54 protein-coding genes (1 of these 54 running past the window's edge) are annotated in these 57,671 nt (G+C 28.8%); 9 read left to right on the top strand and 45 right to left on the bottom strand.

The genetic code is table 11. From position 1 onward, the window contains the following. The 7 genes from hisA to hisZ all read right to left on the bottom strand — a co-directional run. A protein-coding gene (gene hisA / locus T483_RS0125310) for a 1-(5-phosphoribosyl)-5-[(5-phosphoribosylamino)methylideneamino]imidazole-4-carboxamide isomerase (RefSeq protein WP_026889343.1) crosses the window boundary here: on the bottom strand, positions 1–264 show its beginning. It extends 459 nt beyond the left edge of the window; 264 of the gene's 723 nt are visible here — the first part of the coding sequence; the start codon lies at positions 262–264; the stop codon falls past the left edge of the window. Then, on the bottom strand, positions 261–881 hold the full coding sequence (gene hisH / locus T483_RS0125305; RefSeq protein ID WP_026889342.1) for an imidazole glycerol phosphate synthase subunit HisH: 621 nt from the start codon (positions 879–881) through the stop codon (positions 261–263). Before hisH ends, hisA begins: the two co-directional genes overlap by 4 nt. A 122-nt stretch (positions 882–1,003) precedes the next feature. Next, positions 1,004–1,591, bottom strand: coding sequence for an imidazoleglycerol-phosphate dehydratase HisB (gene hisB / locus T483_RS0125300; protein ID WP_026889341.1), 588 nt, complete (start codon positions 1,589–1,591; stop codon positions 1,004–1,006). 225 nt (positions 1,592–1,816) lie between these two features. Beyond that, on the bottom strand, positions 1,817–2,857 hold the full coding sequence (locus tag T483_RS0125295) for a pyridoxal phosphate-dependent aminotransferase (protein WP_026889340.1): 1,041 nt from the start codon (positions 2,855–2,857) through the stop codon (positions 1,817–1,819). Then, complete coding sequence (gene hisD, locus T483_RS0125290) at positions 2,844–4,142, bottom strand: histidinol dehydrogenase (RefSeq protein WP_026889339.1); 1,299 nt, start codon at positions 4,140–4,142, stop codon at positions 2,844–2,846. Before hisD ends, T483_RS0125295 begins: the two co-directional genes overlap by 14 nt. Positions 4,143–4,274: 132 nt before the next feature. Beyond that, the gene (gene hisG / locus T483_RS0125285; protein WP_026889338.1) at positions 4,275–4,904 is read right to left on the bottom strand and encodes an ATP phosphoribosyltransferase; all 630 of its coding nucleotides are present in this window, start codon (positions 4,902–4,904) and stop codon (positions 4,275–4,277) included. Between the two features lie 2 nt (positions 4,905–4,906). Next, positions 4,907–6,052 carry an ATP phosphoribosyltransferase regulatory subunit gene (hisZ, locus tag T483_RS0125280; protein WP_026889337.1) on the bottom strand — a complete coding sequence of 382 codons (1,146 nt, stop codon included), beginning with the start codon at positions 6,050–6,052 and terminating at the stop codon, positions 4,907–4,909. A 276-nt stretch (positions 6,053–6,328) separates the two neighbouring features. On the opposite strand from hisZ, the gene T483_RS0125275 reads away from it, so the two are divergent. Beyond that, positions 6,329–7,078, top strand: coding sequence for a YoaK family protein (locus T483_RS0125275; protein ID WP_026889336.1), 750 nt, complete (start codon positions 6,329–6,331; stop codon positions 7,076–7,078). A gap of 60 nt (positions 7,079–7,138) precedes the next feature. On the opposite strand, the gene thiI is transcribed toward T483_RS0125275, so the two are convergent. From thiI to T483_RS0125245, 6 genes are all read right to left on the bottom strand, one after another. Further along, a complete protein-coding gene (gene thiI, locus T483_RS0125270) occupies positions 7,139–8,296 on the bottom strand; it encodes a tRNA uracil 4-sulfurtransferase ThiI (RefSeq protein WP_026889335.1) in 1,158 nt (385 codons plus the stop codon). Next, a complete protein-coding gene (locus T483_RS0125265) occupies positions 8,296–9,444 on the bottom strand; it encodes a cysteine desulfurase family protein (RefSeq protein ID WP_026889334.1) in 1,149 nt (382 codons plus the stop codon). The genes thiI and T483_RS0125265 overlap by 1 nt, the downstream gene beginning before the upstream one ends. 362 nt (positions 9,445–9,806) lie before the next feature. Beyond that, positions 9,807–10,697, bottom strand: a complete 891-nt coding sequence (locus tag T483_RS0125260; RefSeq protein WP_278247490.1) for an NAD(P)-dependent oxidoreductase — start codon at positions 10,695–10,697, stop codon at positions 9,807–9,809. 52 nt (positions 10,698–10,749) lie between these two features. Beyond that, complete coding sequence (locus T483_RS0125255) at positions 10,750–11,574, bottom strand: RelA/SpoT domain-containing protein (RefSeq protein WP_026889332.1); 825 nt, start codon at positions 11,572–11,574, stop codon at positions 10,750–10,752. A 492-nt stretch (positions 11,575–12,066) separates the two neighbouring features. Then, positions 12,067–13,293 carry a dicarboxylate/amino acid:cation symporter gene (locus T483_RS0125250; RefSeq protein ID WP_026889331.1) on the bottom strand — a complete coding sequence of 409 codons (1,227 nt, stop codon included), beginning with the start codon at positions 13,291–13,293 and terminating at the stop codon, positions 12,067–12,069. Between the two features lie 46 nt (positions 13,294–13,339). Continuing rightward, positions 13,340–14,809 carry a UDP-N-acetylmuramoyl-L-alanyl-D-glutamate--2,6-diaminopimelate ligase gene (locus T483_RS0125245; protein WP_026889330.1) on the bottom strand — a complete coding sequence of 490 codons (1,470 nt, stop codon included), beginning with the start codon at positions 14,807–14,809 and terminating at the stop codon, positions 13,340–13,342. Positions 14,810–15,044: 235 nt separating this feature from the next. Between T483_RS0125245 and T483_RS0125240 the strand changes: the two genes are divergently transcribed. Next, on the top strand, positions 15,045–15,905 hold the full coding sequence (locus T483_RS0125240) for an AraC family transcriptional regulator (RefSeq protein ID WP_026889329.1): 861 nt from the start codon (positions 15,045–15,047) through the stop codon (positions 15,903–15,905). A gap of 72 nt (positions 15,906–15,977) precedes the next feature. On the opposite strand, the gene msrA is transcribed toward T483_RS0125240, so the two are convergent. From msrA to T483_RS0125195, 9 genes are all read right to left on the bottom strand, one after another. Further along, on the bottom strand, positions 15,978–16,451 hold the full coding sequence (gene msrA, locus T483_RS0125235) for a peptide-methionine (S)-S-oxide reductase MsrA (RefSeq protein WP_026889328.1): 474 nt from the start codon (positions 16,449–16,451) through the stop codon (positions 15,978–15,980). A 173-nt stretch (positions 16,452–16,624) separates the two neighbouring features. Then, positions 16,625–17,572 (bottom strand): alpha/beta hydrolase, encoded by a 948-nt coding sequence (locus T483_RS0125230; protein WP_026889327.1) that lies wholly within the window; start codon positions 17,570–17,572, stop codon positions 16,625–16,627. A gap of 243 nt (positions 17,573–17,815) precedes the next feature. Beyond that, on the bottom strand, positions 17,816–18,841 hold the full coding sequence (locus T483_RS0125225) for a hypothetical protein (protein WP_026889326.1): 1,026 nt from the start codon (positions 18,839–18,841) through the stop codon (positions 17,816–17,818). 433 nt (positions 18,842–19,274) lie between these two features. Continuing rightward, positions 19,275–20,522 carry an anti-sigma-I factor RsgI family protein gene (locus tag T483_RS0125220; protein ID WP_026889325.1) on the bottom strand — a complete coding sequence of 416 codons (1,248 nt, stop codon included), beginning with the start codon at positions 20,520–20,522 and terminating at the stop codon, positions 19,275–19,277. Position 20,523: 1 nt separating this feature from the next. After that, positions 20,524–21,078 (bottom strand): sigma-70 family RNA polymerase sigma factor, encoded by a 555-nt coding sequence (locus T483_RS0125215; protein ID WP_026889324.1) that lies wholly within the window; start codon positions 21,076–21,078, stop codon positions 20,524–20,526. A 109-nt stretch (positions 21,079–21,187) separates the two neighbouring features. Beyond that, entirely contained in the window at positions 21,188–21,436 is a 249-nt protein-coding gene (locus T483_RS0125210; protein WP_026889323.1) for a hypothetical protein, read from the bottom strand. 14 nt (positions 21,437–21,450) lie between these two features. Next, the gene (locus T483_RS0125205) at positions 21,451–22,530 is read right to left on the bottom strand and encodes an anti-sigma-I factor RsgI family protein (protein WP_026889322.1); all 1,080 of its coding nucleotides are present in this window, start codon (positions 22,528–22,530) and stop codon (positions 21,451–21,453) included. 216 nt (positions 22,531–22,746) lie between these two features. Continuing rightward, entirely contained in the window at positions 22,747–22,884 is a 138-nt protein-coding gene (locus T483_RS31810; RefSeq protein WP_196244924.1) for a hypothetical protein, read from the bottom strand. A 493-nt stretch (positions 22,885–23,377) separates the two neighbouring features. Next, positions 23,378–24,517 carry an acyltransferase gene (locus T483_RS0125195; protein ID WP_026889321.1) on the bottom strand — a complete coding sequence of 380 codons (1,140 nt, stop codon included), beginning with the start codon at positions 24,515–24,517 and terminating at the stop codon, positions 23,378–23,380. A 574-nt stretch (positions 24,518–25,091) separates the two neighbouring features. Here T483_RS0125195 and T483_RS0125190 point away from each other — a divergent pair. Next, positions 25,092–25,433 (top strand): hypothetical protein, encoded by a 342-nt coding sequence (locus T483_RS0125190; protein WP_026889320.1) that lies wholly within the window; start codon positions 25,092–25,094, stop codon positions 25,431–25,433. Between the two features lie 249 nt (positions 25,434–25,682). On the opposite strand, the gene T483_RS0125185 is transcribed toward T483_RS0125190, so the two are convergent. From T483_RS0125185 to T483_RS0125160, 6 genes are all read right to left on the bottom strand, one after another. Continuing rightward, entirely contained in the window at positions 25,683–26,348 is a 666-nt protein-coding gene (locus tag T483_RS0125185) for a hypothetical protein (protein ID WP_026889319.1), read from the bottom strand. Between the two features lie 442 nt (positions 26,349–26,790). Then, entirely contained in the window at positions 26,791–27,345 is a 555-nt protein-coding gene (locus tag T483_RS0125180; protein ID WP_026889318.1) for a hypothetical protein, read from the bottom strand. A 426-nt stretch (positions 27,346–27,771) separates the two neighbouring features. Then, positions 27,772–28,209, bottom strand: a complete 438-nt coding sequence (locus T483_RS0125175) for an ACT domain-containing protein (RefSeq protein ID WP_026889317.1) — start codon at positions 28,207–28,209, stop codon at positions 27,772–27,774. Further along, positions 28,209–29,105: a homoserine kinase gene (thrB, locus tag T483_RS0125170; protein WP_026889316.1), complete on the bottom strand. Its 897-nt coding sequence runs from the start codon at positions 29,103–29,105 to the stop codon at positions 28,209–28,211. The genes T483_RS0125175 and thrB overlap by 1 nt, the downstream gene beginning before the upstream one ends. Before the next feature lie 11 nt (positions 29,106–29,116). Next, on the bottom strand, positions 29,117–30,574 hold the full coding sequence (gene thrC, locus T483_RS0125165; RefSeq protein ID WP_026889315.1) for a threonine synthase: 1,458 nt from the start codon (positions 30,572–30,574) through the stop codon (positions 29,117–29,119). Positions 30,575–30,734: 160 nt separating this feature from the next. Beyond that, positions 30,735–31,673: a DUF6414 family protein gene (locus T483_RS0125160; RefSeq protein WP_026889314.1), complete on the bottom strand. Its 939-nt coding sequence runs from the start codon at positions 31,671–31,673 to the stop codon at positions 30,735–30,737. A gap of 373 nt (positions 31,674–32,046) precedes the next feature. Here T483_RS0125160 and T483_RS0125155 point away from each other — a divergent pair, with 373 nt between their 5' ends. Further along, a complete protein-coding gene (locus T483_RS0125155) occupies positions 32,047–33,021 on the top strand; it encodes an alpha/beta hydrolase (RefSeq protein WP_026889313.1) in 975 nt (324 codons plus the stop codon). A 279-nt stretch (positions 33,022–33,300) separates the two neighbouring features. On the opposite strand, the gene T483_RS0125150 is transcribed toward T483_RS0125155, so the two are convergent. From T483_RS0125150 to hemA, 8 genes are all read right to left on the bottom strand, one after another. Beyond that, positions 33,301–33,858 (bottom strand): DUF3867 domain-containing protein, encoded by a 558-nt coding sequence (locus tag T483_RS0125150; RefSeq protein ID WP_026889312.1) that lies wholly within the window; start codon positions 33,856–33,858, stop codon positions 33,301–33,303. An 83-nt stretch (positions 33,859–33,941) separates the two neighbouring features. Further along, on the bottom strand, positions 33,942–34,583 hold the full coding sequence (locus tag T483_RS0125145) for an epoxyqueuosine reductase QueH (RefSeq protein WP_026889311.1): 642 nt from the start codon (positions 34,581–34,583) through the stop codon (positions 33,942–33,944). A gap of 42 nt (positions 34,584–34,625) precedes the next feature. Next, entirely contained in the window at positions 34,626–35,921 is a 1,296-nt protein-coding gene (gene hemL, locus T483_RS0125140; RefSeq protein WP_026889310.1) for a glutamate-1-semialdehyde 2,1-aminomutase, read from the bottom strand. A gap of 246 nt (positions 35,922–36,167) precedes the next feature. Further along, positions 36,168–37,133, bottom strand: a complete 966-nt coding sequence (gene hemB, locus T483_RS0125135) for a porphobilinogen synthase (protein WP_026889309.1) — start codon at positions 37,131–37,133, stop codon at positions 36,168–36,170. 97 nt (positions 37,134–37,230) lie between these two features. After that, positions 37,231–38,694, bottom strand: coding sequence for a uroporphyrinogen-III C-methyltransferase (cobA, locus tag T483_RS0125130; RefSeq protein ID WP_026889308.1), 1,464 nt, complete (start codon positions 38,692–38,694; stop codon positions 37,231–37,233). Positions 38,695–38,706: 12 nt separating this feature from the next. Then, complete coding sequence (hemC, locus tag T483_RS0125125; RefSeq protein WP_026889307.1) at positions 38,707–39,582, bottom strand: hydroxymethylbilane synthase; 876 nt, start codon at positions 39,580–39,582, stop codon at positions 38,707–38,709. 43 nt (positions 39,583–39,625) lie between these two features. Beyond that, positions 39,626–40,306: an NAD(P)-dependent oxidoreductase gene (locus tag T483_RS0125120; protein WP_026889306.1), complete on the bottom strand. Its 681-nt coding sequence runs from the start codon at positions 40,304–40,306 to the stop codon at positions 39,626–39,628. Beyond that, a complete protein-coding gene (gene hemA / locus T483_RS0125115; protein WP_026889305.1) occupies positions 40,264–41,469 on the bottom strand; it encodes a glutamyl-tRNA reductase in 1,206 nt (401 codons plus the stop codon). Before hemA ends, T483_RS0125120 begins: the two co-directional genes overlap by 43 nt. A gap of 977 nt (positions 41,470–42,446) precedes the next feature. On the opposite strand from hemA, the gene T483_RS0125110 reads away from it, so the two are divergent. Both T483_RS0125110 and T483_RS0125105 read left to right on the top strand, forming a co-directional pair. Continuing rightward, entirely contained in the window at positions 42,447–43,088 is a 642-nt protein-coding gene (locus T483_RS0125110; protein ID WP_026889304.1) for an undecaprenyl diphosphate synthase family protein, read from the top strand. Positions 43,089–43,230: 142 nt separating this feature from the next. Continuing rightward, positions 43,231–43,497: a DUF1294 domain-containing protein gene (locus T483_RS0125105; RefSeq protein ID WP_026889303.1), complete on the top strand. Its 267-nt coding sequence runs from the start codon at positions 43,231–43,233 to the stop codon at positions 43,495–43,497. Positions 43,498–43,536: 39 nt separating this feature from the next. Here the strand turns inward: T483_RS0125105 and T483_RS0125100 are convergent, their stop codons facing one another. Continuing rightward, the gene (locus tag T483_RS0125100; protein WP_026889302.1) at positions 43,537–44,145 is read right to left on the bottom strand and encodes a DUF2238 domain-containing protein; all 609 of its coding nucleotides are present in this window, start codon (positions 44,143–44,145) and stop codon (positions 43,537–43,539) included. Positions 44,146–44,542: 397 nt separating this feature from the next. Continuing rightward, entirely contained in the window at positions 44,543–45,457 is a 915-nt protein-coding gene (gene metA / locus T483_RS0125095; protein ID WP_026889301.1) for a homoserine O-acetyltransferase MetA, read from the bottom strand. A 560-nt stretch (positions 45,458–46,017) separates the two neighbouring features. Between metA and T483_RS0125090 the strand changes: the two genes are divergently transcribed. Both T483_RS0125090 and ade read left to right on the top strand, forming a co-directional pair. Then, entirely contained in the window at positions 46,018–47,076 is a 1,059-nt protein-coding gene (locus T483_RS0125090) for a lactonase family protein (RefSeq protein WP_035790576.1), read from the top strand. 258 nt (positions 47,077–47,334) lie between these two features. Then, positions 47,335–49,104: an adenine deaminase gene (gene ade, locus T483_RS0125085; protein ID WP_026889299.1), complete on the top strand. Its 1,770-nt coding sequence runs from the start codon at positions 47,335–47,337 to the stop codon at positions 49,102–49,104. 48 nt (positions 49,105–49,152) lie between these two features. Here ade and T483_RS0125080 read toward each other — a convergent pair whose 3' ends face one another. Together T483_RS0125080 and yidA are read right to left on the bottom strand one after the other, a co-directional pair. Further along, positions 49,153–50,262: an HD-GYP domain-containing protein gene (locus T483_RS0125080; protein WP_026889298.1), complete on the bottom strand. Its 1,110-nt coding sequence runs from the start codon at positions 50,260–50,262 to the stop codon at positions 49,153–49,155. A 464-nt stretch (positions 50,263–50,726) separates the two neighbouring features. After that, entirely contained in the window at positions 50,727–51,530 is an 804-nt protein-coding gene (gene yidA / locus T483_RS0125075; RefSeq protein WP_026889297.1) for a sugar-phosphatase, read from the bottom strand. 466 nt (positions 51,531–51,996) lie between these two features. Here yidA and ytaF point away from each other — a divergent pair, with 466 nt between their 5' ends. Continuing rightward, positions 51,997–52,623, top strand: coding sequence for a sporulation membrane protein YtaF (gene ytaF, locus T483_RS0125070; protein ID WP_026889296.1), 627 nt, complete (start codon positions 51,997–51,999; stop codon positions 52,621–52,623). 195 nt (positions 52,624–52,818) lie between these two features. Here the strand turns inward: ytaF and T483_RS0125065 are convergent, their stop codons facing one another. From T483_RS0125065 to cobD, 5 genes are all read right to left on the bottom strand, one after another. Then, positions 52,819–53,334, bottom strand: a complete 516-nt coding sequence (locus tag T483_RS0125065; RefSeq protein WP_026889295.1) for a hypothetical protein — start codon at positions 53,332–53,334, stop codon at positions 52,819–52,821. Between the two features lie 16 nt (positions 53,335–53,350). After that, positions 53,351–54,850: a cobyric acid synthase gene (locus T483_RS0125060; RefSeq protein ID WP_026889294.1), complete on the bottom strand. Its 1,500-nt coding sequence runs from the start codon at positions 54,848–54,850 to the stop codon at positions 53,351–53,353. Between the two features lie 101 nt (positions 54,851–54,951). Further along, entirely contained in the window at positions 54,952–55,614 is a 663-nt protein-coding gene (locus T483_RS0125055) for a diphthine--ammonia ligase (RefSeq protein ID WP_026889293.1), read from the bottom strand. Positions 55,615–55,634: 20 nt separating this feature from the next. Next, positions 55,635–56,372, bottom strand: a complete 738-nt coding sequence (locus T483_RS0125050) for an immunoglobulin-like domain-containing protein (RefSeq protein ID WP_026889292.1) — start codon at positions 56,370–56,372, stop codon at positions 55,635–55,637. 76 nt (positions 56,373–56,448) lie between these two features. After that, positions 56,449–57,534 (bottom strand): threonine-phosphate decarboxylase CobD, encoded by a 1,086-nt coding sequence (gene cobD, locus T483_RS0125045; protein WP_026889291.1) that lies wholly within the window; start codon positions 57,532–57,534, stop codon positions 56,449–56,451. Positions 57,535–57,671 lie beyond the last annotated feature (137 nt).

The raw sequence follows: 57,671 nt of genomic DNA, 5'->3' as shown, positions 1-57,671 counted from the left end.
AGTTTCAAAAGATCTTATTCCTCCACCTAGTTCCACAGGAATATTAAGTTCTTTAGCAATTTTAATTACTAACTCATGATTTTGATTACTTCCACTTTTAGCCCCATCTAGATCTACTAAATGTATATATTCTGCTCCAATATCCTGAAAAGATTTTGCTGTTTCAAATACATCATCTGCAACAATTTCTTTTTTATTATAATCTCCCTGATACAATCTTACTGGCTTGCCATCAATTATATCAATTGCTGGTAAAATTATCATTTAATCAACTCCCCAAAATTTTTTAAAATGGCCAAACCTACAGATCCACTTTTTTCCGGATGAAATTGAGCTCCTATTACATTTTTACATCTAACTACACCTGGTATCTTATTTTCCCCATATTCACTATACGCTACCAAATCTTCATCATTATAGCCTTGAGCAAAATAAGAATGTACATAATAAACAAATTCGCCTTCATCTATATCGGTGAAGAGTTCATCTCTTCTATTAAATATTAAATTATTCCAACCAATGTGTGGAATCTTTATGTTATTAGCTTTATTATCTTTCATTTTAATAATATTGCCTTTCAGTAATCCAAGTCCTTTTCTTTCAATTCCTTCAAATCCATTTTCAAACAGTAATTGCATTCCAAGACAAATTCCAAGAAGCGGTTTACACTTTCTTACCTCTTCTATTATTATTTTGTCTAAAGATAATTTTTCAATAGTCTCCATAGCATCTGGAAATGCTCCAACACCTGGTAATATTAATGCATCAGCCTCTTTAATTTCATCTTTATTACACGAGACCTTATTCTCAATTCCAAGATAATCCAGGGCATTTTTAACACTTTTTAAATTTCCCATTCCATAATCTATTATAACTATCACTATATAGCCCCCCTTCTATAATAAATAAAAATTAAAATGAATAATAAATAATAAGTTAACATATCAATTTCTCAGATTTTATTAATAATTATTCATTATTCATTTTTCGTTTTTATAATTTTTTATAAACTTCCTTTAGTAGATGGTATGCCATTATCACTACTTATAGATACAGCTTCTTTAATCGCTCTTCCGAAAGCTTTAAATAAAGCTTCTATTTTATGGTGATCATTTTCACCATATAAAACTTTTAAGTGAAGCGTTAATCCAGCATTAAATGCAAAAGCCCTAAAAAATTCAACTACCATTTCAGTAGACATTTCTCCAACTTTTTCCCTCTTGAAATCGCAATCAAAAACCAAAAAAGGTCTATTGCTTACATCTAGTGATACTAAAGCTAGAGTCTCATCCATTGGTACATAAAAAGTTCCATATCTGTTTATGCCATACTTATCTCCTAGTGATTCTTTAAATGCTTCTCCTAGTGTTATTCCAACATCTTCTATTGTATGATGATCACATACATACGAATCACCTTTAGCAAATATATTCAAGTCAACCTTACTATTAAATGAAAATAAAGTTAACATGTGATCTAGAAATCCAATTCCTGTATTTATTTCACTATTCCCGTTTCCATCTAAATCAATTTCTACTCTAACACTAGTTTCCTTGGTTATTCTTTCTCTTTTTGAGCTTCTATTTGACATACTAATTCTCCTTAAAATCAATAATTTTGTTTTAAGTATAGTTTTCCAAAAGAATTCTATACATTGTAATATCTATATAAAACATAATCTCACTATAGTCAAGTTCAATTTAACACATATGAAAGAAAATAATATGCCAATGATATATTTTTTTATTGGACGAGTGAGCATCTTGTTAAATAAATCGGCATAATAGCTTATTACTTTTCTGAGTACGCTAAGTATTTATACATATACAAAAATCTTCTTTATTCCATCAACTACTTTCCTATTTTGCATAGGTGAGCCAACTGTAATCCTAAAGCTATCATCATTAAAATTTCTAATTATAATTCCAATGCTCTCAAGTCCCTTAATAAGAGCTTCCTTGTGAGGCGTGCGGCCAAAGATATAATTCCCCTTTGATGGGTAGAATTGTATCTTCATTGCAGCACTTTTTTCTACCTCTTTTAGATTTTCATATAATTCTTCCCTCTGTTTAACTATTTGTTTTGCATTTTTAACAACATTTTCTGGATATCTTAAAGCCATGGAAGCCAAATTTTGTGAAAAAGAACTTATTGTATATGGAATTTTATAATTTAATAATTCAGAAATATTATTCTCATGAGTTATTAAAAATCCTACTCTCAACGATGCAAGTCCCCAAGCCTTTGACAGGGTTCTTGTAACCACCAAATTTTTATATTTATTTATATACGGAATCATTGATTTCCCATAGAACTCATAATAAGCCTCATCTACAAGAACCATTGTATCTTTAAACGCTTCTAAAATTCTAACTATATCTTCTAACTCTATTCCAATTCCGGTAGGATTGTTTGGATTTGAAAAAATAATTAGATCTACAACTTCTTGTTTTGCTATATCTATAAATTCTTGAACATTAAAATTCATAGTTTTACCTATATCGTATTTCTTTAATTCTCCGCCAAATCTTGAAACAAAAAAATCATACATTATAAAATCAGGTCCCAGGGTTAACGCTTTCTTCCCATTCTTAATAGCCTTACTTACAACAAGTTCAATCATTTCGTCCGACCCATTTCCTACAATTATGTTTTTGCTCTCTACATTTACATAACTTGCATATAATTCTCTAATATTGGTCATCTCATTTGCAGGATATCTATGGAAAAGTACATTAGTTACGCAAGATTTCATTTTCATTAGTATCTTTGGGTCCATTTCTAGATAAATTTCATTACTATCTAGGTTGATTGTATACTCATCATACGAATTGATATACTCATTATAAGTTCCCATTCTCTAATCTCACTTTCACTGAATTAGCATGAGCTGTAAGTCCTTCCTTGCTTGCTAATGTTATGATTTTTTCTCCATTCTCCATAAGTGCTTCTTCTGAATAATAAATGAAAGAAGATTTTTTTATAAAACTATCAACTGATAACGGTGAAAAGAACCTTGCTGTACCACTTGTAGGTAATACATGATTTGTTCCTCCAAAATAGTCTCCTATAGGTTCCGGACAGTATCTTCCCAAAAATACAGACCCTGCATTTCTAACCACACCTAAATATTTCATTGGATCATCTACCATTAGTTCTAAATGCTCTGGTGCTATACAATTAGAAATATCAATACATTCTTCTATAGTTCTGCAAATTATTGTGCTTCCAAAATTTTTAAGGGAAGTTCTTATTATTTCTTCTCTTTCAAGAGTCTTGACTTGTCTTTCTAGCTCCATCTCAACTCTTCTGTGTAATTCTTTTGATGTTGTAATCAATATTGATGATGCTAATTTATCATGCTCTGCTTGTGACATTAAATCTGCAGCTATAAAACTCGGATTGGATTTTTCATCAGCAATCACTAGTATTTCACTAGGCCCCGCAATCATATCTATATCAACTTCTCCAAATACTAATTTCTTTGCAGTAGCAACAAATATATTTCCTGGTCCAACAATCTTATCAACCTTTTTAATACTTTCTGTTCCATAAGCCAAAGCCGCAACAGCTTGTGCCCCTCCAACTTTATATATTTTATTAATTCCTGCTATTCTTGCAGCCACTCCAATATATGGATTAATCCCTCCATTTTTATCTGGTGGAGTTACCATAACAATTTCATCTACTCCTGCTACTTTTGCAGGTATTACATTCATAAGCACTGATGATGGATAAGCAGCAGTTCCACCTGGAACATAAACTCCAACTCTTTCTAAAGGCAATACTCTCTGCCCTAGGTATACTCCTTTATCTTTTGTCATTAAAAATCCATTTGATTTTTGTTTTTCGTGATACTCTTTTATATTTGCTTTAGCTTCTTCTAATGCTTCAATAAACTCTTTCTCCACTTTATTAAAACATTCATCAATTTCAAGAGTTGATACTTCTAAAGTTTCAAGTTCAACCTTATCAAATGACTTTGTAAGTTCAAATAAAGCTTTATCCCCATCTTTTTTCACTCTTGATAGAATACTATTTACGCTTGAGATTATCTCTTGTTCCGTTTCTGTAACTCTACCTTTAAGTTCACTAATTAAGCTTTCTTTATTGCTCTCGGTAATCTCCATTAAATTTAACATATAATTAATAGCCCCCCTTTGACTTGATAAAAAAGTAATAACAACAAAAAATACTCTTTAAATTTTATTTATTATTTTTTACTAATTACTCAAGATATCATAATCAATTTTATCAACATCTCACGAATTTTGTCAATTATTAATCACTTTCTTAATCCTATCTATAAAATCCCATATTTCATTCTGCTTCATTTTAAAACTAGCTTTATTCACTATCAATCTAGCACTTATCTCACAAATCCTATCTATAACAACTAAACCATTTTCCTTTAAAGTTGTTCCTGTTTCCATGATATCCACAATTCCATCACATAGGCCTAATATTGGTGCAAGTTCTACTGATCCCTCTATTTTTATAACTTCTACATCCATTCCTTTCTTTTTAAAATAATCCTTTGCAACTTTTGGATATTTACTTCCTATTTTTATATGACCAACCTTTTTAAAAATATCATTTTCCGGTAATGATGCTACTATGAATCCACACTTCCCAAATCCTAAATCCAAAACTTCATAGCAATTATTATCACTTTCCAAAATGGTATCTTTTCCAACAACTCCAAGATCAGCTACCCCATGTTCAACGTAAGTTATTGAATCTGCTGCCTTTACCAAAAAATAATTTATATCCTGTGTTTTATCTTTAAAAACAAGTTTTCTACCTTTATTTTTTAATTCCGAAGGATCAAATTGGGCCTTATCCAAAATTTTTATAGTTTCTTCTTCTAATCTTCCCTTTGTTAATGCTATGCTTATGCTCATTTTTAATATTCCCCACCCTTAACTACTTTTATTTCTTTGATATCTTCATTTGGTAATAAGTCAACAATATACCCTTGATTTCTAAACTCTTCACTTTTTTTAATAGCTTCAATTCTATTATTTTTATTATAGTATATTTGGCATATAGTTTCCTTTTCACTCACAATTTTATTGAACTTTACAGTTGGAATTACAGCATCAATGTCTATGGAAAATCCTACTGCTGGAACATATTCTTTTGAAAGCTCAATTAAATTATCATATCGTCCACCTCTCAATAGTGTGTTGCCGACCCCTTCACCATAGCCTCTAAAAATAATTCCTGTGTAATAATTCAATCTAGGAACCATTCCTAAATCAAATGTCACATTTTTACCATATCCTAATAAATCTAATTCATAGTATAGTGCCTCCAAGTAATCGAGATTTTTTCTTATCTCTTCATTAAACGCTAATTTTTTAGCCTCTTCCAAAATCTTTTTATCCCCAAACATCCAAGGCAACTTATTAAAAAATGCCTTATACTCTTCCTTTATATCTAAATCAGCTAAATAATCCTCTAAACTTTTCATATTTTTATCTTCTATGAACTGTGCAATAGCCTCTTTATATTCCTGCTCTATTTCTAAATTTTTAAATGCCCCATTAAAAAAACCGATATTTCCTATTTCAAGCTTAAAATCATTTAATCCCAATTTCTTCAAAGCTTCTAATGCCAATACTAATATTTCTAAATCAGATTTTTCATCTTCAAGTCCTATAAATTCAACACCGCAATCTGTATATTCATTCCTCTTTCCCCCAAGACTTGCGTGAACTCTAAAAACATTCGAAGTGTATCTAAGCTTTATTGGTAATTCTGCATCTTTGAGCTTAGTTTCCACAACCCTTGCTATTGGAATTGTCATATCTGGTCTCAAAATTAATATACGTCCTCTATTATCAAAGAACTTGTACATATCTTCTTCTCTTAGTGTTTGAGAATTATAGTTGAAAGTTTCATAAAACTCCAGTGTCGGTGTTATAACTTCTTTATATCCCCACTTTTCAAAAAGTTTATCCATTTCTTTTTCTATAATACGTTTTACTGCACATTCATCTAATACTAAATCTCTTGTTCCTTCTGGAAGTATGTTCTTCTTATTCATTTTACACCTCACCTATTCTTATTGCTTAACCTCTATATCGTTTTATCATTTTATCAGTTTAGTGCGCTAAACTGTTGTTTAATTTATGATAACTTATTTTTTCTACCATGTCAATAATCTCAAACTCTTTTATGAGTTTATACTTATTCTATAAGTTTATATCAAATATTCTCCCACACTTACTTTTAACTATATAAAAATTAGTGTTATAATATAATAGTTTATTTGTAAAAGTATTTTTAATACAGGAAATATATTGAAAGGAGACTTTTTACATTGATTACTAAAGATATACACATAAACGCAATAAAAAAAATGCACATCCATACCAAAACTTCTGAATCAGTACGTCTTGGTATTCTCCTTGCAATTGTTGGAGGCTTCTTAGATGCTTACACCTTTGTCTGCAGAGGTGAAGTTTTTGCTAATGCTCAAACTGGTAACCTTGTTTTACTTGGAATAGCTCTTACGAAGAGAAATTCTGGCCAAGCAATTACAGCTTTACTACCTATTTTAGCATTCGTGCTCGGGGTGATATTTACAGAAAAGATAAAAGATATTAAAGTTCCATCAATGACTTTTGCTACGAATGCGGAACGCATAATTTTAATTATTGAAATTATTGTGCTTTTTATTATAGGATTTATACCAACTACAGTACCCCACATATTTGTAACAGTTCCAATTTCATTTGTATCCTCAGTTCAGATTGCATCTTTTGGAAAACTGATTGACTCTCCATATAGTACGGCTATGTGCACAGGTAATTTGCGTTCTGCATCTCAAGCTGCTTATAAAGCCTTTACAGAAAAAGATAAAAAACTAGCTCTAAAAAGTACCCGCTACTTAGTTATAATATTTTTCTTTATTGTTGGAGCTTATTTAGGCGGAATTTTAACTTTACATGTTGGTGGTAAATCGATTTGGTTTGCAGTACTAATATTAATTATTTCAGTAAGCTTATTTAGCGTTGATAAATACATTCTTGACCATAGCTCCAAAGATCAGATAACAAACGAAACTTAAAATGTTATTTAAAATATACTAAAACAAATACCTCAGGTAAAGTAAACCTGAGGTATTTTTCTAAAACGCTACAATCTCAATATTTTCAATTGATTTTTGTACTAATTCATCAATATCTAATTTTTCTTCTTCTTTTCTTATTGCATCAAGTTTTGGATTTGTCTTCGGATGCTTTGGAACAAATATTGTACAACAGTCTTCATAAGGTAAAATTGAAGTCTCATATGTTCCTATTTTTCTTGCTATTTCCATTATATCTGTTTTATCCATTGCAATTAATGGCCTAAATGATGGTCTATCTGAACAATCATCACTTACAATGAGACCATCCATGGTCTGGCTTGCAACTTGACCTATACTTTCTCCTGTACTTACTGAATTTATTCCATATTTATCTGCAAGCTTACATGCTATCCTCATCATAAATCTTCTCATTATTATTGTAAGTTCGTCTTCTCTACATTTATTTATAATTTCCATCTGTATATCTGTAAAAGGAACTATGTACAAATTAATTTTTTCTGTATATTGAGCTAATATTTTTGCTAAATCTTTAACTTTATCCTTTGCTCTTTCTGATGTATATGGATGGCTGTGATAATAAACGCAACTTACTTCGACACCTCTTTTAGCCATCATGTATCCCGCTACCGGTGAATCTATACCACCAGATAACATTAACATTGTGCTACCATTCATTCCATACGGAAGACCTGCCGCTCCCTTTGTTATATCACTATTTGACCACACGTAAGCATAATTATTTCTTATTTCAATACTTATTGAAATATCTGGATTCTTAACATCAACGTTTATTTCTCCATCTAAATTAGTAAGAACATATGCTCCTACTTTTCTTGAAACTTCCATGGAATTCAGTTCAAATTTTTTATTAGCTCTATTTGTATTAATCTTAAAAGTGTTTCCTTTTGATTGTCTAACCTTTTCTAATGCAGCCTCTTGTATACTGTTAAAATCTATATCAACTTCTCTAACTAAACATACTTCAAGTATCCCAAAAACCTTACTAATTCTACTAATACTCTCTTCTATTTCATCAGTTTTTATAAAATATCTTCCACTATCGTGTATGAATTCAGCTTTTATCCCATCAAGTTTTTTAGCTATATTATCTCTTAATTTTCTTTCAAATTTACCTCTGTTTAGCCCTTTCAAAAATATTTCTGGTGCGTACTTTACTAAAATAAGTTCTCTCATTATTTTTTTATCCTCCTTAAAAATTTAAGTCCCTTTTCTAAAATGTCTACTACGTAATCTATCTCTGATTCATCATTATCATCTGAAAAAGAAAATCTAATTCCGCCTGATATTTCATCTTTAGTTAATCCTAAAGATTTCAATACATAACTTCCTCCAATTCTCTCTCTCTCTTTAGAAGAGCAGGCTGATCCTGTGGACACGTATATTCCTGATTCCTCTAAATAGTGAAGTAACACTTCTCCTTTTACACCTTTAAAAGAAACATTTAATATATAAGGTGAAAATTTATCATTTAATAGACTATTTATCTTTATATTATCGATATTATTCAATTTATCAGCAAATTTCTTCTTTATTTGAAATACCTTTTCATAATTTTCTTTCATCTTATCATTTGAGATCTTTGATGCTAAAGCCATTCCCATAATTCCAGGTATATTTTGTGTACCCGCTCTTATTCCAAATTCTTGAGATCCACCTTCTATTAATGGTGATAAAGAACTAGTATTTTTTATATATATAAATCCTACACCTTTAGGTCCATGAAATTTATGTGCACTTACTGTTAGAAAATCTATATTCATTTTCTTCACATCTATAGGCAATTTACCGTAGCTTTGAACTGCATCAACATGAAATTTAGTTCTATTGCTGCTCGCTCTTATTATGTCTCCTATTTCCTTCAAATCTTGAATTACTCCAACTTCATTATTTACATGCATTATTGAAACTAATACTGTTTCCTTAGTTATAGCTTTTTTTAGCTGTTCTAAGTTAATCTTACCCTCTTCATTTATCTCTAAAAATGTTACTTTAATATTATTTTCTTCTAATTTCTTTATAGTATTCAAAATAGAAGCATGTTCAAAAGGAGTTGTAATAAGATGAGTTCCGCTTTTCAAAAGCCCCTTAAGAACTAAATTATTTCCTTCACTTCCACCTGAAGTAAAATGTATTTCATTTTCACTCGCATTTATAGTTTTAGCCAATATTCCCCTACATTCCTTAAGTTTCCTTTCACTTTTCAACCCCAAATTATGTAAAGAAGATGGATTTCCATAAAATTCCTTCATACCAAAACTTACTTCATCTACTACCTCATCAAGCGGTTTTGTTGTTGAACTATTATCAAAATAAACTTCCATATAAGTCTTCTTCCTTTCAAGTTTATAAACTCTAAAGATCCATTATAAAATATATTCTTTCCTTATTGTCTTATAAACTTACTATGTAATATACATGTTTTATTATAACAAAAAAATAATTCCTGCATAGTATTTTTTTTAATATATAAAATGAAGCAGTAAATAAGAAGTTCTTACTTACTGCTTCTGATAGATATATAATGAATCTAAATAAATTTATAAAGAATGAATTATATTATTTAGAACTTAAACTTATATCTGTTGCAATCGAGTTTCTATATTTTAATTTAGTTGAGCGATTGACTTAATAGAATTTTAAATATAAGTTTATTATCCCAACTTATATATCCAACTTAAATTTATTAATTTTTACTATACTTCTCGTAATATTTAATAAGCCCCTGAGTCCCTAGACTACCCAAATTATCATTATCTAATGTTTTATACATTTTCAGTACTTCATTCAAAACGCCTAAATTTATAGAATTATCTGTAGATTCTTCTATTGCTAAATTCATATCCTTAATAAAATGCTTTATGTAAAAGCCAGGATCAAAATCTCCTTTTAACATACGAGGAGCCATATTTTTCATTTGCCAGCTTCCCGCCGCACCTTCACTTATACTATCAAGCATAGTCTGAACATCTAATCCTGCTCCTTTTGCATACGTAATTGCTTCGCACACTCCAGCTATCGCACCAGCTAAAGCTATCTGATTTGCCATTTTTGCATGCTGACCATTTCCCGGTTTTCCTTCATAAATTATATTATTTCCAAGTGCAGATAGAACATCTTTATGTTTTCCAAAAATTTCTAAGTCTCCACCAACCATTATAGATAATGTAGCATTCTTTGCTCCTACATCTCCTCCTGATACTGGTGCATCTAAAGCATATATTTCTCTCTTTTTAGCCTCATTATAAATTTTTACAGAAAGTTTTGGACTTGTAGTAGTCATGTCAATTATACAAGACTCCTTTTTAGCATTCTCTAAAATACCATTTTCCCCAAAATAAACTTCTTCTACATCTTTAGGATAGCCTACAATTGTTATTATAACGTCTTTATTATTTACACAGCTCTTAACATCCCCACACCATTTAGCACCTTCATTTATAACATCAAGAACTTTTTCTTTTGTCCTTGTATAAATAGATACCTCATATCCTTTCTTCATTAAATTTCTAACCATAGATTTTCCCATTACACCTACACCTATAAATCCGATTGTCTTCACTTTAAACTCCTCCATTTTTAGTTATAATATTTTATATTCTCAGCCCTAACTTCTTAAAATACTAGCGTTAAGAATTCTTTTCTACGTCAATCCATGTCATTTTGCTTTTCAATCTATTAATTTCTGCTTCCTGCTCTTTCATTATTGTTTTATAATAAACTTCTTTATCTCCCCACTCTTTACTTAAATTATTTATTAATGACGCCATTTCGTCAGCACTTCCTACAATCCTATTAAAAAGCATTAAGTTAGACTTAAGTATTTCTGGGATTTCATTATGAGAATACCTTAATCTATGGTCTATTTCCCCATATCCTTCCTCAAAAATTGTTCTAACCTGTATCTCTGCAATTACCTTCTCATTAGTTGGGTAAAATTCAACTAAATAATGAACTGAACGGTATCCAGAAGCTTTTGATCTTACCTCTATAATAGGATCATCAAAAACATCTATATTATCTCCTTCTCTTACATTTGCAGTAATCTCAGTTACATTCCAAGTTTTTATTATAAAATTATGTATTCCCTGCCACTGGTCTTTAAATATATGTATAACCCTAATCCCTATTAAATCATTTATTTCATTTCTATAATTATTTACTGTAAATTCGAAATTATCTCCATATTTATTTTTTCTATCTTCTGTCTTTCGTATAATTTTTTCTATTAACCGCTCAGGATCTTTAATCCTTGATTTAACAGAATGCACCATTCTCTGTGCTCGTAAGATGTTTGCTATAAATGCAGCTTGACTTTCATAGGAGGTTTTATAATTTATGTAGTCTTCGTAGATTTCCTTAAGATTTTCAATATTAATATTATTTTTAGAAATCATTTCTTTAGCTTGAGGATATTTTTCTAAAAATATATCTATGTTAAAACTTTTTTTCATTCTGAATACTCCTCCATAAATTCCATTATTTCGATACTATATAGATTATACTACATTAATTAAAAATTATTTCAAAAAACTTCAACCAAAATACGGTTGAAGTTCTTTATCAAAATTTTTTAAACATATTATTATTTAATAGAATTATCTTTATTGGTGTTACTACTTTTTTATTTGTAGTTTATTACTATTAAATATTGCTTTTACATACTGCAATTAAGTTTCTACATTCTACTCTTAATTTAGAACTTTGCTTACTATAGTTTTAAATTTAGATTTATTATTGCAACATATATAAGTTCTAAATAATATGGTTCATTCTTTTTAAAATTATATGGTTTATAATAACTAATAGTTTAGATTAACTTTCAATGAACTACACTTTTTAGAACGTATATACATATAGGTTGCTCGCTATAAATATAAGTTTTTGTATATAAAACCTTATAAGGAATATACTCTCAGATTCTAATTGGTTCTTGGCTAATTATCTTAGTCATATTTCTTATCTATAAATCTTGATATTATCATTGTACATACGGTATTTCCTGATGAATTTAATAATGTTGCTGGTGCATCAATTATTGTAGCTATTACAAGCATTATAGCCAATGCTTCCTGTGGAAATCCAAATATACTTAAAATAAGCATCTCACCAATTGCTCCACCTCCTGGGACCGCCCCAACCACTGCACCAATAAGAAGCCCTGCTCCTAATATAGGAAATAAGGAACTAATAGTATTTATATCCCTACCAAATATAGCAAACAAGAACATTATTTTATATATTCCTCCAATTACCGAACCATCCTTATGGATATTGACTCCTAGTGGCATTACTATATTAGCCAAGGTATCTGATACGCCCATATTTTTAGCTGCTTTTATATTTACTGGTATGCAGGCAGCACTAGAACATGTTGCTAATGCAGTTACTGAAGGTTCTGCAGCATTTTTCCAAAACAATTTCACTCCTTCTTTTCGCCCTGCTATATAAGCATATATACTAAAAAATACAAAGAAGTATATTATAGAGACAACCAAGTATAGTACAAATATTTTTGCATACCCATTTAGTATTTGTCCACCTAATTGTCCAATTACATTTGCAAAATAAGCTCCAAGTCCAATTGGTGCATAATACATAATTATATTTACAACTTTCATTGTCACTGCAGCTCCACTGCTTAGAAATGATGCAAAAGCCTTACCTTGTTCGTTAGACAACATGGTCCCAAAACCTATTAATATAGAAAATAATATTAGTGCAAGTAAGTTATTTCTAGATAGAAGCCCAGAGAAATCACCTACAGTTATACTAGAAACTATTTTTTCTAAAACTCCTACGCTTTTAGATGCATCTGCATCATTAGTACTCATTAAGTTATTAAACATTGATGGATCTAATCCAACTGATGGATTAAACATTTTAAAACTAATTACCCCTATTATGCCTGAAATAATAGCAGTAATGCCAAATACAATTAAAGTTATTGCAAATATTCTTCCGAGTTTTTTTGATTTATCCATATTAGCTATGGCGGAAGCAATACTAAAGAATACTATAGGAACTAACATTGTAAATATTAAATTTAAAAACAAATTCCCTAGTGGTGCAAATATTTTAGCTTTATCTCCCATCATAACGCCTATTACTCCACCTAATAATATAGATGACACTAGAATCAATGATGATTTATAATTCTTTAAAAATTTCAATTTTTTCGCCTCCTAATAGTTGATGCTTAATTTATAAATCCTAGCACTATAAAAGAGCTTTCTTAACGATTTCTCTATCATCAAAGTATATTTTATCCTTCCCTATTATTTGATAGTCTTCATGCCCTTTTCCTGCTATTATTAATAAATCATCGTCTTTTAAAAGTTTTAGTCCTTTTTCAATAGCTTTTTTTCTATCAACAATTTTCTCATAAGTTGAATTGATAACTTCCATTCCTTCTTCAATATCTTCAATTATTTTTATAGGATCCTCCGTTCTTGGATTATCTGAGGTTATTATGCAATAATCTGATAAAATTCCTGCCGCCATCCCCATTACTTTTCTCTTACTCTTATCTCTATCTCCACCACAGCCAAATACAGTAATGAGTTTACCTTTAGTCGTCTCTCTTGCCATCATTAATAGTCTTTCTAATGCATCAGGAGTGTGTGCATAATCAACTATTACATTTTTGTTAGAATTATTTTTCACCATTTCTATTCTCCCTGGAACATGCTTTATATTAGATAAGCAACTTATAATTTCACCCATATCCATTCCGAGACCTATGCAAGCTCCTATAGCAGCCAAAACATTATATAAAGTTATTTTTCCAGGAATATTTACTTTTACATCTGTAATACACCACCAGCGCCATTTTATGTCCCTATATTTGATTTTGAATATTATACAATCATTTCTATATCTAATCTCAGTTGCTCTAATATCAGCCTCTTTATTTATTCCATAAGTTAAAACTTTGCAGCCGGCTTTTTTTATAATTTCTTCTGCTATTCCATCATCTAGATTTATAACTCCTAACTCACATTTTTCAAACAATTTTATCTTCTCATTTTTATAATTTTCCATTGTTCCATGTTCTTCAAGATGATCCTGAGATAAATTTGTAAATACTCCAACGTTAAAATCACAATACTCAACTCTGTATTTTGCTAATGCAGACGAAGTAACTTCCATTACAATATTTTCAGTACCTTTATTAATAAATTCTCTAAATAATCCTTGTAGTTCTAATGATTCAGGTGTTGTAGGATTAACCTTTTGTATACTTGCCTTTTCCTTATTAAATTCATATCCTAAAGTTCCTATTATAGCAGTTCTCTTTTTATATGCCTCTAATATATCTTTTATATAATGTATAACTGTAGTCTTTCCATTGGTACCTGTTACTCCAACTAAATTAATTGCTTTAGAAGGTTCATTATAAAATAAGTTAGCTATACTTGCTAAAGCTAACTTAGTATTTCTAACTTTTATTACTGTTATATTGTCATTATTTATTTTAATTTCTTCCTGTATTACTATTGCTAAAGCGCCACTTTTTATTGCTTCGTCTATATAGTCGTGACCATCTGCATTAGCCCCCTGTATGCAGATAAACACTGAATCTCCTTTTACTTTTCTAGAATCATAACTAACACTCCTAGCATCTATATCAACACTCCCGCTAATTATTTCGTAATCTAAATCTTTTAACAAATTATATAACTTCATTTTTTATTCCTCCAAGAATTACTTAACTTCTTATATTTTTATTATATACAACATTTTCGCATTAAATAGTGCATATATTGCTTGATATACTGCAAAAAGTGCTTTATCATTTTAATATAGAATCTAAAATCAAAACTTATATGAGACATCTTAAAGTTAATTGAATATATATTTATATCTGCAATTTTTGCTTAATAAAGTTGCAATTGAAGCTATTTCAGAGGAGTTTTCAACTATGAATAAAAATAGTAATAAATCAGGCTACTTAAACAATGATTTCCAATTATTTCATTTAAGAGATAAAAAAAATCAGGAATTTGAATTTCATTATCACGACTTTAATAAAATAATAATTTTTTTATCTGGAAAAGTGACTTATTTAATTGAAGGAAAGGCCTACAACTTAAAACCATGGGATATTTTGCTTGTAAATAATCATGATGTCCATAAACCTATTATTGATTCTTCTGAGATTTATGAAAGAATTATTATCTGGGCGAATTCTGATTTTATAGAAAACCATAACTATGAAAATTGTGATTTATCTACTTGCTTTAGACTTGCTAATGAAAAAAGTTTTAATCTTATTAGACTTGATAGCAAATTACAAGATAACATTAAGTTTATAATAGAATCACTAAATATTTCCTTTAACTCACAAGACTTTGGTAGTAAACTTTTGAGCAATTCACTATTTATTCAATTGCTTGTATATTTAAACAGAGTCCACCTTAACAATATGTATATAAATGATGAAACATCCCTAAGATATGATAAGCAAATTGAAAAAATCCTGAAATACATAAATAATAATTTGCCTGAAAATCTTTCTGTAGAAACTCTATCTCAAAAGTTTTATATTAGTAAATATTATCTTATGCATAAATTTAAAAAAGAAACTGGCTATACTCTTCATAACTATGTGAATCAAAAGAGATTATTAATGGCTAAGGATCTTATAAGTAATGGCGATCAAATCACAAAAGTTTATTTACAATGTGGATTTAATGATTACACATGTTTTCTACGTTCATTTAAAAACCTGTTTAAAAAATCTCCAAGTGAGTTTTCCCCTAAAATAAAAAAACTATCTTAAAATATTTCTCTATTCTAAGATAGTTTTTAACAAGCTGCTAGTATCAATACAGTAGCTCATCAATATTTAATATTAATTAAACTTAATATGGCAATAACCAGTAGGATTTTTTTCTAAATAATCTTGGTGATATTCTTCTGCTGTATAGTATTTTTTTAACGGTTTAACCTCAGTTACAACTTGCGCATCACATTTTTCCTGAATTTTCGCTTTACTTTTATTAATTATATCAGCATCAGATTCATCAATATAATAAACTCCACTTCTATATTGAGTACCAGTATCTCCAGCTTGTTTATTCAACGTTGTAGGGTCTATTATACTCCAAAACTTATCCAATAATTCATCGAGTGAAACTATTTTTTCATCGTATGTTATGTAACACACCTCAACGAAATCCGTATCATTTTTGCAAACTTCTTCATATGTTGGATTTTCTGTTTTTCCATTTGCATATCCTACTTCTGTTTCTAATACTCCTGGCATCATGGAAAAGAATTTTTCCACACCCCAAAAGCAGCCTCCGCCAAAAACTATTTTTTTCATACTTAACACATCCTTTAACAGCATTATAAACCCAAATAATAGTACTTTGCAATTATATATATTATAATTGAGTTTCCAAATTTTTATATTTATTAGGCACTTGTCTCACTATAATTTTAAATGTAAGTTTATTATTGTAAAACATACATATAGAAATAAACCATTTGATAAAATCAAGTTTTCTTTTCACCGAGAATGCTATTTATCCAATCTAAAATATCTTTATAAACCTCTAATTTATTTACTTCATGCAAAAGATCATGATATTTATCTGCATATATTTTAGTAGAAATTTTCTCGTATCCTATTCTCTTCATAAACTTTGTCAATTCATTAAATCTTTTGTTACTTATAATAACTATATCATCTCCCCCTGCAATAGATAGAATCGGGAGATCTAAATTTCTTTTGACCCAGCTTTTTTGGCTATAGTCAGTTTTTATTAAGTTACATAGATTTTCGAATCCATTTACTGTGAAAATAAATCCACACCCTTCATCGTTCATAAATTTATTTCTTTCTATTTCTGAGGTTGTGATAACATTATCACCTATTCCTCGAATTATTTTATGTATAAAAATTGACCGATAGTGATCACCCTTTATCTTCTCTATAATTCTACACAACTTTTTAATACATGGCATAGCTTTATTTTGGACTGGTGAACCACAAAGTATAAGACCATCTAATTCATAATCATATTTCTTTAAATAGGCTCTTGCAATTAGTGACCCCATGCTAAATCCAAATAGAAAGTAAGGATAGTCTTTGTACTTTTGCTTCATATATAACGTTATTTGGTGTAAATCTTCTACGAGATTTTTATCTCCGTTATCATAGAAATAACCGTAGTCATCTTTGGTGATAACACTTTCACCATGCCCTATGTGATCGTGCACTACTGAAATATAGCCGTTGCTTCCCAAATAATCCATAAACTTTATATAGCGCTTTCTATGCTCCATCATACCATGACTAATTTGAAATATTCCTTTTATTTCACCATTAGGTAGATAAATCGTTATGCCTAGATTTATATTGTCTTGCATAGATTTCATCTTAAAATCCTTAAATCTTTTAGAATAATCTGCCACTTCATTTTCATAAGATAATTTATTCATAAATTCCTCTTTACCAAAAAACTTGTTTTTTATATGTTTCCCTTATTTATGAAAATTTAAAACGCTTGTCAATTAAGTCTATAAAATTTTAACACTTTATTGACTTGCTTTTTACAAAGCAAAATGCCTAAAAGCTTCATTTAAGATTCTTTCAGGCATTTTAAATTTCTTAATTTGCTATAGTAAATTTTTATTATAAATTTCTATATATGACTTTATTATATATTATATAATTGCGAATAATTAATTTTTTGAAACTGTAATCACTTTATCGAACCCACTAACTGTAACATCTATATCCGAAAGAATTCTCGATACTATATTATCATTTTTTCTATTTACTAAAACTCTTTCTAGCTGTTTAGCTAATAATTTAATTTCATTAGTAAGCTGACTAATCTCTTTTTCTTTTTCCTTTATCCTAGCGTCCTTAAGCTTTAACTGCTCTTTTAATACTTTCAATTCATTACTAAATTTTTCAACGTAGCTGTTAGAAATAGCTTGTAATTGTTCACTTGAAATCCCCATTCCCATATCGTTGTATATTTTATGCTTAAGTTCACTAAATATCCTGTCTCTGTTATCATACTCTGTATATAATGTCAATCCGTCATCAATTTCTCTTTTTCCGTTCAAGACTCGAAAAAATATATTATTTATTATATTCAATATTTCTATCCCCGAGCCATAAGTTTTATTACTTTTTTCTGATACAATAAAAGTATTGATTTTATTCTGAACATTATCCGGCATACTTGAATTAGTATTTCTACTGTTATATATATCAAAGAAGTTTTGCAAAATTTTGTAGTTTACATTTCCTTCTTTTGCTTCTATGACTACCCCACCTGATTCCCCATTATTCTTAGTAGTAAACGAATTAAATTTCCTTAAAAGTCTTTGTGTCGCCATAAAATATGCATCATTCGTTTTATTTAAATTTTGTTTTACCGTACTTGAAATGATCTTAAATCTTAACTTCTTAAATAAAATTGGCAATCCATATACAAATTCATTTATCATTACTTTATTAATATTTTTGTAGACTTTCTCTTTTAGTATTATATTATCTATTGGTATATTAGAATATATATCTCCAAAACTTTCTTTCTTATATTCATTTAATTTTCTTTTTAATTCACACTCACCGTCTTTTGAATCAGTGCAATAATCATATTCAAAAATCACCCCTATCATTGAAAGATTTTCACTTTTATCTAAACTTATAACCCCTCTTTCATCAACAAACATTACATATTTTTTTCCCATATAAACTCTCCCCTTTAACACTTACTACATAACCTTATATATAAAATGTTCCTCAATTTGCACAGCAAGTCCCTTCTTATGATGATTCAAACATACTTGCTTATACACCTGATTTTATTAAACATTTTTCGTGCTAACGTCATTCTTCAAAAGAAATTTCTTTTTTATAATCTGCTACATATAAATCTAAATTTTCTCCTATTTTTAACGCGTTCACATAATAAATACAATCACAAAATAAGTTTAAATTTATTTTGTGACTGCATCGGTTAATACTAGATAAGTATATGCATATTACTAATGATTTAGAACTCGTCTCTTCATATTTATAAATAATATTATTCTTGGGTTTTAAAATATAAATAGAGATAAGATAGTTTGTTCACCCAAATTATCTTATCTCTATAATTAACATATCTGTTTAGATTATAATCTATTTATTCTTACCATTACCATTACCCTTACCTTGAGAACCTGAATTATCATTATTACTTTTCTCTGATTTTGATGAATTACTATTTTCTTGAGTTCCAGTACTCTTTTTTTCAGATTCCTTTGAAGACTTTTCATGTTTCCTATCTTCGTTTTCTTCTTGCTTAATTGCGGCATTACTGTTTTCTTCTTTTTTCAAACTACCATTGTTACTTTTCTCATTCCATGAATTATTGCCTTTTTCTGACTTAGCCTCTTTAGTCTTTTGTGCTCCGATTGATGATTGTGTAAATGTAGTATCCTCTTCTGTAGATCCAGTATTTACATTAGCATCTAAATCGTTATTACTTGTATTTGCATCTGTTTCAGTGTTAGCATTTGTATTACTATCTGTAGTATTCGTATTAGCATCTACAGTATTATTTACATCAATGACATCATTATCACTCTTAGCCATCTTTCTTAATTCTTTAGCTTTCTTTTGTATTTCTTTAACGGAAATCGATTTATAATCCTCTACCTTAATGCTTGAATCTAATGCTTGAAGCTTTTGTATAAGATTTAATTTTCCTGGAGTTATCCCAAGTTGCCTTGCTTCATCTCTTCTTGCAAGCGCTACTTTGTCAGTTTCAACTTCTGCCTCCACATCATTATTCTTTAATGTTTCATCTGCAGTTTCTTTTAAAGATTCATTTAACTTATCTGCTAAACCATCCTTATCTGTAGATACTGTAATTTCAACGGCTGCAGATGTAGTCACATTTGTACTATCTTCCTTTATGTAACCATCTGATATGGCATTTGTTATTACCGTGCCGACTGCATCGCCAACTTTAGAATTTACTAAATCAGTTCCTTCTAGAACTTTTTCGCCATCTTCATTATATGCTTCTGCTGATACTACTGTATCAAAAGCGTTTACTCCTAATTCAACACTTGGATTAATATCTAGACTGACGTATGCAACTGGAGTTTTAGCATAGGCATACACTCCTCCTCCTAAACTAAATGCTACTGCAATAGATGCTGCTAAAGCTATTTTTCTCTTCATATAAGTTCCCCCTAAAATATTTTTTATCTTATTGTTAAGTTTATTTTTCTTGTTTAAGTATCCAGTTTTTTTCTTTACAGATTCTTCAATACGTTGTCTAGAAGATGAATCCATAGATATGTTAATATTTTCATTTAATAATAAATCAGTATCCTTAATGTTTAAATCATCTAATAATTCAAATAATTTATCATCCAATTTATCTCCCTCCTCCCAATAATTTTTTTAGTTTTTCTATACACCTAGAAACTTTTTTATCAATTGTATTAACTTTTAAACCCAAATCACTTGAAATGTCTTTCGAACTTTGATGTAAGTAATATTTTCTTATAATTATTTCACTATCAGGTTCCCCTAATGATTTTATAGCATTTATAAGTTCAGAATTGCTTTCTTTTAATAAAATTGAATGCGCTGCATCATCTACAACACTATGTAATTCTTGTGCTACATCGTCTATTGGGAGATGATTATTATTTTTATTTTTTCTGTACATATCTATAGCTTTCCTTTTTGCTATAATTGCTAAAAAGGCCTTGATTGATCCCTTATCTAAATCAATTCTATTTTTATAATGAAATACTTCAAAAAACACATCACTCACACATTCTTCTATGTCTTCTTTTGAATACATTCCAGAAAGTTTATTAAATATTATTGTGTAAATAAGTGCCATGTAGTTATCCATCATCTTCTTAAGACCTATTTCCTGTTTCGTATCCAAAAGTTTTAATAATTCAATATCCGAAATCAAAACGCACCTTCTTCCCCTAAAATTTCGTTATATATTATACAGTTCGTAATACGCCAATAAAATCTGACAATAAATTTCAAAAAATATAATACTTTTTACATTATCAATATTAAATACTTATATTTTCTTTTATCTCCTGTTCTATGAAATATATATCAAATATATAGATACATCCTATTAATGCTATTACTAGTGATTCTTCAATAATAAGAACAAAATCCGCTTCACAGACTGTGTATTTTCTGCTACTTTCAAAATTTATGCCCTCAAGGAACACAATGTCTGCAAATTTGACTTGATTATAGTTCCCTAAAGAATAAAAAAATGAGCAGCTATTATTATTTTTTATATTAGCCACTCATTTTAAACTACTTAGTTATTTTTATTTTTATCTTTATTACCATTCTGTGAGTTTGAATTACTGTTGTCGCTTTGTTTTTCAGTTTTAGCTGAATTATCTTTTGATTTTTCAACCGCTGTGGCATTTTCTTCTTTTTTGCTAGCTGAATCACTAATCTCTTCTTTCTTACTACTTCCGTTTCCATTTGATTTAGGAGAAGAATTATTTATTTTCGCTTCTGTACCTGCAACGGCATCTTGATTAGCATCACTTTTTATGTTAACATCAGTATTTCCATCATCTTTAACAGTAGTCTCTTCATTATTATTGATCTTCTTTAATTCTTTAGCCTTCTTTTGTATATCTTTTACAGAGCTCGATTTATAATCTTCTACATTTATAGTTGAATCTAGTTCCTGTAGCTTTTGTATCAAATTTAGTTTACCCGGAGTTATTCCTAGCTTTCTTGCTTCATCTCTTCTTGCAAGTGCAACATTCTGTGTTTCAACTGTTGCTTCTATGTTATTTTCTTCTAATGATTTGTCAGCAATTTGTTTTAAAGATTCATCTAACTTCGTTGCCACATTATCTTTATCGGTAGCTGTAGTAATTTCAACTGCCGATGTACCGTCTTCTTTTATATATCCATCTGAAACTGCATTTGAAATAATATTTTTAACAGCATCATCAACATCGCTATTTACTAGATTGGTATCTTCCAATACTTTTTCCCCATCTTCATTATATGCTTCCGCAGAAATGACTTGATCAAATGTATTTATTGATAATTCAATACTTGGATTAATATCCACACTAACGTATGCTACAGGAGTCGTTTTGGCATGGGCATATACTCCCCCTCCTAAACTTGAAAGTGCTACAACAGATAGTACTAAAGCTATCTTTCTTTTCATGTAAATTCCCCCTAAAATATAATTTATCTTTTCTTTAAAAGTATTATTTGATTTATAATAACCAGTCTTTTTACCAACCAATTTTTCAATCCTTTTTATAGTAATATCATCTAATGATAACTTTATATCTTTCGATAACAACAAATTAGTATCATTAATGTTTAAATCATCTAATTTCTCAACTAGTTTATTTTCCAAATTACATAATCCCTCCTAATAGCTATTTTCTTGTACATGAACTAAACCTATTTTTTGTTTACTGTTAATAAGTTTAAAACCCTGGTTTTAATGAATACTATAAAACTTCTGTCAGTTGTTTTCTGCTTTTCATAATATAATTCGTATTGTTATTATGAAATCTGACAATGCTGCTGATAAAATTCAAATAAATTTGATTTCAAAAAAAGAGCCCTACTATTTTGGCTCTTTTCTTACAGGTTTATATTTTGAATTTGTATCATTTGGATTTATGTAATCATAATCTCCATTTTCAGTCTTTTTTAATCCTAACGATGCCATTTGCTTTTTAGTAACTTTACGTTTATTAGTCATAATTACTCCTCCTGAACTCCTTTAGATTTAGCACATATTAAAATCTTGTATCAGTAAACCACATAATGACATGCGGATGCTATTTATAAATAACATATAAACTAATCTAACTAACACTATCAACTTTAACATATATTATATAAGGAATATGAATTAAAAATCCTCTTTTATAATATCTTATATCTAAATTTTCATTTTATCATATTATTCTTGACTTTAGTATGCGCACTCATTACAAGTTTATACTAACTTATGATTCATCCCACCAGGATTTGAGCTGATCATGAAATTAGTGAAGAAAACTCCCTAATACTATCAAAACAAATCTTACACTAATCCTTAAACCGCTTCAAAAGAATTAATTTTTTATACTTTTGAACACAAAAAAACAAACTCGGAAATATTAGTAATTTCCAAGTCTGCGCCTCTTAACAATTTAATATAACTTTTAGTTAATAGCACTAATAAAATCTAAATAATACAATTGTCAGCTTTAACTTGAGATATGTTGTGTGAAAGGCCTATCTACATACTTTCTACTTTTGTTTAGGAATTTACGCTCTAATTTCCTATCCCATAATTTCAAAACCGGTTTTTCAATAAAATTAATCCTTACACTTTCAACAATCATACATACGCAAAACACAAGCAAAATAGTAATTATAGCATGAATCGACAACCATCTTGAATTGTAAAACGAATTATTTTTAGCAATATGTTCCCATAGATAACTTCGAATAAGATTATTGTCATGAATTAAATATATTCCAAATGTAGTTGCAGATATATTATTAATTATCTTTTTTGCTCCCATATCTAATTTCCTAAAAAAAAGAAATAATGAAACCGAACAAACAAACATTGGTAGCGAGTTCATCTCCCTTAAGAATGTAGGATCAAAAGGAAAATCTGGTATTTTTAAAGCGAATAAATCAATTATAACTACTGAAAGCATAATTAAGGTGTAGCTACCGATAAATATTAGTAAAAGTAATTTTCCCCTATTAAAAAAATTATGCTGATATTTTCTTATATAGCTTGCAACCAAATACAAAAATACAAACCATGGTAAGTTATCAATCCCAGGTAAGGAGTTCGTAAAAGTAGGTATAACTGATAACACTACAATCAGTATGGCAAGCAATATCTTATGCTCTTTTTCCGTACAATAATTGATAAGCTTATTTAAATATGGTGATAAAATATATAGCTCAACATAAGCAGTAGCAAACCAATACTTAGAAAATATTATTGGAAAAAAGGATTTAGCAGTTTCTCTAATTCCTATATTATATATTTTGAATAATTTAAAGAATAGCATTATTACTATAGAATAAAATAAAACTTGTCCTATAATTTTTATCAACTTTTTCATATTAAATTTCGAGTTAATCATAAAGTAACCTGTAATTAAAATAAAGCAATTAACACCTAATTTTCCACCCAAGCTTAAAAATTGAATAATGATTCTATTATAGCTTACTTCGTTCGGAATATCCCATCCACCATGAACAGAATAATGATGTGCAATAATCATTATTATTGCTAAAATTCTTAATAATTCTAAATTAGAGCTTCTCCCAGCTTTCTTGGGAACGTCATTGATTCTCACGTCATTTTCTGTATTTTCCACTTCATACACCTCATGTCGATAAAACTAACTTAATAGCTTATATTTAAACTTTCTATTATCCTGATAAATTATATCATAATTTGCCATGATAATATCATTTATTTTCAATTTAGATTTTCTATTGAATATTCTCTTAAATATGCCTAGGTCTAAATATAGTGAAAAGAAGAAAGCTTTCAATAATATTTTTGCTAATAGTGATTAACTTATTATCTTGCAAAATCCCCCCCCAATCTATCCCCTATACATTTCTAAGGGGGGTCTATCTATTTGGAACTAATTCTCCTTTTTTTATTTATATGTTTTTAGCTTATTGATATTACGCAAAAAATTGGAAACTTAATTTCAAGTGATTTATAATCAATCTATTTCCAATAATATTTCTTAGCATTCTTTTTATTATAGAATGCTAAGAAATAACTATCCTTGATATATGCATTTACTTTTTATTCATTAATTCCTATTATTAATATTAATCTTCTAACATATTTCTGTTATATATTTTATTTAAATTCTAATAATAAAATTTGAGCGGTTTAATATTTGAATTTAAATTATGAAAGGTGGTTAAATAATGAAAAAACTTACTTTAGTACTTTCTATTATCTTACTAATCACACTTAATATTAATAAAACAACTGCTACTGCTGCATCTCTTCCTCAAAACTTTTCGGAAGGATTTTACACTATATCAGATTTAAGTATTATGCAAAATGTTATGTATAATGTTCAAAATCTTTCTCCTAATGAAGTTTTCATGATTATATTCGATGGTAATAAAAGAATACAACAATCTATAAGATTCGAAGGAAATTCAATGAAATATGTAATGCGTCCTATGAAATATGATTATAGAATTATAATCATCGGAGATGGCAGTATATCATTTTCACCACTAAATATAAATGGCAGATAGATACTCTTTTTGTAATTATAAATATATATATACAAGCTCCTCCTTTATGGGAGCTTTTCCTAAAATCTTGATAATTTTACTACTTAGTATTAAAAAGTAGCTATACCACACTCACTTAGTGGTGATATTTTTAACTTTTTATATTATTTAATCCATTGAAATAATTGAGTTTTATGACTTGAATTTTTTATAATTTTCTTAGTACTAAAAAAGAGCCTTAAATAAAAGACTCTTAATTCCATACTATTTTCATATCCATAATTCATGACTTTCCCTTTTTAGCGAATATTGGCCTTTCTCTAACAATTTAAAGCTTAATTCACTTTTAATATTCCTGTGAATATACTCATAAGCATCATATATATATAGAATATCCAAATCCAAATCTTTAGTATGTTTGTTTAAAGTACTCTCTGCATATAGAAAATGTTTTTGCAAAGATGGCTGAACTATCCATCTAGATTTTTCTTCTTCTATTTTAATAGATTCACCTTTATTCTCAATCACGAATTTCATATCTTTTAAACATGCAAATTTAAATTTCTCCATAGCAATCCTATTGATTATAAGATGATTCTCCAATTTCTTGTAAAGATTTTTATCAACAGAAATATAAATATTTTCTTTATTTCTTATTCCTTCTTCTATGTAATTATATAAATTAACAATTAAATGTTGTTCTCCATAGTAATATAAGATAGAATCTTTTTCACCAGTATCTCTTCGATTAGATCTATATAAATTACTTGTATTGCAAAATATACAATCAGATATTAGATTATCAATAGATCGGCTTAAGCAAATTACTTCGTCATCTAATAAGTTATTTTGCTTTTTGATTAATAAATCATCAAGTCTCCCCTTCCATCCCTTAATATGACATCTTAAACCACAATTATTACATAATACTCTCATTCTCTCACCCCGTTTTTATTTTCAAACCCTTTTATAATTAAATTATAACATTTTTATATGTTAGTTTTTGTCATTACTTGTAGACAGAAAAAATAATTGTATTTTTTGTAGTTTAAACACACTGAAATATTTCAAATACTTCAATATTTTTGAAATTTCTTTAATTGGTTTTGAAATAACTAATTATAATACTTATACCAAATCGTTTTTTTACTCCAGGCATTCATATCTTCTTTGATTTATGTTATAATGTAATCAAATAAGTTAGAGTTTCAACTTTCCACTTTGCTTTCTCTAATTATTTATAGGTGCTCATGATGAGTGCCTTTTATTTTTATCAGAAACAAATTATGACATAGGCATATAGCAGAACAAAATTTGTTTTTTCATAAAGAAATAATACTCTATAATCTCCTTCAAAATGATTCTTCACCACTTGTTTTTAATAATTTCTTAATTCCCAAATTATTATATTTTCTTGGCCTATGCCAACCGGTATTTCAAACAGAGAGAACTCAACTACCATGTCAATTAAAGAATTTTGCGATATGTAATCTATAACTTTAGATAATCCTCTTATGGAAGGCTCTCTTTTTTCTTTTAAATCATAATCATAAATATTGTATACTGGCTTTTCCATTGCAATTCTATTTGATATTCCTCTTATATCACTTAATGATGCTCTCATAATAAAATCTCTATCTATCTCTATATCACCTTGTAATATTAATCTATCATCTGCAATAGCTAAACTCTCATATACTGCATATCTTTTATATTTTCTACTTTTTAGCAATACTTCATCTTTGGTAAGCATATATAAAAACTTACCCCCTGCTGCAGATTTATCTCTTATATTATAATATCCATATGTATTATCCTCTAAATAATTTTTAAGTTCATCTAAAGTTGAATTATCAGTAAATATCTTTTCTGACATTCTATTTAACCCAAGCTTTTTAATTATATAATCACTTTCATATTTATTTTTAATCATGAAATCACTCCATCTTAATATTGAACAAGAACAAAATCGCAGGCGACTTTGGATCTTGAGATTTTTTTACGCATCTGCCCTTTCGAACGCATGTGAGAAAAATTTGACAGGCGAATATATTTTCCTTTTTATTCTCTCTACAAATCATAACTTTCTTAATCTGTCTTTTCCATAACTTATACTCTCAAGGAGCACAATGTCCACATATTTAATTTGAATATAAATTCCTAGAGAATAAAAAAACACACCTCCATTTCTGAATAATGTGATATTTGTGTACTCTTTTAGTTATTCCAAAAACCTCTTTGTTATCCATAGAACGTATCTCTACTAACTTTAATGTATTTCTAACATATTTTTAAACAGGTTTTATATTTTATTAATCTTTTTTAGATTGATATAATTAAAATAGGAAGGTTCCCCTTCCTATTCCATTCCTATAAATTCAACCTTCTCAACATTTCTTATGTTAAGCAAGCCCTCTGTTAATGTTTTTATATCTCCATCTACTGTAGATAAATCTATGGTTATACTTAAATTAGCATAACCATTTAGAGGTATACCTTGATTTATTGTTAAGATGTCTCCACCTTTTTCTGTAATATAATTACTTATATTTGACAAAAGCCCTTTTTCATTCTTAAATATAATATTGTAAGTAACTTTTCTACCCTCTGAAGTTTCTGCAAAATCAAATACAAAATCTTTGTATTTATAATATACACTTCTACTTATTCCTGCTATTTTCACTGCTTCGGTTATTTCTTTTACTTTTCCATCTTTTAGTAATTTTTTTGCAAAAAGAACTTTTTCATAAACATCGGGCAAAACCCTTTTATCTATAACTAAGTAATCTCCACTCATCATTTTGTACCTTCTATAATGGTTGCCCCCGCATTATCTAAAGATAACTCTAATATATTCCATTCCAATCCTTTTATTTGCAAGAATTCTTTAAGCTTATTGCTAAAGCGCTTATCCTTTTCATCGATAATTGCCATGATTGTAGGACCTGCTCCACTTAAATAACAAGCTAGCGCTCCTAATTCATAACTCTTATTATACACCTCTTCAAAACCAGGAATTAATTTACTCCTGTAATTTTGGTGAAAGGCATCTTTACATGCATACTTTAATAGTTCATATTTTCCGCTAGAAAAACATGCAACCATAAGAGCTGCTCTTGATACGTTATATACTCCATCTTTTAAACTTATTTCTTTCGGAAGCACTTTTCTTGCCTCTTCAGTAGATAATCTAAAATCAGGAATTATTGAAATAAACTTGACTCCATTTTTTACATCTATCTTATCGTAGTAAGTCTTGTTTTCATTAACTATTGCAACAACCATACCCCCAAGTAAGGCCGGTGCAACATTGTCTGGATGTCCTTCAATTTCTACAGCCATCTCCAACAACTCTTCTTCTGAAAACTTCTTCCCCAAGATTTCGTTAGCTCCTACTAGTCCCCCAACTATACATGTAGAGCTACTTCCAAGACCTCTTGATACTGGAACATCTTGTTTAATTTCACTTATTTCTAATCCTTTTATTTTATAGCCCGCTTTATCAAAACAATACTTCATTGCTTTATAAATGATATTTTCTTCATTACAAAACTCTTCTGGCATTCCATTAAACTTCAAACCATCTTCTATTTCCATGAATCCAAAATCGTTATACAGATTTAATGCTATTCCAAGCGTGTCAAATCCAGGTCCCATATTTGCTGATGTAGCTGGTACTCTAACTCTAATCATATGTTTATCCCCTATGAATTTAAGTAAGAAAGTAGAGCATCTCTCATCTCACTCTTATCCCAAACTTCATCATGTAATACTTTAGCATTTTCTAAAGTACTTAAACTATTTGGTATTTTATTACTTGTTGAATCAGATAATTTATTTAATACTTTAAAATCATCTACGCCCTCTACATCAATATCAAGTGCATTACAAATACTTCTTGGGAATTTAAACGGACTTGCTGTTGAAAGTATTAAAGTTGGTTTGTCGTCTTTAGTTTCTTCTACATATTTCTTTTTAACTACATATGCTACTGCTGTATGAGTATCCATTAAGTACTTATCTTTTTGATAAACTTCCTTTATAGCATCATAAACTTCTTCTGTAGTTGCAAAGTTTCCATAAAATTCTTTTATGAAGCTTTTAATTTTTTCATTCACTTCATAAACACCTTTAGTAGTTAGATCTTCCATCAATTTACTAACAACTTCAGTATCTCTTCCACTTGCTTCAAATAATAATCTTTCAAGATTAGATGAAACAAGTATATCCATAGATGGTGATTCTGTTAAAACAAGTTCTCTTTTCTTGTCATATACTCCTGTTTCAAAAAAATCTGTAAGAACTTTATTTTCATTTGATGCGCATATAAATTTATCTATCGGTAATCCCATTTGCTTAGCATAATAGCCTGCTAATATATTTCCAAAATTTCCTGTTGGAACTACAACATTTATAGCGTCATCTTTTTGTATTACCCCTTGATTTACTAAATTGAAATATCCATAAAAATAATACACTATTTGAGGTACTAATCTTCCAATATTAATGGAGTTTGCCGATGATAAGATGAATCCTTTTTGAGATAGCCCTTCTCTAAATTCATCATCTCCGAGGATTTCTTTTACGCCTGTTTGAGCATCATCGAAATTCCCCTTTATTCCAATGACCTTAACATTGTTCCCTTCTTGACTTGACATTTGTCTTTCTTGAATTGCACTAACACCATTCTTAGGATAATAAACTACAACTTTAAAACCATCAACATTTTTAAATCCTTCAAGTGCAGCTTTCCCTGTATCTCCCGATGTTGCTGTAAGAATCGTTATATCCTCTTTAACATCACAAATCCTTTTAGCTCTTTTCATTATTTGTGGTAAAAATAACAATGCTGCGTCCTTAAATGCACAAGTTGGCCCATGATATAATTCTAAAAAATTTTTCTTTACTTCTACACTGAATCTATCATTATATGCGTCGTTAATTGCCCCAGTTAATTCCGCATCATCAATATCTGTGAAAAATTCATTGATAACTTTAAATGCTAGATCTTCATATTTAATATGTGTGTCTTTCTTCAACTCATCATAGACCTTAGGAAATTCGTCTGGAACATATAATCCACCGTCTTTTGAAATTCCATTAATTATTGCTCTAGCAGACGTTATGTCCTTATCTAGGCCCCTAGTACTTCTAAACTTCATTTAATATCACCTCAAAATTGTATTAAATATGAAAATATATCTTTATTTATTAACAAATTTAAGTATATATAAACATATTCCACCTGTAATATATATTATCATGTATTTTATGGATACACAAGTGTTTTTCCATAAAACACATGAAAATCATAATATTTTTTTACATGTAAATGTTTAATGGCATTATTTGGATAGCACACTCATTAATTCTTAAATCTGGGCACTCTGGTACAAAAATATCATTTTTCTTTAAACACTCTATAAGAGGCGTGAATTGCTCAAAAAATTTTTCATAAAATTCTTCTTGACCCGTTTTTCTCAGTAAACTTATGGAATCACACTCTTCAGTACATGTTTTTATTACTTTACCTATAACTCTGCACGGACAATTTATATTATCAAACATATTAAATTTATTATTCATAAAATTATCTTTATTAACATTTAGAATTATTGTTCCATTTCCACTCTTCATAATTAAATCCGTGGTATTATTATTTTCTAGAATACTTTTCATATAAGTCAGCATTTTTAAGCACATTGAAAAATTTATTTTTACATTACATTCTTTAGTTAAATCATCCAAGTATTCAGACCCAAATATTGTTATCAAATTAATTAGGGTTTCAATATAAGACATGATACTTTTATTAGTAATTGTTCCTTCAATCTCAATTAGGTCCCCTGGATATATATTATTATTTTCTATATCCCTTTCATTTTTATGATGCAATTGCTTATTTTCATTAAAGTAGTTAATTAAACTTCCATTTAAAACGAATGTAGTATAAGTAGTTTTAACTTGCCTTTCTTCTCTTACGCATTGCCTTGCATCTATTTCTTTATCAATATGATGATGCTCAAAATTATTATTAGCATCTAATTCATTTTTATCCTTAAATCCTTTTCTCTCAATTCTTGTAACACTTCCTTGATTAGAATTCTCTATTCTGTCTCCTTCATGAAACCCTGCTGATAATGTTCTATCAAAAGCTTGAGTTCTAGTTATTGTTTCTATAAATCCCGTTAAAACTAAAGATGATAAATTTCTAACTAAAATTTCATCTATATAAACAAGTATACCAAAAGGATTGCTCATAACTACTCCTTTCAAAAGGGCTGATAACTAATCGTTTCTTCTTATATATTATTCATATTCATACTAATATAAAATATTATTTATACTTTTATTTTTATTAAAAATACATCTATACTCTTCCAATAAATTGCAATGTTTTTAATTTGCGAATTATTTAGATTTTTTGTAATATAAATTTATAGTATAAATTCTAGTTAATATAGAAATTCTAATATAGTCTTTAGGTGTACTTAAATACTTATTTCCTGCAGACATCTTTTAGACCATTTATATTAGTATTTTAATATTATAAAGTCTTTTCAGAAAGGAGATATGCCTAAATTGTTATAAATACCTGAATGAATTTTATTAAATATTAGGCATGTGGTATTTAATGAAGAAGTTTTTCAAAAAATTTTTCTTGATTTTATTTATTGTACTTTTTGTTTTTAGTTTGCTTTTTTACAAAAGAATTATGTTATCGTACAGAATTGCTGATAAGTATATTTCTTTAAAAAATCATGTATGGACAATACAGGAATTCAATACTCAAAACTCATCAAGTTCAATGAATTACAAAGATGTTATTTATAAAAATACTAATGGTGTCCCATTAAAGCTAGATATTTACGGCCCAATAAATCAAGTATATAAATCTTCACCAGTACTTGTGTATGTCCATGGTGGAAGCTGGGCTTATGGAGATAAAAATATTCCTGATGCACTAAGTCCAGTGCTCGATACTTTTAGAGAACAAGGTTATACAATTATAAGTACTTCCTATGAACTTATGAAAGAAAAGGAAAATTTCAATAAACAAATTTCCGATGTCAAGGATACTATAAGATGGATAAATAAAAATCAGTATTCCTATAATCTTAATACAAGTGAAATAGGCATTATTGGTGTTTCATCCGGTGCGCATCTTTCTCTCATGGCAAGTTACAGTGGTGATGATGAATTTATAGATGATAACGAATTAAGCAATTATTCTTCAAAAGTAAAATACTTAATTGATTTTGCAGGACCAACTGATTTAAGTCTATTAAATACTCAAAATTTAAATTATGATTTATCAAAAATTTTTGCTTCTATTTCAAATAAAGAAGATGTAATAGAAAAATATAATCCTATAACTTACGTCAACAAAGCAACTCCAAATACTTTGATAATTCATAGCAATTCAGATAATATGGTTCCTTATGAAAGTTCAAAGGAGCTTTACGATAAATGTGTTCAGGAACACTCAAAAGCTAAGCTGATTACATTAAATAGCAGCGCTCATGATTTATCAGATATCTCTAAAGATGATGTTATAGATATTTCCGAGGGATTACTTAAATTTGTAATATTCAATTCGCCTTTATAAATCAAATATTTATAAAAAACCTTAGATGATGTAACACTTTAGATTTAGCTTTACTACAAAAAAGAATAAAAAATAAGGGTATGCCTTAATTTTTTTTACAGCTTACCCTTTACTCTTTTTAAAGTACCAAAATATACACCTTATAAAAAACAGCTATGCACTTATGAAAAGAGCATCCATGCCGCAATACAGAACTTTTCTGAATATAAAAAAATTCCATGGTACTCTTGGAGTTGTTATTTATCTTCGTGTGTCTTATCTAATAATTTAACTATGAAATTAATATTCGTAATTTTTTACATTTTCACATATTACTATATTTATTTTCTTATCCTCTATTACTTTTTTATACGAGCATAAAAATTCGTTTAGCTCATTATCATTTAAGTCTATACTCTTCTCACTAACTAATATAACATCTAAATTTTCTAGAAGTACCTTTAAATCATTTTTTTCATTTTTTATAAAATATTCGGACATTGTTTTATTAGATATTCTGCTTTTGTATTTTTCCTGAAAACTCATTGTCTTTTTAATAGTCTGATAGTCCAAATTAGAGCCACCCATGTCAAATCCGGGTATTTTAAATTGTTCCTGAATTAAAGAAGGATCTACTCCATATCTTTCTAAAAACTTTTTTTGTATATTTATCAATTTATCTTGTGATATATTATTTTCTTCCATGTAAGTTAGTATATTTCTAGAAAAATCAGACATATTCATTTTGCCTTCTGCCAGTTTATAATACATAGAATAAATATACTCTTCAAATTTATCTATGTCTTTATCTTTGACCTTATTTTTTAATTCATTAAAATCTATAATTTTATCAGACACATTAATCCTCTCCTTTGTATTATTATATAATATTAAGTATTTATCTGTTGTACTTTTTTTATTATATTTTATTTCATAATTACTTATTTGTTTTTTTCATTATCATAACTCATTCTTTCATTTTTAGAAAATACACATCCACAATAATCTTGCCTATATAATTTATATTGTTTAGAAAGTTCTATAGAACGTTTATATCCTTCTTTCTTCTTAAAGTCCGAATATAAATATTTTACATCATGTTCTTCGGATAATTTTTTACCAATTTCGTTTAATTTAGCAGAATTTTTATGAGGACTTATAGATAATGTTGTTGTAAAGTAATCATAACCTTTTTCCTTGGCCATGATAGCAGCTTCATTAAGTCTTAACTCATAACAATTAAAACATCTAACTCCGCCTTCTTTTTCCTCTTCCAAACCTTTAGATTTCTTATAAAAGCTTTCCGTATCATATTTTCCTTCAATAAATCTTATTTCATTCTTGACTTTCATTTCTGATATAAGACCCTTTTGTTCCGCAACTCTTCTAGTATACTCCTCCATTGGGTATATATTAGGATTATAAAAGAAGATCGTTATCTTAAAATATTGTGACAAATATTCCAACACATAGCTGCTGCAAGGTGCACAGCAACTATGAAGCAGTAAGGTTGGAATCTCTTCATTTTTTACTAAAGTTTCAATTAAAGAATCTAATTCCTTTTGATAATTAATTTTATTCATATGTAAGTCATTCCTTTTATAAGTTTATTAACACATATTCTATTATAAACTCATTTTATTTTCATTTGATGCAAATTCTTCAAATGCTTTTAAGAAAGCATCTATATGACTTTCCTTATGTTGTACACTTAGAAATAATGCTTCAAATTGTGACGGAGGTAAATTAAATCCTGATTTTAGCATATGTTCAAAATATCTATTAAATCTATTTACATCACATTTCTTAACGTCATCATAAGTTCTAACTTCTTTTAAATCATTAAAGAATAAAGTCATCATTCCTCCAACTCTATTCATTACCACTGGAAGATTATATTTTTTTGATATACTTATTATACCATCTTCAAGCCTAGCTCCTATATTTTCAATATGATCATAATAGTTCTGATTATTTTTCAACTTATTTAAAGTTGCGATACCTGCTGCCATAACAATTGGATTGCCTGACATGGTTCCAGCTTGATAAACTCCGCCTAAAGGTGATAGATTCTTCATTATTTCTTTTCTTCCACCATATGCACCGCATGGAAGTCCACCACCCATAATCTTAGCATACGTAACTAAATCTGGCTTAACGTTAAATAGTGATTGTGCTCCTTTAAATGCCACTCTAAATCCACTCATTACTTCATCAAATATCAATAGTGAACCATACTGATTGCAAAGTTCTCTTAAGGTTTCCATAAAGTCATTTTCTGCCTTTATTACTCCCATATTTCCAGCCACTGGCTCAATAATAACCCCAGCAATTTCACTACCATATTTTTTAAATAATTCTGTAATTTGTTCCTTATCATTATATATACCAATTAACGTATTTTCTATGCTTTCATTTGGTACCCCTAGGGAACCTGGTATTCCTCCTGTCATTACTCCTGATCCGGCTTCAATTAGAAACCCATCAAAATGTCCATGGTAGCAGCCTGCAAATTTAACAATTCTTTTTCTTTTTGTATATCCCCTTGCAAGTTTAACTGCGCTCATAGTAGCTTCTGTTCCGGAATTGACCATCCTAATCATCTCAACATTATCCAGATTAGTGCACATAAATTTTGCCAAATCTAATTCTAATTTTGTTGGTGCACCAAAAGCCAATGCCATTGAACTAACTTCTTTAATTGCTCCTACAACGTCATCATCACAATGTCCTAGAATTAATGGTCCCCACGCTAATACGAAGTCTATATATTCATTATCTTCTTCATCTTTGATTATTACACCTTTTCCGCTCTTTATAACAGGCGGGTTTAAATTAACTCCCTTAAAAGCTCTAACCGGACTATTAACTCCACCAGGCATATATTCCTCTGATTCTTTAAAAATATCAACGTTTTTCAAATTAACTCCTCCTTAGCCCGCATAAAATCTATAAATATTTATATATGTTTATATTTTTATTGTTTCATATTTACATATTATTATATTTAAATTGTAAAAAATTTATATATTTAAATATATACGTTGCAATCCACAATGCACATTTCACAATTCACAATTCACAATTACGGTTAAAATTCTTGTGATATTATTAGAATTATGATGAAGGATTATTTTTGCAATATATATTTTTTAAATTACTATCTTTTATCTTTTTAAAACTTTTGCTGCCTCTAATGCATGATAAGTGATAATTATATCTGCTCCTGCTCTCTTAATCGATGTTAAAGTTTCCATCATCACTCTTTCTTCATCAATAACACCAAGCTTTCCAGCTGCTTTAATCATAGCATACTCACCACTTACATTATAAGCTACAAGAGGAAGATTGAAGTTTTCTTTACAATCTCTTATTATGTCTAGGTAAGAAAGTGCTGGCTTAACCATGATAAAATCCGCTCCTTCTTCTACATCCATTTGCGTTTCACGAATGGCTTCCATTCTATTTCCTGGATCCATTTGATATGTCTTTCTATCTCCAAATTGTGGAGCTGAATTTGCCGCATCTCTGAATGGTCCATAAAAAGCTGAGCAATATTTAGCAGAATAACTCATTATGCTAACATTCTTAAAGTTATTCTCATCTAATGCACTTCTTAATGATCCAATTCTTCCATCCATCATGTCTGAAGGAGCTATAATATCTGCACCTGCCTTTGCATGTGATACTGCTATTTTACTTAAATATTCTAATGTTTCATCATTATCTACATATTCATCATGGATTATTCCACAGTGTCCATGCGAAGTGTATTCACACATACAGACATCAGTAATAATAAGCAATTCTTTATCAAGCTTCTTTATTTCTCTTATTGCCTGTTGAACAATTCCATTATCATTATAACTTTCAGAACCGCACTCATCTTTATGGTTTGGAATTCCAAAAAGTAATACTCCAGAAATATTAGCTTCTCTAACTTCTTCAACTACTTCATACAGTCTATCAACTGAATAATGATAAACGCCTGGCAATGATGAAATTTCATTTTTTATATTGTCTCCCTCAACAACAAAAATTGGATAAATAAAATCCTTTGAATCTAAACTTGTTTCTCTTACCATATCTCTAATGGCAGTATTAACTCTAAGTCTTCTACCTCTTTTAATCATAACAAACTCCTCCATTATTTTAGCCATCTTCAAAGATGTCACTCATTTTATTTACTATCTAAATTTATATATTAATCATTTTAAAAATCTATTTCCTCTATTGCAGTAAATTTTCTATCTCTTTCAGAAACCCTTCCTCTGAGTGTTCTTTACATACGTATGCTTTTATTCCATACTTTTCTAAAGGTTCATTAGTCTTTGGTCCTATAGCTATAACCTGCTTTTTCTTAATTTCCTCAATACCTAACATATCAATCATGTTTTCAACTGTTGACGGACTTGTGAAGAATACTATGTCAACTTCATCAAAAGATCTCTTATTAACTACTGATCCACAAACCGTATCATATATATATACTTTATCTACAATTGCACCACAATTTGTTAGTTCTTCATAAATATATTTCCTACTTTTTGCAGAACACGGCAAAAGTAGAGTTTGGTTATCTTTCAAATGAGGTTTTAATATGCTAACTAAACCTTCACCAACAAATTCTCTGGCCTTTGCAAAACAGATAATTCCTCTTTGTTTTAAAGAATTTGCGGTAGCAGCTCCTATTGCAGATATTTTAGCCTTAATTCTTCTTATATCATAATCTTTTTCAATAAAGTAATCAAAAAATATTTCTACACTATTAACTGAAGTAAATACTATATGATCATAATTTTCTATCTTATCTATATAATCATTTAAGTTCTCTGCACTGCTTTTTATCTTAATAGAATTAAAACTTGTAACTTCCGCTCCTAAGTCAACCAATTTATTTTTTAATTTCTCAGATTGTCTCCTTGATCTTGTAATACATATATTCTTTCCAAACAAAGGTTTATTTTCATACCAGTTCAAATCCTTGTTTAAGTTTACAACTTCACCAACAACAATTATACATGGAGATTGTAATTTAGCTTCTTTTACTTTTTGTGCAATATTCTCAAGCGTTCCTACTACCTTTTTTTGCTTAGCTGAAGTACCTCTCATCACTACTGCACATGGAAAAGTTGATTCTTTCCCATTATTAATAAGCTCATCAACTATATTATCTAAATTACTTAATCCCATCATAAATACTAATGTACCTTCTTCTTTAGCTAATGCCTTAAAATTCACATTTAAATCTTGCGCAGATTTTCCTGTTATAACATGAAAACTTTGTGCTATCTTCCTGTGAGTTATTGGTATTCCCGCATAATTTAATACTGCAATAGGAGATGTTATCCCTGGTATCACCTCAAAGTCTATATTTTCATTGACTAAAGCCAATACTTCTTCTCCGCCTCTTCCAAAAACATACGGGTCTCCACCTTTAATTCTTCCAACTGTATGCCCGTCTTTTGCAAGCTTAACTAAAAGTTCATTAATTTCTTCTTGAGTTTTAGAATGAGCTCCTGGTTCCTTTCCACAATAATAAATTTCACAATTTGGCTCTAAATAATTTAAAACATTATTTGAAACTAATCTATCATAAAGAACAGCTGTACATCTTTTTAATACTTTTACAGCCTTTAATGTTAATAACTCTTCATCTCCTGGGCCTGTGCCTATTATATATACTTTACTCATACTCTGACTCTCCTATATCTCTAATATCTTACTCGCCAATTTTCTTCCAACTTCAATATGATTGTTCTTATTTCCTAAAATATCTTTTTTAACTATTCTTCCGCCTATGTCATATATACCAATCATATATAGATCATTACCCTGAATTTCTGAATAAGCTCCAATAAGGCTATGACAATCACCGTTTAGCATTCTCATAAAGCTTCGTTCAGCTTCAACAGTTAATTTTGCGTTTGAATCTTCTAGTTTTTCAAAATATTTTTTAGCATCACTAGTTTTCAAGCATTCAATTCCCAGTGCTCCTTGCGCAACTGCTGGTATAAATACTTTAGGGTCAAAATACTCAGTAATTATACCTTCTTCATTTAATCTCTTTAATCCTGCTGAAGCTAGTATAATACCATCTAAATTCTGACTTTTCATTTTCTCTAATCTAGTTTGAACATTTCCTCTGATTGAAACTATCTCCAAATCATTTCGCAGAAACTTTAACTGGCAAGCTCTTCTTATACTGCTAGTTCCGATGGTTGCACCTTTCCTAAGTTCTTTAAATGGTATATTATCTTTAGAAATTAATACATCCCTTATATCTTCTCTTTCTGTTATAGCTGCTATTTCAAATTCATGACTCAATTCATAAGGTACATCCTTCATACTATGAACTGCGCCATCAGCTCTTTTTTCTAAAAGTGCAATCTCTATATCTTTTACGAATAATCCCTTTCCGCCTATCTTTGCCAAAGAAACATCTAATTTTCTATCCCCTTCCGTAACAATAAGCATTTTTTCACTATCTATATTAAATTTATCCTTTAAACTTCTCATTATTATTTCTGTTTGCGTTTGAGCCAACTTACTTTTTCTTGTTGCTATAGTCAATTTATTCATTAATTTAATCCTACCTCCAAAATTCATTTACCTACAAACTCATTTAAAAATTAATTAAATAATCTACAATTTCCTTTGAAAATCTGCTCCTCAATGCTTTTTCAGCTTCACCCTTATCAAAAGATTTCTTAAACTCATCATTCCCAATAAACGAAGTTATTTGCACTTTAAACTCTGGAAATGATTTTGCTTTATTTCGTATTAATCCTATGTATTTAATAAATTCATCATATTCTTTTATGGTCTCTTCTACTTTATTAGAAAGTAAAACTGCCCCTTTTGGATTTCCATACTTGGTATTTAATGCAAATACTGCATTTTCTGCACTTCTTTGAATCGGAATAACTCCCATTCCACTTATAAAATCAGATGAATCTATATATATCTTATAGTTCTCTTCACAGTATTTCTTTGTTATGTTTTTTAAATTTTCATCATCTAATGCAATAATTATAAGATGCTTATCTTTTAAAAATTCATAGCAAAAATCTCCAGCTATAAGCTTAAGTCTTTCTGAAAAGGCTTTAGAGAGTTCAGTTAATTCCTTATCAAAAGTTTTAGATATTACCTCAACATAGCATTTGTTTTTTACAAAATGCCGTGCTTTTATTGTACCTGCTTTACCTCCACCAACTATTCCAACTCTTAGTTTTTTAGAAATTAATGAGATATAGGAATACTCTATTCCTTCGTCATAAATATTTTCTCTATTATTCCTATCCATTCTTCACCACATCCTTTTAGAGTCTCTTCTTTAATAACTTCAATTGCTCTATTTATGTAAAAATCAGATGTACTTTTAATTAATTTATGTGCTAAAGCAATATCATTTTTATCTTTGCTTTTATGTGAAAAAGTTTGAACTCTTTTCTCGTAAACATCATTTCCAACAGTTTTTAAGTTTTTGATTACATGAGAAATACTTCTTAATTTTAACCATTCATCATATTCCTTTAGATATTTATTCATTATATGTCTATTTTCTTCCATCTTGTCTTTTCTTAATTTTTTATTTTCATCATCTATACGACTTATTGTATCAATATTATAAACCTCAGTCCTAGATAATAACGCTACTTCTTTTTCCACATCTCTTGGAACTGATAAATCATAGATTACTAACCTATTTCCGCTTTCACTAATATCTTCTGCTTTTACAACTGGATGTGGTGCTGAAGTACAGCTTATTATACATTCTATACTATTAATATATTTATTCTTTTCTTCAAAAGTAATTACTTTTACTCGTTCATCCTGCATTTCATCTTTTATTCTAGGATTTCTAACGACCAAGTAGACAGTTTCGATTTTATGCGAAAGCAAATATTTCATTACAAGCTGTCCAACTTCTCCATAACCTAAAACCATAAATTTAGTGCATTTATGATTAATAGCCTCATTAACTACTATAGAAGAAGATGATACTGGAATTTCAAATAACTTAGCTTCTTTTCTGAATCGCTTTCCACAAGTAATAGCTTCCTGAAATAATCTATGCAATTCTAATGAAACAGCTTTAAATTCTAAAGCCTCTTCATAAGCATCCTTAACTTGCCCTAGAATTTGATCCTCTCCTAATATTTTCGAATGAAATCCGGAGCAAACTTCAAACAAATGCCTATAAGCATCCTTACTATTAGTTATGAAAACATATTTTTTATATTCGTAATCCCATTTAAAAATATCAAAAATCTTTTTTAATAATTCTTCTTCATTTAAAGAAGCATTAAAATAAATTTCTGTTCTATTACATGTAGCTAAAATAACTACCTCATTTAATTCCTTAAGTAATTCTCGAAAATATTCGTCATATCTTTTAGACTTAACTATAAATTTTTCTCTAATTTCTAATGGAGTATTTTTTCTTATGCCTATTAAGCCTATCACGTATTGCCACCTCACATACTTTTTAATTTACCTTTTCTCTTTGTTTCCAAATGTTACATTCTCACAAAGAGAAAGTTCAGTAACCAAATGTAAAATTTGGATCTTCACTTTTGGACTCATTAGCTGAAACTCGACTCACATTCGTTCGCTGAGTAAGTTCGAGTTGCCAAATGATACATTTGAACTCTCACTTAAGTTTATCAGATAGGGATTGTTTTTTCCAAGTAATTCTTATCAGAATTATAGATTAACTCTGAATAATATAGTAATGAAAAATATTTTTCTTACTCTTTATCTAATAAAATTCTAACCAGGATATATTCCTTAGAGTTCATTAACATAACATTAATCTAAAAAATTTCTAAACTTAGATAAGTATCTTGTTCTACTAATATTTTAGTATATACTATTTTCGCTCAAAAAACATTTAATTTGCAATTAATTATCAAATATTTATAATCAGATTATCTAACGTGTATAGTTCATAGTTCCTAAGAATACAACTCTTTATAAATATTATTGTATTAATTAAATACATACTCTGCAATTTAGTTTCTACATTAATTTGTCCTAATTGAACACTTAGACTTAGATTACTAGAATTTAAATGTACGTTTGTTATTGCAACATATATATTTTTTATTTCTGACATATTTTTGACACATTTCAGGATTATACTAATATCATAAAGTAGTTAATTATTATTTACCCCTTATTAATTAATAAAAGTCGTTTATACATTAATGACTTGCCCTAAGCATATGATCCCCTAAACTTATGCTTAGGGTTTTTATTTTTTAAAGTTCGTTGCTACACTTAAAGTTCCGAATTGTGCTTCGCACTCTTTTCACATGTGCGCGCTTTTTTCATTTAAGTTCTTGGTTGCGCTTCGCGCTTTTTTCATAGGTGTGTATTTTTTTGGATTAATTGGGTTATACTCTTAAAAGCAATATCAAATTTGAGAGGTGAACAAAATTATGCGAATCCCGAAACACATAGGCATCATTCCTGATGGAAATCGACGTTGGGCTTTATCTAACTCATTAAGCAAAGATAAAGGCTATGATCACGGAATAAATCCAGGACTTGAGGTCTTTAAATTATGCCAAAAGGAAAATATTCAGGAAGTAACCTTTTATGGATTCACAATTGACAATACCAAACGTCCTAGCGAGCAAAAAGTAGCATTTACTAAAGCTTGTATTGATTCAGTTATGCTTTTAACCAAAGAGGATTGCGAAATATTAGTCTTAGGTAATACTGCGTCTAGCTGCTTCCCAAAAGAACTATTGCCCTTCACCAAAAGAAAGAAATTTGGTTTAGGCGGAATAAAAGCAAACTTTTTAATTAATTACGGTTGGGAATGGGATTTGAATTTACTAAAAGGCGCAGATATATCAAAAAAACATATTCAACCATGCTTACAATCAAAAGATATTTCTAGAATAGATCTCATACTTAGATGGGGTGGGCGAAGAAGATTAAGCGGCTTATTACCAGTTCAATCTGTTTACTCAGATTTTTATATTTTAGATAATTACTGGCCTGATTTTAAAAAAGAAGACTTTTATAATGCTTTATCTTGGTATAATGAGCAAGATGTAACTTTAGGTGGCTAATGACATGAATTTAAAATAAGCAGTATTAAAATTCTGTGAATCCAACTTCTTTTATTTCATATTTCTATATTTTGTACTCCTGTATAAATTATGTTATCATTAATATTAAATTTGTATTTAATGATATATTGGAGTGAAATTTATGTTAAAAGTTGTATTTACATACTTATTAGTTATCAACCTTCTAGGCTTTCTTATTATGTTTATAGATAAACAAAGAGCTATTCATAAAGAATGGAGAATACCCGAAAAAACTCTTATAGGTATTTCTATTTTGGGCGGCTCTATTGGTATGCTTATTGGAATGTCTAGTTTTAGGCATAAAACAAAGCATAAGAAGTTCACAATTGGAGTTCCCTTCATACTTCTTATGCAAATTTTCCTAGTTGTACTATATTTAAATTATTAAAATAGTGCATTTGACATTTGAATTCTATTGGGCAAAGTATTATTGCTTGTTCTTTAATAAATTCTCATGATATTTTCCTAGCGTTAATACCGAAACAATTGAGCCAAAAAGCGCAAAAATCATATCCCACTGCGTATCCCAAACATCTCCCTGCGTTCCTAAAAAGGCTGTTGCACTTTCACCAGTAATTACTGCGACAATAAATTCTATTATTTCATATGAAGCACTAATAGCAAGGCAAATTGATACTGTAATGAAATTTGTCCATGCTATGTTTTTAGCAATCTTTTTTCTTATTAGAATTTCTCTAATAATTATTGCTGGTATAAATCCTTGTGCAAAGTGTCCAAATCTATCATAATAGTTTCTACTCAAGTCAAAAGTATCTCTTAGCCAATTAAACAAAGGCATTTCCGCATAGGTATAATGCCCCCCCACTATTAATATGACTGCATGAAACCAAATAAGAATATAAGTTAAGTTAGCAAATATGAATTTATTATAAGTAGTTATTAAAACTATAATTCCTATTACTGCCGGAAAAACCTCTAAAAACCACGTGAATCTATCATGAGGATTTATTCCTGATGTAACCAGAATTACAGATATACTTAATAGCAATATTAAATGAAAATTCTTTTGTTTCATTAATACCTCCTTATATATATGATTTTCAAGATCTAAGAACAAAATCGCAGTTGACTGTGGAGATGGATATTTTTACTCATCTGTCTTTTTACGCATATGTTAGAAAACTCTAGCGAGCTAATTAAAAATAGCGAGCATTTTTTATGTAGGCATATGAAAGAAAATAACAAGTTCAAAATGCCATGATTATTTTTTATTAGGCAAGGAAGTAGATTGATCTCATAGCAAGCCTATTAGAGCAATCTACTAACGCGGCATAATAGAAAATAGGCTTGACAGATGAACTTGTTATTTTTTTGATTATGCCTAATGTTACATTATGCAACCAAAGCATAAAAAACTCGCCTTCTATTAAATTATATGTGAGTTAAGAACTTTTTATTTGTCTATAAAATTTCTAAAGAGTGTTAAGATCAAAAGGTGTATTTTGATATACGCAATAATTCAACCAATTTCCAAAAACTATACTAGCAGGACCTCTCCATATATACAATGGTTTTTGATTTATATCATCATTTTTGAAATAATTTTTAGGTACAGATATTTCATCGCCTTTTTCCTTATCTCTTATATACTCATCCATCAATGTATTTCTATCATATTCCATATGTCCAGTTACAAACACATTTCTCCTATCTTTCGTGGCAACTATAAATACCCCAGCTTCCTCAGATTCAGATAAAATTTCAAGATTTGAAACCTTTTCTATATCTTCGCGTTTGACTTCAGTATGCCTAGAGTGAGGTGCATAAAATACATCATCTAATCCTCTTGTCAAATCAGCTTTCTCATCATTCACCCAATGTGAGAACACCCCAAACATTTTTTCATCTAAATCATATTTAGGTATATTATAGTGATAATATAGCCCAGCCTGTGCCCCCCAGCAAATATAGAATGTTGAAAATACATGAGTCTTGCTCCATTCCATTATTTCGGTAAGCTCTTTCCAGTATGTAACATCTTCAAAAGCCATTTGTTCAACTGGCGCTCCAGTTATTATAAGTCCATCAAATTTTTCTTTTTTTATATCATCAAAATAGCTATAAAATTTATTTAGATGCTCCGATGGTGTATTATGAGAAGTGTAACTCTTAGTCTGTATAAGTCTTACTTCTACTTGTAACGGTGTATTAGATAAATACCTTAACAATTGATTTTCTGTTACTATTTTTTTTGGCATTAAATTAAGAATTGCTATTCTTAGCGGTCTTATGTCTTGAGTGTTAGCCCTCTCATTATTCATTACGAATATGTTTTCATCAGATAAAACCTGAAATGCAGGTAATTCTATAGGAATTTTTATTGGCATCGTTGTTCCCCCCAATTTGATTATTGCTTATTTAAAATTATTATTTAATTATTTTTGTATATAAATATTATTATATCAAAATTCAGCTTCTTATCAACATTATAAAACTAAATATAATAATCAAATTATGTAAGCTTAAATAATGCATTTATATTACTATTAATTTCACAAGCTTAAACTCTAAAAATATAACACGAATTCTTTAAACCAATTTATATAGTTTTGTTGTTTAGTTTCATAAAAATAATTAATAACCATAGATATTCAGCCTATAAACCAGAATCACTATCTATTATTAAACTTTTGTATGTATAATACCATAAATTATAAAATTATTCTATTTGCAGTTTATAATGTTTATAATTACTTATTTACAAAAACTTACTGCTATTTGGTTATATTTTGATATTAATAATTATACACAATTATTAATCTTTTTTATTTTTTCCACTACCATAATTAAATGATTAAAATCAATAGATCTTAATAAAATTTCATAAATATTTTTCACTTCTGTTTATGCTATACTAATAAATATACAATAAAAGGGGGCATGTATAATGGTAATAAAAGAAAATATTTCAGTTGGATTTATTGGAACTTATACCAAAAATGAAAGTAAAGGAATCTATAGAATTAATTTTGATACAATTTCAGGTAATATCGAAAATATCAATTTAGCTTATAATATAGAAAATCCTACATATTTAACTCTTGATAGAGAAAGGCACATTCTTTACTCAACATGTAAAGTTGGGGAAAAAGCTGGGGTATCTTCGTTTAAATATTGGAAGGAAGATAATAAACTGCACTTAATAAACTCTAATCTTTCTGAAGAAAAACCACCTTGTCATGTAAGTCTAAACAAAAGCCATGAAATTTTAATTTCTTCAAACTATCATGAAAATAAAATGTTTGTATATAGTACTTTAGATGGCTTAATTTTAAATTCTCCTATGCTTGGAAGTCACAATGGCTCTAGTATAAACCATTTAAGACAAGAAAAGCCTCATATCCATTGTTCAATGTTTACTCATGATGAGAAATACATTCTATCTATTGATTTGGGGATTGATAAACTGATAGTTTCTTCAGTGAAAGACGGAAAGCTCTATCAAAATGAAGATCTAAATTATACCTTTCCTGCGGGAACAGGACCAAGACATATTACTAGCACTAATGGAAAACCCTTCTATTACGTTTTGAGCGAATTAACTTCGGAAATTTTTGTTTTTGATTATAAAACAAAATCAAAGATTACTTTTGAAAATATTCAAACTCTAAGTTCATTACCACAAGATCACGAAGGGAAAAAGTCCGGCTCAGCAATTCGTATACACAAGAACAATAAATTTCTTTATACCTCTGACAGAGGAAATAATTCTTTAAGTTTATTCCATATAAATTCAGATAATGGAAAGCTAAAGTATGTAAATACTATTTCTTGCAACGGGGATTCTCCTAGAGATTTCCAATTGGATCCATCTGGTAAATTCCTACTTTGTGCAAATGAAAATTCTAATAATATATCTATATTTTCCATTAATTCAATAACAGGAGAGTTAACTTTTATGGCATCTGAAAATGTCCCAACTCCAACGTGTATAGAATTTATTTAATCAAATAGTTAATTATACAAATAAAAGTTAGGCGCATATTATAATCTAAATTTATAATATGCACCTAACTTCTTTATCTCCATATTATGTATAAAAACTCCTATATTCAAACGTTATCAAAAGATGAAAATATATTTTTTTATTTGTAAACATTTTTACTTTTGACAATATTCACAAATTTCAATTATAATAAGGCAATATATTTTTTAGATACAGTGAATATAACTAATAAAAATGCGTAATAAGGAGGAATTTTATTTGAATAAAGATACATTAATAAATCATATCAAAGCTTCTAATGGAAGCATAAAATGTGATCTCGTAATTAAAAATGTTACCATAATTGATGTTTTTAATAAGAATAGATTCATAGATAATATTGGTGTTAAAGATGGGTATATTATAGGTATTGGTGACTATGATGGATATGGAATTGTAGATGGCACTAACAAATATATTTGTCCTGGACTTATTGATTCTCATTGCCATATAGAATCGAGTTTGGTCACACCTGTTGAATACAGCAAACTAGCATTATTAAACGGAATCACATCTGTTATTGCAGATCCCCATGAAATTTCAAATGTTATGGGAACTGCAGGTATAAATTTCATGCTTAATTCTTCACAAAATATCTCATTTGATATATATTTTATGCTTCCATCCTGTGTTCCTGGTACCAGCTTTGAAAGCTCTGGTGCAACTTTGCTCTCTAGGGATTTAAAAGATTTTTATAAAAATGATAAAGTTTTGGGGTTAGCTGAAGTCATGGATTATCCTTCCGTCTCAGAGTGTGATGAGAAAATAATTGATAAGATATATGATTCAATTATCAGTAATAAAGTTATTGATGGTCATGGAGCTGGCTTTACATCTATGATGACAAACACCTATAGAGCTGCTAACATTTTAACTGATCACGAATGCAATAATGCCGAAGAAGCTCTTGATAAGATCCGACGCGGTATGTATATTCTAATTAGAGAAGGTACTGTTGCAAAAAACTTAAAGGAATTATTACCTGCAGTTAATGAATCTAATAGTAATAGATTTTGCTTCTGCACTGATGATAAACATATTGATGATATTGCTGCTAATGGCTCAATTAACAGCTCAATTATTTATACTATAAATAATTCTAACTTAAAGCCCGAAACAGCTATTCAAATGGCAACAATTAACCCATCACTCTTATATAAACTAAGCAACAAGGGAGCAATTGCTCCTGGATATATTGCAGATTTTATATTATTAGATAACTTAGAAGAATTTAAAATAGCTCAAGTTTATAAAGAAGGTAAATTAGTTGTAAGTGATAATGAACTTGTTAATTTTGATAGAGGTTTAGTAAAAAACACAAATATTGATGATTTTTGTAATTCCATAAATCTCCCACATTTAACTGAAGATAGTTTCAAAATTAATATACCAAATAAAGATGTAAACAGATTAAATGCAATCGAGATAATTCCAAATAAATTAGAAAGTATTCACCTAAAGCTCAATATCTCAGATATTAGTTCAATGAAAGATAATAATTCTAAATTTTTCAACTCCTCACCTAAAGATGACTTAGCAAAAATTGCAGTTATTGAACGGCATAAGGCTTCTGGCAATTTGGGGCTTGGAATATTAAAAGGTTTAGGGATTTTAGAAGGTGCAATTGCAACTACCATTGCTCATGATTCTCATAATTTAATACTTGCTGGGGCAAATGATAGAGATATGCTGTTTGCTGCTAAAGAATTAGAACGAATGGGTGGCGGTATAATTGTAGTTAGAGATGAGATTATTCTTGCTCATATTCAACTTGAAATTGGCGGGCTTATGACGAATAGAACATATGGTGAAATTGAGCTTGATTTAGAAAATCTTCATTCGGCTATCAAAATTATAGCTCCAAACATTGATTTCAATCCATTTTTAACATTATCGTTTTTATCCTTACCAGTAATACCAGATTTAAAAATTACAGATAAAGGCTTATTTGATGTCATTAATTTTAAATTTATTGATATATTTGAATAGTTAGAAAGGCAATCTTAATCAAAAGATTGCCTTTCTAACATGCCTATATTAGTTAATTTCATATTTCACACCAGTAATGACTATTGAAATTTCTTTTATAAGGTCAACTTTCATACCAATTCTACTTACTCTAGGACTTTCTATTACTCTTACAGTTGGCCTTAGTGGAAAGCCTGGTGTAGTTTCTTCCACCACCGCAACTTCTTCTGTGCTTAATTCTACAATAGTTCCTTTTGGATATGGAATCACTATTCTACAAAATATATTAACTATATTATAATCAAACATAGTTCCTGCATTTGACATCAAATATTCTAGTACATCACTTGGAAACATTGCTCTTTTATCTGGCAAATCTGTTGATAAATTGTCATATACATTGGCGATACTTACAATATTGCTTAGTTCAATAATATTATCTTTAGCTAATCCATCTGGATATCCATTTCCATCTGGTCTTTCATGATGTTGAAGAACTATTAATTTACTTAGGCTATTAATATTATAAGTGCTTGATAAATACTTATATCCAAGTCTTGGATGTTGTCTTAATATCTCTTTTTCTTCTTCACTTAAGATTCCATGTTTATCAATGATATCCCTTGGTATTAATGATTTTCCAATATCATGTATCAATGCACCAATGCATAAAGCTTCCAATTTCTTTTTTGGTAATTGAAGTGCAATTCCTATAGTAAGGGAGATTACTGCAACATTTACAGAATGAGAATACATATAATTATTCATACTTCTTATATCCACTAATGCAAGCATTATATCCCTTCTATTTAAGATATCATCAATTAAATTTACTGCCATTTTTCCTATATTATAAAAATAACTTTGCTCTTGCCATGTATAATCACTTTCTTTATTCCTTACTGAATTGCTATTATTAAGCCTTCCTATGTTAGAAAATGCTTCTTTTATCGTTATAATTGCTTTTTGCCTGAGTTCTGGTTTAATAATATCTTCAATTTCTTCATTACTGTATTTATCAACTATATATATTGATAGAATATTTATTCCCCTTATTTTTGCAATTGTATTTTCTCTTAAAACCACTCCGGCTCTAAGTAAAATTCTGCCATTAATGTCATACAACGATTTTCCAAGTACTGTATTTGGCTTAACATTTTCAATTGGGACTAATCTCAAAGCTTATATTCCCCCTAAATAAATCATTATTTATACTATACCCCTAAATATAGATCATATGTACATACCCTTCCTTTATGTAACACCCATAATTATCCCCAAACAGTTAATTTCAATTTTTAATTATAAAACAAATTAAGTCTGCTATATAAGTACATAAATATATTATATTACCTTAGGCATAAACTTTCATTAATTAAATATAATTTTTTTTACTCATTTGCCTTTTCGAACAAATATGAGAAAAATTTTGCGGGCGAATAAATTTGTTTTCTATTCTTTTGACTCTTTTCCCCCGCCACTTGAGTATCCTATTATATGATTCATACTCACAAAAGGCAAAATATCTATAGACTTGATAACGTTATAATTTCCTCAGAAAAAAAGAAATTGTTTTATATTGTCTGTCAAAATGTGGTTTAGTCAATAACAATAAAACAATTTCCTATAAATTTCTAGTTAGATTAACTTAGAATAAATTTTTCTATTACTTTCACTATTCCATCCTCGTCGTTTGAATTAGTAATAAAATCTGCAGCTTCTTTAATTTCTTCAGTAGCATTTCCCATCGCTACACCAAGTCCAGCATACTTTACCATTGATAAATCATTTCCAGCATCTCCACATGCAATTATTTCTTCTCGTTTTATCCCAAGATATTCACCAAGTTTTTTTAAACCAAGTCCTTTATCTACTTCTTTATGTGTAAATTCTAAGAAGAAAGGTGCACTTTTAAATACACTATATTTCTCATAAATTTCGTTAGGTAATTTCTTTATGGCTGGATCTAATATTTCTTGTGGATCTATCATCATGACTTTTATTATATCTTCATCGTCGTCAACTTCATTAAAGTCCTTAATAGTTATATCAATGCCATTCATTGTAGCTTCATACTCTGTATATTTACTAGTTTTAGGAGATATTAATCCATCATTTGCAGAAAAAGCATGTATATTGACATTAAGCCTCTTACTTATTTCATATATATATTTTAAATCAGTTCCTTTTAAACATACCTTTGAGACAATTTTCCCTCTAGTATTTTGAACTAATCCTCCATTAAAGCTAAGTACATAGTCCTCACCTTTTATTAAATCAAGTTCTTCTAAATACCTATTTAATCCATCTAATGGTCTTCCTGATGCTAATACTATCTTAACACCCTTTTCTTCTGCAGCCTTTATAGCTGCTTCAGTATTTTTTGAAACCTTCTTATCAGTTGTAAGTAAAGTTCCATCCATATCTAGTGCAAGTAATTTATACATTTTAATCCTCCATTTATATAATATAATTTACAGCATATTTATTGGTATTTCTTATATATATATGTTGCGATTAAGTTGATACATTTTACTTCAATTAAACACTTATACTACTAGAATTTTAAGTATAAGTCAGTTATTGAAACATATATGTATACAGTGAATCAATTATATATTTATTTTAATTATATCATGAAATTCATATTCCTAATTATAATATTGCTGTTTAATTTCTACTCTTTAATCTTAGTAAATACTTTAAATTGCTAGAGTTCTATCTGTAATATATCATTACACAACATATTGTATATTAATTGTTATTATTTCTTATAGTTTACAGGGATTCTATACGAATTTCAATTATTATTAATAAATCTATTCCAAAATAATATAAAACTGCTAAATTTGTAACTAATAGTTGTTTTTTTTCATATTATGAATTGTATTTAAAACTTATGAGGTAATAGTTATGCTTGAGTCTTTATTATTAGTATCTTCGTTATGCATAGATTCTTTCGTTGCAAGTATTGCTTATGGTACTTCAAAAATTCGTATTCCACCAATATGCGCAGTAGTAATAAATTTAGTATGCACCATTACACTTGCTTGTTCTTTACTTATCGGCTCAATATTTAAAAGCATACTCCCAAGTAGCCTTCCTGGAATTTTAGGATTTATACTTTTAATGTTACTTGGAATATATAGATTATTTGAATATATTTTTAAATCATATATCTCAAAATGCTCAAAATCCGATAGCCCTTTAACATTTAAAATCTTTGACTTTCAGTTTGTCTTGCAAGTTTATGCAGATGAAATAAAAGCTGATTTTGATAATTCTAAGTGCTTAAATATCAAAGAATCATTCTATTTAGGTTTAGCATTATCATTAGATAGTCTTGCAGTAGGAATTGGATCTAGCCTATGTAACATTAACTATACGCAAGTTTTAGTATTATGCTTTATCATAGGAGTTCTTCTAGTGTCACTTGGCGTGGTTATCGGAAGAAAATTTGCTCAAAAAGTACATCTTGAATTATCTTGGTTATCAGGAGCTCTGCTCATATTATTAGCAATACTTAGAATATTAAAATAATAAATTCATACCCAGTTTATATAGTATATTCTCAAATAAATACTATATAAACTGGGTATAAAACTTGTATCTATTATTTTCTTCAATAAATAGAACATATGCTCTATTTATCCAAATTTGCCTTCAACACTTAAAATATAATTATTATCTTTTAGCTACACCATGTTCTGCTTAATAATTATTTTTAATTTAATACTATAAATTTACAAACCTATTGAACTGCTTATCTAATTCTTCTAGATCCGATTGTAAAAACTTATGGAAGGTCTCCTTTTCTAACCTATATGAGAATATGGGAGAATTTAAAAACTTCAAATACTTTTCTGTTACCTCCATAATTTCTTCATCTGGAACTTTGTAAACTTCCCTAAGAAGATCAAAAAACGTTCCACCTTCATACTTCTTTAATCTTCTTTCAGATGTGTACATAACACTCGTATATTTATCTCCGCCAAATAATTCTACTTGTTCTTGTATTGATCCATATCCTTTTTTAAGCATATCAATATATTCATCTATAATAGCATCTTTTGAATTCCCTATATTTTTTCTCGCTATTACATTTTTCAAAACCTCATATGCCTTTTCTTCCGATACCCAAAACGCCTGCTCTAATATATCCGTCATCTTATAGAAAGCTTTTCCTTTAACATTTGCTCTTGCGCGTTCTTCTATATATTTTAATAATCTCTCTTCAGTAGCCGTTAACATCTCTATCCCCTTCTTCCTAAAGTTCCATTATTTTTCTCAACTGATATATATCTATATTTTCTTCAAAAAGCTTAGATAATCTATCATACTCATTATCCTTATATTCATTTACTTTTTCTACAATTATATCTTCTGCAACCACAATATCGTTGTTCTCTTTAAGAGATTTAACAAATGAACCTATAAATTCCTCTGAATCAAACATACCATGGAGATAAGTTCCTGCAATAACTCTTTCTTGGTCACATACACCTACAATATCACCATCTAAATCCTTAATAAAAGGTATTGCTTTCTTCCCTATCTTACTTATTCCATTATGAATTTCATAGCCGCTTATAGTACTTCCTTCTATGGCTTTAATTGATTTTAAATCACATAAAATATTCCCCTTAGTTTGCTTTGTAATTTTCGTCTCATTAAACCGTGTCTTTATATCCAAAAATCCAAAACCATCTTCTTGAGATATATTTCCTTCAACTCCCAATTTATCGAGTATCAACGTTCCAAGCATTTGATACCCCCCACAAATTCCAAAAATTGGCGTACCACTCTCTTTTAATTCTTTTATTTTATCAAATAATTTATTTTCTTTCATACTTCTTAAATCTTCAATTGTACTCTTTGTTCCAGGTATTATAATTAAATTTGGATTTTTTAATTCACTAGGTTTATCTACATATCGTATAGTCACATCTGGAATTCTTTCTAAAATGCTAAAATCAGTAAAGTTTGACATATGTGAAAGCCTGATAATAGCAATATCTAAAGTTCCAACTTCTTCTTTGTTCCTAATTCTTTCGGTGACGCTATCTTCATCATCAATATCAAACTTTTCATATGGCATAACTCCAAGGACTGGAATATTTATAATATCCTCTAACTGTTTTATTGCGGGTTTAAACAGTTCCATATTACCTCTAAACTTATTTATTATTACTCCTTTTACTCTTTCACGCTCTGATTCGGATAATAATTGAATTGTACCAACCACAGATGCAAAAACTCCACCTCTGTCAATATCTGCTACTAAAATTACAGGTGCATCGGCAATTTCTGCCATAGCCATATTAGATATATCACTATCTTTCAAATTTATTTCAGCGCAACTCCCAGAACCTTCTAATACAATTATATCATGCTGTTTACTTAGTTTATCATAAGCTCTCTTAACCTTAACTTTTAAAGTTTCATTAAGCTCCTTATATTTATAAGGCTCAATATTGCAAAGAACTTTTCCATCCACTATGACTTGTGTGCAATTACCACTTGGTTTTAACAAAACTGGATTCATCAAAGCATCTGGCTGTAGTTTGCAGGCTTCCGCTTGAACAACTTGAGCTCGTCCCATTTCTAATCCATCTTTTGTTACATACGAATTTAACGAAATATTTAAGGCCTTAAAAGGAGCTACATTTAACCCTTTATTTTTTAAATATCTACATAGGGCTGTTACTAAAGTACTTTTACCAACAGAAGACGCTGTACCTAAAAACATTATACTTTTTTTATCCATTTCCTTACTCCCCTCAAATTCGAGTTCCAATACTTAACATTTATTTTCTAGTCTTTGATTTCCAAAATTTAAATTTTAAATTATTCTGATAAGCTTTATCCTTAATCCAATAATCCCTTTATTGTTAAATATCCATAATCCTCTGTAAGCTCTTTACCGACCTTATTAAATTTGATTGAATTCTTAAATATAGGACCATCAAAAACTAATGTATGATATTCTCCATTTTCCCCGCAAGGATCGCATCCTAAGTTTTTTATTTCATTAACAACCTCTTTGGTTAATTCTTTTCCTAAGAATTCTATTCCTAGCGCCTTTAGATTTACCTTTTTAATTATAGCTTTAAAACCATAGTCTATAAACTCATTAGTAAGCTTTTCTCTATTTTCTTGCCATAATGGAAATACTCCTTTAATTTCTGCTGCATTACATCTATCTAAACACCAACCTCTGTGTGCTTCTATATCTATATCTCCAAATACACAAATTTCGGCACCTTTATCTTTTGAAATTTTTAATGCCATTTCAAATTCTTCTCCATAATTATTTTTATTGCTACAGTCTATTTCAATAAGCGGAATTCCTAATTCCTTAGAAACTTTTTGAAAAATATTCCTTGGTATTTTATGAAAATAAGAATCTTTTTGATTGTCAAAAGTAACTAATAATCCTATTATCTTATAACCGTTTTTAATCATTCTATGCAAGGCTAAAGTGCAATCTTTCCCCCCGCTGAATGAAACTACAACATTTTCTTTATCCATACTACCCCTCTTATTTGTTTTTACTTTAATTCAAATTCAGCAGTATATCTTCCGCCAAACTTTACTATTCTATATTTACCTGCAGTTAAGTTCTCCAAGTTTTCTAAAGAAATAACTTGACTACTTGTTTTTCCCGGCTCTAAATTATAAGCTATTTCTATAAACATTGGTTCATCCTTAAAAGAGACTTTACTCCATTTATTGTCTGCAAATTTTTCAACTACATATTCCAGTCCATAATAAGCTGATTGCTTTCCATTGTTTGTAATATATATAGTAATCTCTTTAGTATTTAGATCATATTCATTTTTTTCTGTTTTCATAGTAATATTATTTTTCAATTCATCAGTGGTTTCAGTTGTATCATTGGCTGAGTTTTTTTCAATCCAAGATCCATCTGCTCCTAAATAGTATCCATCTACTGTATCATTGGAAACCATTTCTCCATTTTGCTTTAAATAATACCAAGCTCCTTTATACTGAAGCCAACCTGTTTTCATAGCTCCAGACTCATTCATATAGTACCATTTATTATTAACATTAATCCATCCTACAGCCATATTTCCATCATCTTTAAGATAATAAAAATTCCCCTTATCATTTACCCATCCAGTTTTTACACTGCCATTTTCATAATAACTCCAGCCATTATTGTTATTAACCCATCCATTGCTAATTTCTGCATTAACTTTATTAGAAATTCCTATACTCATTCCTACAAGCACGCTCATTATTAAAGCAATAAATTTTCTATTCATATCCTGCTCCTCTCATTATCAAAGCTTAATATTTCATCTATTTTTAACAATAAAATTAACCTATACATAACTTAAATTATTGTTCTTTTCTATGCATTTCAAATATATTTTTCATTATTTTTATCAGTTTGTAATTCTCTTCATGACTTCGTACAGCAATCCTATAATAGCTATTATCTAACCCCACATAATTGCTACAGCTTCTAATTAATATATTATTCTTTAAAAGATCTTTTTTCAAATCTATTTTTATCAAGGTTTTTAATAAAATAAAATTCACACTTGGTTCAAAGACTTTAATTCCATCTATTTCTCTTATTTCATTATATAGGTATTTTTTTTCATGGTCTATAAATTCTATAGATTTCTTTATATAATTCTTTTCATTAAGTGCTGCTTTTGTTGCTATTTCTGCTAAGATATTTATATTCCAAGCAGGAGATATAGTTTCTATCTTCTCTTTCAATGCTAAATCACTGCAAATAGCATAACCAATCCTTATGCCTGGAAGCGCAAAAAATTTGGTCAAAGATTTTATTATAATTAAATTTTTATATTCATCTATATAGGGAATCATCGAAAAGCTTCCTTCTCTAAAATCCAAAAATGATTCGTCTATTACTACCCTAACATTATTTTTCTCTGCCTTGTTCAAAATTCTTCTTAATAAATCTCTTTCAGTTATAACACCTGTTGGATTATTAGGATTACATATAAATAGCAAATCTAAGTTTTCACTTATATTATCTAGAATATCTTCTCTTATATTAAAATTATTTTCCTCTTTAAGATTATAATAAATAATATTACTATTTATTGCCTTTGCGGCCTCTTCATACTCCGAAAAAGTTGGGGCTAAAATTAATGTATTCCTTGGATTAATCCCTCTAACTGTATTAAATAAAACTTCTGCTGCCCCATTACCCAAAATCAAATTTTCTTTGCTAACATTTTCAAACTTTTCTATTGAATCCTTAAGTTCAAAATAAGTTATATCCGGATATTTCTCAATTTCATTTATACCTTCAATAATTGCATCTTTTACACGACTTGGCATTCCTAACGGATTTATATTAGCTGAGAAGTCAATTATGTCTTTGTAATCTATTTTATTTTCTCTACTTATTTCTTTAGCATTTCCACCATGTCCAAAGTTTGCCATGACTTTCCTCCCTATACATAGTTCATATATGTTTCAATTGAATTTCTACATTTTAATCTTAATTTATCTTTAAGTTACTATATACTTAAAAATAATTTTACTATTTCAACATATACATCAATTTCCATTTAATATTA

Source organism: Clostridium beijerinckii HUN142 (genome assembly GCF_000621745.1).
Classification (GTDB): Bacteria; Bacillota; Clostridia; order Clostridiales; family Clostridiaceae; genus Clostridium; species Clostridium beijerinckii_A.
The sequence above is the reverse complement of the archived record's forward strand: the minus strand, read 5'-3'. Positions and strand labels throughout refer to the sequence as shown.

What these genes read in the sequence shown, in the direction of transcription:
- T483_RS0125050 (WP_026889292.1), bottom strand. Translation starts at nt 56,372, where the DNA reads ATGAATAGAAAATTTATTGCTTTAATAATGAGCGTGCTTGTAGGAATG.
- T483_RS0125245 (WP_026889330.1), bottom strand. Translation starts at nt 14,809, where the DNA reads ATGAAGTTATATAATTTGTTAAAAGATTTAGATTACGAAATAATTAGC.
- thrB (WP_026889316.1), bottom strand. Translation starts at nt 29,105, where the DNA reads ATGATTAGAGTTAGAGTACCAGCTACATCAGCAAATATGGGACCTGGA.
- T483_RS0125175 (WP_026889317.1), bottom strand. Translation starts at nt 28,209, where the DNA reads ATGAGTGGAGATTACTTAGTTATAGATAAAAGGGTTTTGCCCGATGTT.
- T483_RS0125190 (WP_026889320.1), top strand. Translation starts at nt 25,092, where the DNA reads ATGAAAAAACTTACTTTAGTACTTTCTATTATCTTACTAATCACACTT.
- msrA (WP_026889328.1), bottom strand. Translation starts at nt 16,451, where the DNA reads ATGAAAAAAATAGTTTTTGGCGGAGGCTGCTTTTGGGGTGTGGAAAAA.
- T483_RS0125155 (WP_026889313.1), top strand. Translation starts at nt 32,047, where the DNA reads ATGAAGAAGTTTTTCAAAAAATTTTTCTTGATTTTATTTATTGTACTT.
- T483_RS0125060 (WP_026889294.1), bottom strand. Translation starts at nt 54,850, where the DNA reads ATGGATAAAAAAAGTATAATGTTTTTAGGTACAGCGTCTTCTGTTGGT.
- T483_RS0125120 (WP_026889306.1), bottom strand. Translation starts at nt 40,306, where the DNA reads ATGGATAGGAATAATAGAGAAAATATTTATGACGAAGGAATAGAGTAT.
- T483_RS31810 (WP_196244924.1), bottom strand. Translation starts at nt 22,884, where the DNA reads ATGACTAATAAACGTAAAGTTACTAAAAAGCAAATGGCATCGTTAGGA.
- T483_RS0125180 (WP_026889318.1), bottom strand. Translation starts at nt 27,345, where the DNA reads ATGATTAAAAATAAATATGAAAGTGATTATATAATTAAAAAGCTTGGG.
- cobA (WP_026889308.1), bottom strand. Translation starts at nt 38,694, where the DNA reads ATGAGTAAAGTATATATAATAGGCACAGGCCCAGGAGATGAAGAGTTA.
- hisG (WP_026889338.1), bottom strand. Translation starts at nt 4,904, where the DNA reads ATGAGCATAAGCATAGCATTAACAAAGGGAAGATTAGAAGAAGAAACT.
- T483_RS0125055 (WP_026889293.1), bottom strand. Translation starts at nt 55,614, where the DNA reads ATGGATAAAGAAAATGTTGTAGTTTCATTCAGCGGGGGGAAAGATTGC.
- T483_RS0125105 (WP_026889303.1), top strand. Translation starts at nt 43,231, where the DNA reads ATGTTAAAAGTTGTATTTACATACTTATTAGTTATCAACCTTCTAGGC.
- thiI (WP_026889335.1), bottom strand. Translation starts at nt 8,296, where the DNA reads ATGAGAGAACTTATTTTAGTAAAGTACGCACCAGAAATATTTTTGAAA.
- T483_RS0125110 (WP_026889304.1), top strand. Translation starts at nt 42,447, where the DNA reads ATGCGAATCCCGAAACACATAGGCATCATTCCTGATGGAAATCGACGT.
- T483_RS0125065 (WP_026889295.1), bottom strand. Translation starts at nt 53,334, where the DNA reads ATGTTAACGGCTACTGAAGAGAGATTATTAAAATATATAGAAGAACGC.
- T483_RS0125090 (WP_035790576.1), top strand. Translation starts at nt 46,018, where the DNA reads ATGGTAATAAAAGAAAATATTTCAGTTGGATTTATTGGAACTTATACC.
- T483_RS0125255 (WP_026889332.1), bottom strand. Translation starts at nt 11,574, where the DNA reads ATGAAAAAAAGTTTTAACATAGATATATTTTTAGAAAAATATCCTCAA.
- T483_RS0125185 (WP_026889319.1), bottom strand. Translation starts at nt 26,348, where the DNA reads ATGAGAGTATTATGTAATAATTGTGGTTTAAGATGTCATATTAAGGGA.
- T483_RS0125160 (WP_026889314.1), bottom strand. Translation starts at nt 31,673, where the DNA reads ATGAGCAATCCTTTTGGTATACTTGTTTATATAGATGAAATTTTAGTT.
- hisD (WP_026889339.1), bottom strand. Translation starts at nt 4,142, where the DNA reads ATGTTAAATTTAATGGAGATTACCGAGAGCAATAAAGAAAGCTTAATT.
- T483_RS0125225 (WP_026889326.1), bottom strand. Translation starts at nt 18,841, where the DNA reads ATGGGAAAAAAATATGTAATGTTTGTTGATGAAAGAGGGGTTATAAGT.
- metA (WP_026889301.1), bottom strand. Translation starts at nt 45,457, where the DNA reads ATGCCAATAAAAATTCCTATAGAATTACCTGCATTTCAGGTTTTATCT.
- T483_RS0125240 (WP_026889329.1), top strand. Translation starts at nt 15,045, where the DNA reads ATGAATAAAAATAGTAATAAATCAGGCTACTTAAACAATGATTTCCAA.
- T483_RS0125295 (WP_026889340.1), bottom strand. Translation starts at nt 2,857, where the DNA reads ATGGGAACTTATAATGAGTATATCAATTCGTATGATGAGTATACAATC.
- hemC (WP_026889307.1), bottom strand. Translation starts at nt 39,582, where the DNA reads ATGAATAAATTGACTATAGCAACAAGAAAAAGTAAGTTGGCTCAAACG.
- thrC (WP_026889315.1), bottom strand. Translation starts at nt 30,574, where the DNA reads ATGAAGTTTAGAAGTACTAGGGGCCTAGATAAGGACATAACGTCTGCT.
- T483_RS0125230 (WP_026889327.1), bottom strand. Translation starts at nt 17,572, where the DNA reads ATGAATAAATTATCTTATGAAAATGAAGTGGCAGATTATTCTAAAAGA.
- T483_RS0125260 (WP_278247490.1), bottom strand. Translation starts at nt 10,697, where the DNA reads ATGGAGGAGTTTAAAGTGAAGACAATCGGATTTATAGGTGTAGGTGTA.
- T483_RS0125265 (WP_026889334.1), bottom strand. Translation starts at nt 9,444, where the DNA reads ATGGAAGTTTATTTTGATAATAGTTCAACAACAAAACCGCTTGATGAG.
- T483_RS0125100 (WP_026889302.1), bottom strand. Translation starts at nt 44,145, where the DNA reads ATGAAACAAAAGAATTTTCATTTAATATTGCTATTAAGTATATCTGTA.
- cobD (WP_026889291.1), bottom strand. Translation starts at nt 57,534, where the DNA reads ATGGCAAACTTTGGACATGGTGGAAATGCTAAAGAAATAAGTAGAGAA.
- yidA (WP_026889297.1), bottom strand. Translation starts at nt 51,530, where the DNA reads ATGTATAAATTACTTGCACTAGATATGGATGGAACTTTACTTACAACT.
- T483_RS0125145 (WP_026889311.1), bottom strand. Translation starts at nt 34,583, where the DNA reads ATGAATAAAATTAATTATCAAAAGGAATTAGATTCTTTAATTGAAACT.
- ytaF (WP_026889296.1), top strand. Translation starts at nt 51,997, where the DNA reads ATGCTTGAGTCTTTATTATTAGTATCTTCGTTATGCATAGATTCTTTC.
- hisZ (WP_026889337.1), bottom strand. Translation starts at nt 6,052, where the DNA reads ATGAATAAGAAGAACATACTTCCAGAAGGAACAAGAGATTTAGTATTA.
- hisB (WP_026889341.1), bottom strand. Translation starts at nt 1,591, where the DNA reads ATGTCAAATAGAAGCTCAAAAAGAGAAAGAATAACCAAGGAAACTAGT.
- hemB (WP_026889309.1), bottom strand. Translation starts at nt 37,133, where the DNA reads ATGATTAAAAGAGGTAGAAGACTTAGAGTTAATACTGCCATTAGAGAT.